The organism is Paenibacillus sp. JT22N1 (assembly GCF_059692155.1).
The window spans coordinates 1-57671 of record NZ_JCAUAW010000025.1; the positions used below are offsets into that span (position 1 = coordinate 1).

General features: G+C 42.0%; 58 protein-coding genes and 2 pseudogenes (1 of these 60 running past the window's edge). 48 read left to right on the forward strand and 12 right to left on the reverse strand.

The window, feature by feature from the left end:
* Nucleotides 1-425: 425 nt before the first annotated feature.
* Nucleotides 426-1196: an SGNH/GDSL hydrolase family protein gene (locus tag AC58UU_RS33275; RefSeq protein ID WP_497321814.1), complete on the forward strand. Its 771-nt coding sequence runs from the start codon at nt 426-428 to the stop codon at nt 1194-1196.
* Nucleotides 1197-1204: 8 nt separating this feature from the next.
* Here the strand turns inward: AC58UU_RS33275 and AC58UU_RS33280 are convergent, their stop codons facing one another.
* Both AC58UU_RS33280 and AC58UU_RS33285 read right to left on the reverse strand, forming a co-directional pair.
* Complete coding sequence (locus AC58UU_RS33280) at nt 1205-1363, reverse strand: hypothetical protein (RefSeq protein WP_497321815.1); 159 nt, start codon at nt 1361-1363, stop codon at nt 1205-1207.
* 115 nt (nt 1364-1478) lie between these two features.
* Complete coding sequence (locus tag AC58UU_RS33285; protein WP_171689061.1) at nt 1479-2357, reverse strand: sigma-70 family RNA polymerase sigma factor; 879 nt, start codon at nt 2355-2357, stop codon at nt 1479-1481.
* Between the two features lie 240 nt (nt 2358-2597).
* On the opposite strand from AC58UU_RS33285, the gene AC58UU_RS33290 reads away from it, so the two are divergent.
* The 7 genes from AC58UU_RS33290 (at nt 2598) to AC58UU_RS33320 (ending at nt 6476) form a co-directional block, all read left to right on the forward strand.
* Complete coding sequence (locus tag AC58UU_RS33290; protein ID WP_497321816.1) at nt 2598-3032, forward strand: VOC family protein; 435 nt, start codon at nt 2598-2600, stop codon at nt 3030-3032.
* Nucleotides 3033-3070: 38 nt separating this feature from the next.
* Nucleotides 3071-3421 (forward strand): DoxX family protein, encoded by a 351-nt coding sequence (locus AC58UU_RS33295; RefSeq protein WP_497321817.1) that lies wholly within the window; start codon nt 3071-3073, stop codon nt 3419-3421.
* 376 nt (nt 3422-3797) lie between these two features.
* The gene (locus AC58UU_RS33300) at nt 3798-4211 is read left to right on the forward strand and encodes a DoxX family protein (protein ID WP_497321818.1); all 414 of its coding nucleotides are present in this window, start codon (nt 3798-3800) and stop codon (nt 4209-4211) included.
* 184 nt (nt 4212-4395) lie between these two features.
* Nucleotides 4396-4725, forward strand: a complete 330-nt coding sequence (locus tag AC58UU_RS33305) for an ArsR/SmtB family transcription factor (RefSeq protein ID WP_497321819.1) — start codon at nt 4396-4398, stop codon at nt 4723-4725.
* The gene (locus AC58UU_RS33310) at nt 4722-5144 is read left to right on the forward strand and encodes an SRPBCC family protein (RefSeq protein ID WP_497321820.1); all 423 of its coding nucleotides are present in this window, start codon (nt 4722-4724) and stop codon (nt 5142-5144) included. The genes AC58UU_RS33305 and AC58UU_RS33310 overlap by 4 nt, the downstream gene beginning before the upstream one ends.
* Before the next feature lie 228 nt (nt 5145-5372).
* The gene (locus tag AC58UU_RS33315) at nt 5373-5966 is read left to right on the forward strand and encodes a YdeI/OmpD-associated family protein (RefSeq protein ID WP_497321897.1); all 594 of its coding nucleotides are present in this window, start codon (nt 5373-5375) and stop codon (nt 5964-5966) included.
* 210 nt (nt 5967-6176) lie between these two features.
* Nucleotides 6177-6476: a hypothetical protein gene (locus AC58UU_RS33320; RefSeq protein WP_497321821.1), complete on the forward strand. Its 300-nt coding sequence runs from the start codon at nt 6177-6179 to the stop codon at nt 6474-6476.
* Nucleotides 6477-6536: 60 nt separating this feature from the next.
* On the opposite strand, the gene AC58UU_RS33325 is transcribed toward AC58UU_RS33320, so the two are convergent.
* Entirely contained in the window at nt 6537-7130 is a 594-nt protein-coding gene (locus AC58UU_RS33325) for a hypothetical protein (RefSeq protein ID WP_497321822.1), read from the reverse strand.
* 383 nt (nt 7131-7513) lie between these two features.
* On the opposite strand from AC58UU_RS33325, the gene AC58UU_RS33330 reads away from it, so the two are divergent.
* The 13 genes and pseudogenes from AC58UU_RS33330 (at nt 7514) to AC58UU_RS33390 (ending at nt 16507) form a co-directional block, all read left to right on the forward strand.
* Entirely contained in the window at nt 7514-8272 is a 759-nt protein-coding gene (locus AC58UU_RS33330; protein ID WP_497321823.1) for an alpha/beta fold hydrolase, read from the forward strand.
* 84 nt (nt 8273-8356) lie between these two features.
* A pseudogene (locus AC58UU_RS33335) lies at nt 8357-8461 on the forward strand (alpha/beta fold hydrolase); the annotation flags it as partial.
* A gap of 298 nt (nt 8462-8759) precedes the next feature.
* Complete coding sequence (locus AC58UU_RS33340) at nt 8760-9260, forward strand: shikimate kinase (RefSeq protein WP_497321824.1); 501 nt, start codon at nt 8760-8762, stop codon at nt 9258-9260.
* A 43-nt stretch (nt 9261-9303) separates the two neighbouring features.
* Nucleotides 9304-9735, forward strand: a complete 432-nt coding sequence (locus AC58UU_RS33345) for a GNAT family N-acetyltransferase (RefSeq protein ID WP_497321825.1) — start codon at nt 9304-9306, stop codon at nt 9733-9735.
* Between the two features lie 61 nt (nt 9736-9796).
* Nucleotides 9797-10606, forward strand: a complete 810-nt coding sequence (locus AC58UU_RS33350) for an inositol monophosphatase family protein (protein ID WP_497321826.1) — start codon at nt 9797-9799, stop codon at nt 10604-10606.
* A 384-nt stretch (nt 10607-10990) separates the two neighbouring features.
* A complete protein-coding gene (locus tag AC58UU_RS33355; RefSeq protein WP_497321827.1) occupies nt 10991-11530 on the forward strand; it encodes a GNAT family N-acetyltransferase in 540 nt (179 codons plus the stop codon).
* A 196-nt stretch (nt 11531-11726) separates the two neighbouring features.
* A complete protein-coding gene (locus AC58UU_RS33360; RefSeq protein WP_497321828.1) occupies nt 11727-12680 on the forward strand; it encodes a prenyltransferase/squalene oxidase repeat-containing protein in 954 nt (317 codons plus the stop codon).
* A gap of 107 nt (nt 12681-12787) precedes the next feature.
* A complete protein-coding gene (locus tag AC58UU_RS33365; RefSeq protein WP_497321829.1) occupies nt 12788-13396 on the forward strand; it encodes a YdcF family protein in 609 nt (202 codons plus the stop codon).
* Between the two features lie 155 nt (nt 13397-13551).
* Complete coding sequence (locus AC58UU_RS33370) at nt 13552-14049, forward strand: GNAT family N-acetyltransferase (protein ID WP_497321830.1); 498 nt, start codon at nt 13552-13554, stop codon at nt 14047-14049.
* 19 nt (nt 14050-14068) lie between these two features.
* Nucleotides 14069-15037, forward strand: a complete 969-nt coding sequence (locus tag AC58UU_RS33375; protein WP_497321831.1) for a phosphotransferase enzyme family protein — start codon at nt 14069-14071, stop codon at nt 15035-15037.
* A gap of 351 nt (nt 15038-15388) precedes the next feature.
* A complete protein-coding gene (locus AC58UU_RS33380) occupies nt 15389-15718 on the forward strand; it encodes an ArsR/SmtB family transcription factor (protein WP_497321832.1) in 330 nt (109 codons plus the stop codon).
* Entirely contained in the window at nt 15715-16134 is a 420-nt protein-coding gene (locus AC58UU_RS33385; protein WP_497321833.1) for an SRPBCC family protein, read from the forward strand. Before AC58UU_RS33380 ends, AC58UU_RS33385 begins: the two co-directional genes overlap by 4 nt.
* Before the next feature lie 22 nt (nt 16135-16156).
* A complete protein-coding gene (locus tag AC58UU_RS33390; RefSeq protein WP_497321834.1) occupies nt 16157-16507 on the forward strand; it encodes a DoxX family protein in 351 nt (116 codons plus the stop codon).
* A 210-nt stretch (nt 16508-16717) separates the two neighbouring features.
* On the opposite strand, the gene AC58UU_RS33395 is transcribed toward AC58UU_RS33390, so the two are convergent.
* Together AC58UU_RS33395 and AC58UU_RS33400 are read right to left on the reverse strand one after the other, a co-directional pair.
* A complete protein-coding gene (locus tag AC58UU_RS33395; RefSeq protein WP_497321835.1) occupies nt 16718-16927 on the reverse strand; it encodes an alpha/beta-type small acid-soluble spore protein in 210 nt (69 codons plus the stop codon).
* A gap of 53 nt (nt 16928-16980) precedes the next feature.
* Nucleotides 16981-17508, reverse strand: a complete 528-nt coding sequence (locus AC58UU_RS33400) for an RsfA family transcriptional regulator (RefSeq protein WP_497321836.1) — start codon at nt 17506-17508, stop codon at nt 16981-16983.
* A gap of 343 nt (nt 17509-17851) precedes the next feature.
* Here AC58UU_RS33400 and AC58UU_RS33405 point away from each other — a divergent pair, with 343 nt between their 5' ends.
* Nucleotides 17852-18133 carry a hypothetical protein gene (locus AC58UU_RS33405; RefSeq protein WP_497321837.1) on the forward strand — a complete coding sequence of 94 codons (282 nt, stop codon included), beginning with the start codon at nt 17852-17854 and terminating at the stop codon, nt 18131-18133.
* A 512-nt stretch (nt 18134-18645) separates the two neighbouring features.
* Nucleotides 18646-20115, forward strand: coding sequence for a putative glycoside hydrolase (locus AC58UU_RS33410; RefSeq protein WP_497321838.1), 1470 nt, complete (start codon nt 18646-18648; stop codon nt 20113-20115).
* 121 nt (nt 20116-20236) lie between these two features.
* On the opposite strand, the gene AC58UU_RS33415 is transcribed toward AC58UU_RS33410, so the two are convergent.
* On the reverse strand, nt 20237-21331 hold the full coding sequence (locus AC58UU_RS33415) for a hypothetical protein (protein WP_497321839.1): 1095 nt from the start codon (nt 21329-21331) through the stop codon (nt 20237-20239).
* Nucleotides 21332-21837: 506 nt separating this feature from the next.
* Between AC58UU_RS33415 and AC58UU_RS33420 the strand changes: the two genes are divergently transcribed.
* The 3 genes from AC58UU_RS33420 (at nt 21838) to AC58UU_RS33430 (ending at nt 25077) form a co-directional block, all read left to right on the forward strand.
* The gene (locus tag AC58UU_RS33420; RefSeq protein ID WP_497321840.1) at nt 21838-23196 is read left to right on the forward strand and encodes an ABC transporter substrate-binding protein; all 1359 of its coding nucleotides are present in this window, start codon (nt 21838-21840) and stop codon (nt 23194-23196) included.
* A gap of 99 nt (nt 23197-23295) precedes the next feature.
* A complete protein-coding gene (locus tag AC58UU_RS33425) occupies nt 23296-24174 on the forward strand; it encodes a carbohydrate ABC transporter permease (protein ID WP_497321841.1) in 879 nt (292 codons plus the stop codon).
* Between the two features lie 69 nt (nt 24175-24243).
* The gene (locus tag AC58UU_RS33430; RefSeq protein ID WP_497321898.1) at nt 24244-25077 is read left to right on the forward strand and encodes a carbohydrate ABC transporter permease; all 834 of its coding nucleotides are present in this window, start codon (nt 24244-24246) and stop codon (nt 25075-25077) included.
* Here AC58UU_RS33430 and AC58UU_RS33435 read toward each other — a convergent pair.
* Nucleotides 25067-25978, reverse strand: a complete 912-nt coding sequence (locus AC58UU_RS33435; RefSeq protein ID WP_497321842.1) for a helix-turn-helix domain-containing protein — start codon at nt 25976-25978, stop codon at nt 25067-25069. The two genes, AC58UU_RS33430 and AC58UU_RS33435, sit on opposite strands and share 11 nt — an antisense overlap.
* A gap of 118 nt (nt 25979-26096) precedes the next feature.
* On the opposite strand from AC58UU_RS33435, the gene AC58UU_RS33440 reads away from it, so the two are divergent.
* From AC58UU_RS33440 to AC58UU_RS33495, 12 genes and pseudogenes are all read left to right on the forward strand, one after another.
* On the forward strand, nt 26097-27365 hold the full coding sequence (locus tag AC58UU_RS33440) for a hypothetical protein (protein ID WP_497321843.1): 1269 nt from the start codon (nt 26097-26099) through the stop codon (nt 27363-27365).
* Between the two features lie 60 nt (nt 27366-27425).
* Nucleotides 27426-28394, forward strand: coding sequence for a hypothetical protein (locus AC58UU_RS33445; protein WP_497321844.1), 969 nt, complete (start codon nt 27426-27428; stop codon nt 28392-28394).
* Nucleotides 28395-28710: 316 nt separating this feature from the next.
* Nucleotides 28711-28959 (forward strand): annotated as a pseudogene (locus AC58UU_RS33450) (transposase); the annotation flags it as partial.
* A gap of 404 nt (nt 28960-29363) precedes the next feature.
* A complete protein-coding gene (gene msrA / locus AC58UU_RS33455) occupies nt 29364-30503 on the forward strand; it encodes a peptide-methionine (S)-S-oxide reductase MsrA (RefSeq protein ID WP_497321845.1) in 1140 nt (379 codons plus the stop codon).
* Between the two features lie 68 nt (nt 30504-30571).
* On the forward strand, nt 30572-30853 hold the full coding sequence (locus AC58UU_RS33460; protein ID WP_497321846.1) for a hypothetical protein: 282 nt from the start codon (nt 30572-30574) through the stop codon (nt 30851-30853).
* A 1-nt stretch (nt 30854) separates the two neighbouring features.
* Nucleotides 30855-31043: a hypothetical protein gene (locus tag AC58UU_RS33465; RefSeq protein ID WP_497321847.1), complete on the forward strand. Its 189-nt coding sequence runs from the start codon at nt 30855-30857 to the stop codon at nt 31041-31043.
* Nucleotides 31044-31135: 92 nt separating this feature from the next.
* The gene (locus AC58UU_RS33470; RefSeq protein ID WP_497321848.1) at nt 31136-31399 is read left to right on the forward strand and encodes a hypothetical protein; all 264 of its coding nucleotides are present in this window, start codon (nt 31136-31138) and stop codon (nt 31397-31399) included.
* A gap of 88 nt (nt 31400-31487) precedes the next feature.
* Nucleotides 31488-32708, forward strand: coding sequence for a metallophosphoesterase (locus AC58UU_RS33475; protein WP_497321849.1), 1221 nt, complete (start codon nt 31488-31490; stop codon nt 32706-32708).
* A 325-nt stretch (nt 32709-33033) separates the two neighbouring features.
* Complete coding sequence (locus tag AC58UU_RS33480) at nt 33034-33783, forward strand: class I SAM-dependent methyltransferase (protein ID WP_497321850.1); 750 nt, start codon at nt 33034-33036, stop codon at nt 33781-33783.
* A 364-nt stretch (nt 33784-34147) separates the two neighbouring features.
* Entirely contained in the window at nt 34148-36187 is a 2040-nt protein-coding gene (locus tag AC58UU_RS33485; protein WP_497321851.1) for a Na+/H+ antiporter, read from the forward strand.
* A gap of 455 nt (nt 36188-36642) precedes the next feature.
* A complete protein-coding gene (locus AC58UU_RS33490; RefSeq protein ID WP_497321852.1) occupies nt 36643-37152 on the forward strand; it encodes a GNAT family N-acetyltransferase in 510 nt (169 codons plus the stop codon).
* A gap of 85 nt (nt 37153-37237) precedes the next feature.
* The gene (locus AC58UU_RS33495) at nt 37238-37360 is read left to right on the forward strand and encodes a hypothetical protein (protein ID WP_497321853.1); all 123 of its coding nucleotides are present in this window, start codon (nt 37238-37240) and stop codon (nt 37358-37360) included.
* 148 nt (nt 37361-37508) lie between these two features.
* Here AC58UU_RS33495 and AC58UU_RS33500 read toward each other — a convergent pair whose 3' ends face one another.
* Complete coding sequence (locus AC58UU_RS33500) at nt 37509-38174, reverse strand: hypothetical protein (protein WP_497321854.1); 666 nt, start codon at nt 38172-38174, stop codon at nt 37509-37511.
* A gap of 736 nt (nt 38175-38910) precedes the next feature.
* On the opposite strand from AC58UU_RS33500, the gene AC58UU_RS33505 reads away from it, so the two are divergent.
* Complete coding sequence (locus AC58UU_RS33505) at nt 38911-42870, forward strand: S-layer homology domain-containing protein (protein ID WP_497321855.1); 3960 nt, start codon at nt 38911-38913, stop codon at nt 42868-42870.
* A 451-nt stretch (nt 42871-43321) separates the two neighbouring features.
* Here AC58UU_RS33505 and AC58UU_RS33510 read toward each other — a convergent pair whose 3' ends face one another.
* Nucleotides 43322-44182, reverse strand: a complete 861-nt coding sequence (locus AC58UU_RS33510; RefSeq protein WP_497321856.1) for an alpha/beta hydrolase — start codon at nt 44180-44182, stop codon at nt 43322-43324.
* A gap of 236 nt (nt 44183-44418) precedes the next feature.
* On the opposite strand from AC58UU_RS33510, the gene AC58UU_RS33515 reads away from it, so the two are divergent.
* Nucleotides 44419-45195 (forward strand): Cof-type HAD-IIB family hydrolase, encoded by a 777-nt coding sequence (locus AC58UU_RS33515; RefSeq protein WP_497321857.1) that lies wholly within the window; start codon nt 44419-44421, stop codon nt 45193-45195.
* Nucleotides 45196-45367: 172 nt separating this feature from the next.
* On the opposite strand, the gene AC58UU_RS33520 is transcribed toward AC58UU_RS33515, so the two are convergent.
* On the reverse strand, nt 45368-45886 hold the full coding sequence (locus tag AC58UU_RS33520; protein WP_497321858.1) for an MFS transporter: 519 nt from the start codon (nt 45884-45886) through the stop codon (nt 45368-45370).
* Between the two features lie 156 nt (nt 45887-46042).
* Between AC58UU_RS33520 and AC58UU_RS33525 the strand changes: the two genes are divergently transcribed.
* A complete protein-coding gene (locus AC58UU_RS33525) occupies nt 46043-46660 on the forward strand; it encodes a uridine kinase family protein (RefSeq protein WP_497321859.1) in 618 nt (205 codons plus the stop codon).
* 301 nt (nt 46661-46961) lie between these two features.
* On the opposite strand, the gene AC58UU_RS33530 is transcribed toward AC58UU_RS33525, so the two are convergent.
* A complete protein-coding gene (locus tag AC58UU_RS33530; protein WP_497321860.1) occupies nt 46962-47402 on the reverse strand; it encodes an SRPBCC family protein in 441 nt (146 codons plus the stop codon).
* A 111-nt stretch (nt 47403-47513) separates the two neighbouring features.
* Between AC58UU_RS33530 and AC58UU_RS33535 the strand changes: the two genes are divergently transcribed.
* The 6 genes from AC58UU_RS33535 (at nt 47514) to AC58UU_RS33560 (ending at nt 55413) form a co-directional block, all read left to right on the forward strand.
* Nucleotides 47514-47702, forward strand: coding sequence for a hypothetical protein (locus AC58UU_RS33535; protein WP_497321861.1), 189 nt, complete (start codon nt 47514-47516; stop codon nt 47700-47702).
* Between the two features lie 646 nt (nt 47703-48348).
* On the forward strand, nt 48349-50967 hold the full coding sequence (ppsA, locus tag AC58UU_RS33540; protein ID WP_497321862.1) for a phosphoenolpyruvate synthase: 2619 nt from the start codon (nt 48349-48351) through the stop codon (nt 50965-50967).
* A gap of 360 nt (nt 50968-51327) precedes the next feature.
* Nucleotides 51328-52887 (forward strand): spore germination protein, encoded by a 1560-nt coding sequence (locus tag AC58UU_RS33545; protein ID WP_497321863.1) that lies wholly within the window; start codon nt 51328-51330, stop codon nt 52885-52887.
* Complete coding sequence (locus AC58UU_RS33550; RefSeq protein ID WP_497321864.1) at nt 52887-54086, forward strand: Ger(x)C family spore germination protein; 1200 nt, start codon at nt 52887-52889, stop codon at nt 54084-54086. The genes AC58UU_RS33545 and AC58UU_RS33550 overlap by 1 nt, the downstream gene beginning before the upstream one ends.
* Nucleotides 54083-54295, forward strand: coding sequence for a hypothetical protein (locus tag AC58UU_RS33555; RefSeq protein ID WP_497321865.1), 213 nt, complete (start codon nt 54083-54085; stop codon nt 54293-54295). The genes AC58UU_RS33550 and AC58UU_RS33555 overlap by 4 nt, the downstream gene beginning before the upstream one ends.
* Nucleotides 54296-54318: 23 nt before the next feature.
* Nucleotides 54319-55413 carry a GerAB/ArcD/ProY family transporter gene (locus AC58UU_RS33560; protein ID WP_497321866.1) on the forward strand — a complete coding sequence of 365 codons (1095 nt, stop codon included), beginning with the start codon at nt 54319-54321 and terminating at the stop codon, nt 55411-55413.
* A gap of 282 nt (nt 55414-55695) precedes the next feature.
* Here the strand turns inward: AC58UU_RS33560 and AC58UU_RS33565 are convergent, their stop codons facing one another.
* Nucleotides 55696-56277 carry a CGNR zinc finger domain-containing protein gene (locus AC58UU_RS33565; RefSeq protein WP_497321867.1) on the reverse strand — a complete coding sequence of 194 codons (582 nt, stop codon included), beginning with the start codon at nt 56275-56277 and terminating at the stop codon, nt 55696-55698.
* 666 nt (nt 56278-56943) lie between these two features.
* On the opposite strand from AC58UU_RS33565, the gene AC58UU_RS33570 reads away from it, so the two are divergent.
* On the forward strand, nt 56944-57671 hold the 5' portion of the coding sequence (locus AC58UU_RS33570) for an epoxide hydrolase family protein (protein WP_497321868.1). The gene runs 469 nt beyond the window's last position; 728 of the gene's 1197 nt are visible here — the first part of the coding sequence; its start codon is at nt 56944-56946; its stop codon lies beyond the right edge, outside the window.

Below are 57671 nucleotides of genomic sequence, written 5' to 3' on the forward strand. Positions count from 1 at the left end.
ATCTTTACTGTAAAAGTAAAAAGCAAAAAGGAATGAAGGGTTAAGATTTTATCAGGAGAACCAAACAGGCTAACATAGAGCAATAGGTAAATGCAATCTGACTTAACTACGCTAACACAGAACGATAGTTGAGGGGCTTGCTTCGCGGCAGCTCCTCTTTTGTTTATTAAAGTAACGGGGAGTTAAACTTCGTACAGAGGGCGGTTCCCATTGGAGCTGTCTTTTTCTTTTTTTGTGAGCGCACAATAGTTTTTGCAGTGAGAGCTGTTCGGTCTACTGGCGGTGAAGTCTTATGAAAGCCCGATACGAGGACACCGGAGTGTATGAAGGGACTTGCGACGGGAACATTAGTGAGTGAGAAAACAGATTTGAGTAAGTAAAATAATGACATTTCAACTTTTTCCTAGAAAGGAGTGATGATCAGGATGATGCATAGCAAAATGAACTGGTGGAAGCTCGGTTTGGCGTTCTCCTTGATCTTCTCGCTACCGCTTCCTGTTTCGTCCTTCGGCAAGACGGACGATTCGATTCAAACGTTCTATCAGAACTCCAAATCAGGTAAGCTCATCAACTTCGTCGGCGATAGTACGACAGAAGCGGCGCAGGGACTATATGAGCAGCTGGCAGTGATCTATGGGGCTCCCGGAGGCATTTTGGAAGGGGCACGAATCCGCAACCGCGGCTCCAGCGGCAATACGTTGCATCATTTTGTTAACCAAATCGCTACCCACGGCAATACTCTCGACAATGTGATTCAAGACCAGGCAGACTTGTATGTCGTTTCTTATGGGATCAACGACATTCGGGAAAGCAGCCCTACGCAGATTAAAGCCGATCTGAAGCTCGTCGTGGACAGGCTCTTGAAGGAAACTCACGGTGTGGTGCTGCTGCGCATACCGAATCCATTCTTGTCAGTGAATCGCTGGAGCTATATTCATCTAGATATCGAGAACGCGCAGCTTTACTCCGATCAACTTTGGGACGTGTATCATAGCTTCCGGGACTATGATCCACGTATCGATATTCTCGATATTCCCAGCCTCGTATTTGGACGTCAGGTTCGGCCGGAGCATCCTTTCATGCAGGATACAATCCATCCGAATGAAGCAGGCTACCGGGCGATCGCCGATGCAATCGCTCAGAAAATATCCGGCCAGCTAGTCAAGCCGAATTCAGAGGCTTTAAAACTAAATTGACCGTTTCGCTAACGAGGAACTATAGCTAAATAAACATCAGGAGAAGGCTGCCACAGCACAGAACGGGCAGCCTTCTCAGCGGGCAGTTTTGCATGGTGCCATTTACGGCAATGATCCACCCCGTATGGTTCATTCGGTATTGTCATTGGTATAAGTAGTAAAAACATTGTCTACTGAACAAAGCAAAAAAAACGCATTGTCTGCGGTCTGCGACAGAGCGTTTTTTTTGCTTTTGTATTTCTGTTTTATTGTTAGTATAGCTGCTCTTTGAAGCTAGCCCTATCAATCGTTCATTTCTGCTATGTCGAGCTGGCGGAGACGAGTTTGTTCGGCTATCATGTCGATTTCGGTGATCTTCCCATCCACTATCTTGAGTTCGAGTACGAAAAGTAGTCGACCGCGAGGAGCCACGACTGCGCCCACAGATCCGTTTACGAGCACCGGCCGTGCACCTTGGGCACGACCAACGAATCCCATGGCCACATCATGCGCACCGTGAACAACTGGCCATGCGGCGACCGGTGGAAATGCAGGATCGTTTCGGAGCACGACATCGGGGTCTAATACCGCAAGAAGTTTCTCAAAATCTCCTGAGCGCGACGCAGCTAGGAAAGCATCTACAAGCTCCCGTTTTCGCTTGAAATCCTCTGAATCAGCAGTCGTTTTCGCCCCCTGAACCCGACGACGCGCACGACTCGCAAGCTGTCTTGCTGCAACCTCGTTACGCCCAATGATCGGGGCGATGTCCGAGAAAGACAAGGCGAAAATATCGTGCAATACGAACGCAATGCGTTCGGCGGGATTCAAATTTCCGAGGACCATAAGCATCGCAAGACCAACAGAGTCAGCCAGCAGTGCTTCGTGCTCGGGATCGCTTCCGTCTTGGCGGCTAGCAACCGGCTCAGGTACACTCACCAGCGTAAGCTCCTCACGCCGCGATTTGCGAGATCGCAACATATCCAGACACACCCTGGAGACTATTGTTGTCAGCCATCCTCCCATATTCTCGACTCCACTAGTATCGGAGCGACTAAGGCGTATCCATGACTCCTGTACAGCGTCATCCGCTTCGCTCAGAGATCCGAGCATCCGGTAAGACACCACTTGCAGATGATTCCGATGCGCCTCGAATTGTTCCACAAGCCAATGATGATCGTTCATTCGTTACATCCCTTCCTTCGTTTTCATTATTACTATTATGTCGTATGAAACTCAGCAGATGTGACAGAGATGTACGGTATCTGCAGTTTTTTCTGAGTTACGCATCCTAAAAAATTTTTTCACCGAATCGGTCACGTTTCCACACTGACTTCCGACATAGTTAATGACAAGGGAAATCAGCCACTACGAAAGAAGAGGCCATACCGGGTGTCCTGGTAAAAAAACATTTAATCTAAGGAGATGATTGTTGTGAGTACGAGTTTGATCCCTTTTCTTGAAATGAACGGCAGCGCTAATGAGGCTATTGATTTTTACGTGAAAGCGCTGAATGCCAAGGTTGTCTATACGTTGAGATTCGGCGATTTGCCGGGAAATCCGGAATATCCGCTGCCTCAAGAAAAGAAAGATTTGATAGGCTACGCCATCTTGAAAATCGGCGAATCGGAGCTTCAGCTCACCGACAATGTTACCGGCAGCAGCTACCAGAAGGGAACGCAAGTGACCATAGTTGTTCAAACCAATGACAAAGACAAGGCTACCCAATATTTTGAAGCACTGAAGCAGGGCGGTCAAGTAAATGAGCCGCTGCAGGCAAGTTTTTTCAGCCCCGCTTACGGTAATGTAACGGATAAATTCGGCGTCACATTCCGAATTCTCACAAGAGGACACCAGTGATCAATCACTGTTATTTAAAATAAAGGGAGGAAATCCTAATGACTGTTCTTTTCATCGTTCTTCAAAGCTTGCTGGCCTTATACTATGTATTTTCAGGCACTGCAAAGACCATAGGGGCCAAATATTGGGTCGACATTTTCAACAATCTTGGAATACCACAGTGGTTTCGTGTCGTCACAGGCGTCGTCCAGTTAGTCGGTGCCGCTATACTCATCATTGGCTACTGGTATTCAGAGGCGGTCACGTGGGCTTGCATTTGGCTTGGAATTACAATGTTACTGGCGTGCCTCGCGCATTTCAGGGTCAAAGATCCGATCGGCAAAACGGCACCGGCCCTCATGTTTACTGCGTTAATCATCATTCTAACCATCGTTAATGCGGCGGTCTGATACTTCCCTTTTTATAAGAAAGCATCATCTAATTTTATTAACTCTTAAACCATGAGCTTGCCCTAAGTCGGGTAAGCCTTTTTGTTTTCTGAGTCGAGGGGGTTGAAACACGTCGTCGGCCAAATAGTTTTGTTGAAGTAACGGAAACGATCGTTCAATGACTACAGGCTCCCGATAATTCGGCAGCTTGTTGAACGGGCAGAATAGCGACATAAGCTCCCTGTAACTTTCCAAGTCAGATCTGCTTGACATGACACCAAATTGTGTCCTATAATCAAATAGACACTAAATGGTGTCCTATTAGTAATTAGTCATTTGGAAAGTTTGGAACCTGAATAAGTTTCACTTGAATCAACAATTATGAGGAGGAAACAAAATGAGTACGATCATTGGTTCGGAAACAACCGCGAAAGTAGAAACTCATCCTAGAGGAAAAATGATTGCTTATTGGTCAGTCACATTACTACTCGCAGCAGCTGTTATGTTAAGTGGTATCGGGCAACTGATGCAATATGGGGGAAACATCGAGTTAGTGAAGAATCTTGGTTACCCATTATACGTCTTGACCATTCTCGGGATTTGGAAAGTGCTTGGAGCCATCGCTCTCGTCGTGCCAGGTTTTCCTCGGCTTAAAGAATGGGTTCACGCTGGTATCTTCTTTTTAATGACCGGTGCGGCTTTATCTCATGCGTTTGCTAACGATTACGGGTTTCCTATTATCCTTCCGCTTTCATATGCTGCACTAAATATCGCCTCGTGGGTGCTACGTCCGAATAGCCGCAAACTTTAGGGAGGTGGTGAAATTAACGCCTGCCCCTTCGTACCACCAATAGATTTCTACTACAGATAATAATATTTGGGAGAGCGTGTTGTGAGCGATGTTGTTGACAAGACACCATCTGGTGTCCTATAATTGAATAGTCACCAAATGGTGTCCGATTGGAAAATAAACAAAATGCTTAGGAGAGGGTGTTGTGAGCGAGAACAACCAGTTGCGGGATGTGTTTGACGCGATTGCAGATCCAACTAGGCGCCGACTGGTTCGTCTGTTAGCAGAGGCAGAGGAGATACCGCTTCATGAATTAACGGCACAGTTTCAAATGGGCCGTACAGCGGTATCCAAGCATTTGACAATCCTTAAAGAAGCCGGATTGGTACTTGACCGAAAAGTCGGCAGAGAAACGCGATATAGGCTAAACGCCTCTCCACTCAGAGAAATTCAAGATTGGGTGGCTTTCTACAGCAAGTTCTGGAGTACGAATATGTTGCGCTTGAAGCAACTATTAGAGGAGGAAGAAGAATGAGTTTAACATTAACCTTGGATTTTCAGTACACGACATCGATTGAGAAGCTTTGGTCCGCCTTAACCGATTCAAACAAGCTTGCCAAGTGGGTGGTCAACATCCACAGCGGTCAGGCGATGGAAAATGATTTTAAGCCCGTCGTAGGACATCGTTTTCAGTTTCGTACTCAGCCGACCGAGTGGTGGGATGGAATTGTTGACGGCGAAGTGCTTATCGTGGACGCACCAAACCGGTTGTCCTATACTTGGGCCAGTGGAGGAGAGAAGCACACGGTCACCTGGACGCTGCAGGATTTAGGGGACGCAAAGGTTAACCTTCATCTCGAACAAACCGGAATCTCAAATGCTCAAGCACTGGGTGGAGCTAAGTATGGCTGGGGTAAATGGTGCGGCGAGCTTGAAAAGGTGTTGGAACAATAACCGCATTCGGTGCTAAAATATCTCCTTCCCCAATGCTAAATTAATGGGTACGATAGTGAGATGTCCCAACAACATAAAGCAGATCACTTAATGGTATCTGTTGCCCATCAAGTGATCTGTTTTTACACGTATGTCGGATGTATCTGATTTCGGGATCGGAAATACTACTATATTCCTCTGCTTTGCGGGTGATAACAGCTTCGAAAAATTGAAGAGGGGTGTTCCATGATGACAAAGAGTAGAATGAATCCTAAGGTTGATGGATTTTTAAGGAAAGCCAAAAAGTGGAAGGAAGAATTTGAGAAGTTGAGAAGTATCGTTCTTGACTGTGAGCTGACCGAAGAAATTAAGTGGATGCATCCATGTTACACGTTTCAGGAAAAGAACATAGTTTTAATACATGGATTTAAAGATTATTGTGCGCTTCTGTTTCACAAAGGTGCCTTGTTACAGGATGCCCATGGGATTCTAATCCAACAAACGGAGAATGTACAGGGGGCGCGCCAGATTCGGTTCACCAATCTTCAAGAAATAGTTGAAATGGAAACCATTTTGAAAGCCTATATTTATGAAGCCATTGAAGTTGAACAAGCCGGTTTGGAAATGGATTTTAAGAAGAATACAGAATTCTTAATCCCTGAAGAACTTCAAAATAAATTCGATGAAATCCCTGCCTTGAAAACTGCTTTTGAAGTATTGACCCCAGGACGGCAAAGAGCATACATTCTTTATTTTTCTGAACCCAAACAATCCAAAACTCGAGAGTCAAGGGTTGAAAAATGTATGCAGCCAATTCTCAATGGAAAGGGATTAAATGATTAGTATATTCGATGGGAAAATAAATCAAACTTTCAAATAATTTAAAATGGAAAAAACAAAAAAGTGATCCGTAGAGTATAAGCAAACTACCGTGTAACAGGAGGGCTGCCAAATGGCAGTCCTTTTCTACGCTAATGAGCAGTAGTGTCTTTATTTCCGAATTATGGCAAAAATATTTGAAAGGAATATTACAACTAACTCGGAGGTGGAGGTTTGACCTTACGACTGATTGGTGCAATTATTTGCTGGTTTATCGCTTTCGTTTTTCTTACATTAGGCATAATAGTTGTTAAAAGTGAAAAACGTAAACAAGATACAATTGCCGAAGAATTAAAATTACGTGATATTGAAGGTGTTGCCGATTCATTTTTTGTATGGATAATCTTTTTTGTCGTTAATTCAATTGCTGCGTTATTAAGAGCATTACCTTGGTGGTTAGTTAAAGTTATTTATATCCTACTCGGTATCGGGTTTGTGTTTTTAGGTATTAAGTGTATGGGCTGGTCGGATTAACTACAGGAAAAAAGCGGAAAGTAACACAGGGCAGCCGAACGATTTGGTAGCCTTGTTACGCTAACGGAGAACTATAGACTGCTCAAAGGTAAGGTTATAGCGCTTTCCGTTAGACAAGCGGACAACAAATAAAGGACCGTATATGCTGATAGTGCCGGAAACAATAAGCTTCGAATTGACGGCGTTATTGACCAACCGCAGCAACTCAGCCTGTTTTCTCGTTCTCACGAGCCTGATGAACCGTGCTGCAAATATGCGATCGTTGGCAAGTTTTCGCAGCAGTTGCAGCATGATTAGGCTCACTCTACGGATATCCTCGGATTGTATACTTAGTAGCTGTCCCGGCCTAAAGATACCGGTGTCAAAATAAACATTCGTCTTTTTTGTGATCATGTGACTGTAGCTTGCGCTGAAGCCGGCTCCAACAGAGACCCCTGCACCTGGCAGCACCTGATGGATCACTCTTGTGGTTCGATCTAAATCCAATGTCCTCATGGCGCTTATCAGTCGCATCGCATACAAACGGTCGTTTGCTATGCGTTCATAAAGAGGCAGTATCCGACGGGATATGATGCACAGTCCCTTCACGGTAATGGTTTGAGTCTGAACGGTGTCCGCCTGCTTTTTTGTGACAGCTTTTTTGTTAAGCTTCATTCGATTTACCCTCCTTGTTTCTCATCATTTGATAGAGATGATTAGGATGAATACAACAAAATATGAGATCCTTAACCGAAAGGTTTGGACAAATGTTATGCTGTTACCAAATTAATGAACTGCTCGTTCAACTAACTGAAAACAAGAATTTAGTAATTTTTACATGATTGAAATCTTATTTTCATGTGGCATTAATCATTCAGGATTATAATAAACTGAGACCCTCAGCCCGTTGCTGTGGGTCTCTTTTTTGTTATTAAACTAAAGGGCAGCTTAGTGAAATAACTTTTTTAGATTGTTTTCATAAAGACTTACCAGTATTTGGGCTTATCATTAGAAATAAGTTACTATTATGAAGTGCTAAAAACATTTAGGAGGTAATTATGCCATACATTCAGATTAAAGATTTAGAGATGTTTTATGAAAAAATGGGTGTTGGTGAACCAATAATATTTTTACACAGTGGATATTCAAGAGGGATATTAGCCTTTGCAAGTCAAATGCATGATTTTCATAATTACACTTGTTATTATCCAGATTTCAGAGGTCATGGTAGAACAAGATGTGATAGCCTAGAATGGAGCACGCCTCAAATTGCAGAGGATATAATTGATTTTATGGATGGGCTTAACATCTCACGAGCACATTTTATTGGCTACAGTTTGGGAGCGACTGTTGCTTTGTATTGCGCAGTTCGTAATCCTGAAAGAAAAAGAATTGCCACCCTTACTACAATAGGCACTAGCGGATTTGCTGACCCAACAGGTGCGGATGAATATGAACCGGAATGGCTTATTGAACATGAAAAGCAAGCTTTTATCAATCAAATGATTGAAAGGCACGAAGAAGCTCACAAAGGTAATTGGCAAGAGCATATGCGACAGGCTGCAAAGGACTGGCGTCTTTATCCTCAACTTACAAAAGAACAGTTAAGCACTATAAGTTGTCCCTCATTATTTATTACCGGTGAAAATGACCCATTTGTTGGCGAAGAGAAAATAAAATATTTGAGCTCCCATGTTGAAGGTTCACGATACCTTGTAGTTCAAGGAGGCAGTCACAGACCCCATATGATGAGAGAGCAACCTATCTATGTGAATGATACTATTCTACAATTTTTGAAAGCTAATCCAATCATGTAATCTACAATGAGCGATATATGACCTTACACTTGTTATTTTCCAGATTTCAGAGGTCATGGTAGAACAAGATGTGATAGTCTTGAATGGAGCACACCTCAAATTGCAGATGATACTCTAGATTTCATGGAAGCGCTTAATATTGAAAGGGCACATTTTATAGGCTATAGTTGTGGGGCAAATGTTGCTTAGAACTTGAGCCAGAATCACTTCTTAAGAATGGGAAACACGAATTCATAAATCAAATGATAGAAAGACACATTGAAGCACATAAAGGAAATTGGTAAGAATTCATGCAGCAGAGTGCAAAGGATTGGAGGCTTTATCCTCAACTTACAAAAGCGCAGGTTGGTAGTATTCATTGTCGGGCTGCCGCGTGGCAGCCCTTCACTCGGAACGGGCAGTATAACGTAATCACGTGAAGGATATTTATGGAAAATACCGAATAGTTTAACGATGCCAATACCAATTAACAAAAGTGAGGAAGAATATGAATATAGTTCTTATAGGTATGTCTGGAGCTGGTAAAAGCACTATAGGTCTATTGCTTGCAAAAGCATTAGGAAAAGATTACGTGGATACAGATATTGTTATACAACAACATGAAGGTAGGTTGTTACAAGATATAATTGATAATGATGGTATCGAAAAATTTATGGAAGTCGAAGAAAAAATTATATCTGAATTGCAGCTAAAAAATAGCATTATTTCTACAGGTGGAAGTGTTATATATTCAGAAAAAGCTATGAATATCCTTAAACAGGGTGGACAGATTATTTATTTACATGTCCCATATGAAGAGATTAAAAGACGACTAATAAACATAACAACCAGAGGCATTGTAATAAAGAAAGGAAATAGTCTTAAGGACGTTTACGAGGAAAGAGTTCCTCTATACATTAAGTATAGTGACAAAACTCTTGATTGCTCAAATAAGGATATAGAACATTGTGTTAGTGAAATTATAGAGAAAATACAATATGATTTTTGATGAGTTTCACACCAGTAATCTATGATTTAGTAAGGTGGGGTGAATGATATTGGATGCAAGGATAAGACTGGCGAGCCCAAGTGATGCAAATGAACTTTCAAGGCTTAATCAGGAGTTTAACGGAGGTGACCAAAGGCCTTCCGCGGACATAATTGAGAGCCTAAATGACAGCGTTGAATTGATTGCTGTAGCAGAAATAGGTGGCAAAGTCGTTGGATTTGGTTGCGCTCAGAGTTTTCGATCATTCTGTTATAACGGACTTCAAGGAGAGATTACCGAATTGTATGTTGCGGAAGCTGCTCGAAGAAAGGGCATTGCCACTTCATTAGTATTTTATTTGGAAGAAAACCTAAAAAAACGTGGAGTGAAAAGTGTTAAAGTACTAACAGGAAGAAGAAACAATGCTGCAATTAAAACCTATGAACAATGCAACTATCATCAGAATGATGAGTTCTTGTTGAAGAAAAAGTTGTAGGACTCCACTAACGGAGAACGATAGCTTCATAAAGGAATAGATAATAAGGGATGGTAAAGAAATGAAAGAAAAGGCACTTGAATGGGCGACCTTTGCGGACAAGGTTGTTCGCATTGCTGGGAAAAAGATTATTGAATTACGGAGAGAGTCCCGCATTGAGGTAACTTATAAGAACGCCGGAGAACTTGTAACCTCAGCTGACATTGCCTCTGATCAGATTATTTGTGAAGCAATTGCTACTATGTACCCTAACCATGGTATTCTCTCGGAAGAATCCACCGATGGAGTATGGACTAAAGATATCTTTGAAGGTCCTCTTTGGATTATTGATCCGTTGGACGGTACAGTAAACTATGCACGTTATCTTCCTCATTTTGCTATCTCGATGGCTATTGCAGTAGATGGCGTTGTTTGGGCAGGTGCTGTACATGCTCCAGATTTAGGTGTTACATATGTAGGTGTTCGAGGTGGAGGAGCTCATTGTAATAATGAACAGATTCATGTTAATCGGTTTGAAGTATTATCAGAAGCGGTAATCGGCACAGGATTCCCCCACGATAAAGAAAAAGTGCACCCAGCAATTGCAAGAGTGAATCTCTTAACCATCCACTGCAGGGACATCCGTCGTTTGGCTGCTCCGACTATAGATATGTGTTATGTAGCATCAGGTTGTCTGGATGCCCATACAGAGAGTTTAGCTCCATGGGACGTAGCAGCAGCAGGTCTCATCGCTCGTGAAGCTGGAGCAGTTACTGGGCACGTTGGATCAGTCCCTACGAATATTCCAGTAGAATTATGCGGAGAAGAAATAGTTTGTGCTAATCCTGGTATATTTGATGAACTTCTCTCTTTACTACGTTCAAGAAATTGATTGTTGCTGACAGTTAGTAGTTTTTTATCTAACGGGTTATTAGTTAAGTGTTTTCATTTTGTATCTTAGGGGAATCAATCTAGGAAGTTAGTTAAAGGAAAATTTAAATTTTATAGCAATGAAATAAACATAAGTAATTATAAACTCTTTCTCTTCAATGAAGATAAAAAGGCTCGACTAGAAACATTTTCTTATACATTTTAATAAACAATGTAAGTAAAACAGGGTTGAGCTAACGAGGAACGAGAGTAATAACATCAGAATGAGGCTGTCGCTGATTGATCTGGCAGTCCTTGCTGCGTTAATGGGGATAGTTCAAGAAGCTATGTAGCATCTGGATGTAGAAAAGGCTTAAAACAAAAATATTAGTATTGGAGAAATAATTTGAAGATAGATAAAGTATTTGAATATGATATAAGTAATGAATTAGCAGCAAATATACAAGAATTATTAAACGCCAGTTTTCCAGAAGTTTATCCTAAAAATAGAATTTATTTTAAGCAACTTCCGCATTTTAGATTTCTAGCTTTTAACCAAGAAAATCAACTCATAGGACACGTTGGATTAGATTATAGGGTGATGAATCTAAATGGGGAACCTGTGAGAATACTGGGTGTAATTGATTTATGTGTTTCACAAAACACTCGCTCCCAGGGAGTTGCTTCAGCGCTGCTTATAGAAATCGATAAGTTTTCTGTGGGACGAAATATTGACTTTATACTTTTATTTGCAGATAACATGACCTTGTATTTGAGAAATGGTTATAAATTAGTAAAGAACCAATGTAAATGGTTGAAAATTGATAATGAAACTCAGATTACAAATGGCATAGGATTTGAGGCAATTGATGAATTAATGATTAAGGAAGTAGGAAAGATCGATTGGAACGAGGGAGATCTAGATTTTTTAGGCTATCTTTATTGATCTAACGGAAAACGAGAGTTCAATAAAGCATGAAGGCAGCCGGCCAGATGTCAGATGATCGGTTGCCCTTTCTCTACAAACGGGCAGGATAGTTTAGTCACTTCGTGAATATAAAAATATAAATCTTTAGCGATGGTCAAAAACAGTCAAGGAGGATACGTAGTATGAACTTGACCAAATTAAGGAGGACCATTAGATGACTACAAAAAATCCCGAATGGCAAATCTCGAAGCCAAAGAAATCAGTAATAGACTGGCTGCTCGGCGGGGACCCTGCGATCCGTTGGCAGGTGATGCGTGACCTTACCGAAGAGCCCGATGACTGTGTTGCCGCAGAGCGGTCGCGGATTGTCTCGGAAGGTTGGGGTGCCCAGGTCCTCGGCCTGCAATCTTCCGAGGGCAACTGGGGCGGTGACGCCGACGCACGGAACTGGTTATGCACGAGCTACACCTTGCTGCTTTTGAAGGACCTAGGCTTGGATCCGTCAGGTGAGGAAGCCCGCAGATCGATCGGCCTAGTGCGTGACCACATCACCTGGCCGCGGAAAATGGGCGGCCGGCCCTACTTCGACGGCGAGACCGAGCCCTGTGTCAATGGTTGGATCCTTGGAGTGGGTGCCTACTTCGGAGAGGCAAGCGGTCGGCTAGTCGATCGACTCCTCGGTGAGCAGCTTGAGGACGGAGGCTGGAATTGCAACGCCCCTCAAAGTCGACGATCCTCGTTCCACAGCACCATATGTGTCTTGGAAGGACTATTAGAGTACGAGAAGGCTAAGGGTGAAACTGCTGCGGTGACCGAAGCCCGCGTCCGGGCACAAGAGTACCTACTGGAGCGTCGCATGTTGAGGTCCCTGTCATCCGGTGAGGTGATCGATCCAAATTGGACGCGTTTCTCGTTCCCGACCACGTGGCATTACGACGTGCTGCGGGGTCTGGATTACTTACGCATCGCCGGTGTCGAACCCGATGAACGGGTCACCGAGGCAGTCGGTCTGGTGGCGAAGAAACAAGACCAAAACGGGAAATGGCCGCTTGAGAACTCTCACCCCGATCGAGTTCACTTCGACATGGAAGGTGTGGAAGGCGAGCCTAGCCGCTGGAACACTCTCCGCGCCTTACGAGTGCTGGACTGGTATTCAACACGACACTAATGTATCCGATGGAAGAGGACTGGCAACTAACCGTTGGTGTGTACGCAGTGCGATTCATGTGCTAGTTTGTGTTACAATAAAAGGAAAATATTAAGGGAGGGATTAAATTGCTGATCTCGCAGTTCGATCCTGAGAACCTTCTCCAAAATCATATTGACTCGATATTATTTAATAATCTGGTGGATGATGGTTCTAAAGGCGATGTTATTTTTGTGTTTGGAAGCCAAAAATCTTTAATATATCGATTCCCTGAAGCAATTAAGCTATACAAACAAAAACGTGCTCCAAGAATCTTGTTTTCAGGTGGGATGCAATGGGATGGTCAAAATGATGTTGAGGCAAAAATGATGAGGAAAGAAGCAATAAAACAAGGCATTCTTAAAGAGGATATCTTGATCGAACCATTTTCTAAGTATACAAAAGAAAATGTTTTACTTTCTTCAGAAGTATTGGAGAGCAGTATAGGATTAACTAATGTTCAAAGAATTTTGATTGTTACAACTGCTTATCATATGCGGCGTTGCCATTTAACCATGAAGACATTTCTGCCCGATTCAATTTCTTATACATTTTGTCCAGTCAATGACGAAGATACAAGAAGAGACACTTGGTTTATGAATGAAATAGGAACAGCAAGAGTAAGGGATGAGTGCAAAAAAATAATTACATACATAAGGAACAACCAATTGATGGATTTTGATGTTGAGTTGAGCTAACGGAGAACGTTAGTTGCATAGAGACAGACAAACAAAGCAGGCGCCGTGGCGACCTGCTTTGTTTATTAAGATAAAGGGCAGGAGAGTTTAGAAATATGTGGAATTATACTAAGAAATACCGAACATTTGACCTTAGGTGAAAAGAGGAAATATCAATGATAACTATTCAAAAGGTCGAATATGATTATAAATCGACTTTAAGAAATCTCCTAGAGCTCTATAAATATGATTTTAGTGAATATGACCCTGAAGATGTAAATGAAAACGGCTTATATGATTATATGTACCTGGATTATTATTGGACAGAAGAAGGCAGACATCCATTTTTTATTCGTGTTGATGGAAAACTGGCTGGTTTTGCTCTAGTAAGGATGATCGGGACAAATGAACATAGCCAGCCAATTTATTCGGTGGCTGAGTTCTTCGTAATGAAAAAGTATAGAAAACTTGGAATAGGTATAATCGCTTCTAATGAAATGTTCAATCGATTCAGAGGCATTTGGAAAGTTGCTCAATTAGAGAATAATAAACCAGCTCAAATATTTTGGAGAAAGGCAATTGAAAGATATACAAAAAACAACTTCCAAGAGGTTAGAGAAGACGAGTGGGATGGTCCTATTCAAACATTTTCAAACGAAACTCTATTGAATTAACTCTGAAGGAGGGAATGGATTGTTGAAGGAAAGTGTGTTGCAAACAGCAGCAAATGCATTTGGACTTAATTCGAATATTCTTACGCATGTTGGTGGCAACGTTAATGTAGTATATCAATACCCAGCACAAAACGAGTACCCAGCACGGATATTACGTTTGTCAACTCAGAAGTGGCGTAGTGAACAAGAGGCATTAGCAGAAGTATACTTCATGAAATATCTGTTTGATAACAGCGTTTCTGTTCCTAAGATATTCCCATCAAAAACAAGAAAATTGGTGGAATGTGTAACAGATGGTTATCACGCCTCTGTATTCTCCAAAGCTCCTGGTAGAATCCCCACTGAAGAAGACTGGAAACCAAAAATGTTTGTTAATTGGGGACGTATTGTTGGACAGATGCACCTACTAACCCAATCCTATGTACCTCTACAGGATGTCAAACGCCGCGATTGGAAACAGGAACCTTGGATGGATATGATGCGACACCTCCCAGATGAGGAGTCTATTGCTCGGCAAAAAGCTAATGAGTTGTTAAACTGGTTAGAGACTCTTCCAAAAGATTCGAAAAACTATGGTCTTGTCCACTGTGACCTTCATGCAAACAACATTTTCGTAACTAAAGACAGTTCCATTACGGCATTTGACTTTGATGACTCCTGCAATCATTGGTTCGCTTATGACATCGCCCTAATCCTTTACTCGGTCATCACAAGATATAACCGACAAGATATAAAAAGTAGAACCCTCGATGACCACGTAGCCTGGTTCCTCGACTGGTTTATAAAAGGCTATCAAGAGGTACATATCGTCGAATATTGGTGGCTTAAAGCTATGCCGAAATTTATAAGTTATCGAAGGTTGCTCGATTTTAACTTTTTACACCAACGTTATGACTGGAAAACGGTAGATGGCAAACTGAAGATGACATGGCTACGTATGAAAGCAGAGATTGAGACAGATGAACCTTTAACTAATTTTCCATTTTAAAGATTTTTGTTATGTCGCTAACGAGGAACGATAGTGAAGGAGCTTGCCTCGGGCAACTCCTTTTTTGTTCGTTCAAGTAACTGGCAGTTCTCTAGAACCGAATGAGATTAATCAAGCAGTCCTGACACCCATTTTGGAGTTTAAAAATGTTGTTGACACGACACCAAATGGTGACCTATAATTAAAGTGTCACTAAATGGTGTCCAATTAGGGGTTAGCCATTTGGAAAGTTTGGAACCTGAATAAGTTTCAATTTGAAACAATTATGAGGAGGTGATGAAATAAACGGCGGTCCCTTCGTACATCAATAGATTTATAATACAGAAAATAAGATTTTTAGGAGGGGGCGTTATGAGCGAGAACAACCAATTGCGGGATGTTTTTGACGCGATTGCAGATCCGACTAGGCGCCGACTAATTCGTCTGTTAGCAGAGGCAGAGGAGATACCGCTTCATGAATTAACGGCACAGTTTCAAATGGGCCGTACAGCGGTATCCAAGCATTTGACAATCCTTAAAGAAGCCGGACTGGTACTTGACCGAAAAGTCGGCAGAGAAACGCTATTTAGGCTTAACGCCTCTCCACTCAGAGAAATTCAAAATTGGGTGGCTTTCTACGACAAGTTCTGGAGTACGAATATGTTGCGCTTGAACCAACTATTAGAGGAGGAAGAAGAATGAGTTTAGCATTAACCTTGGATTTTCAGTACACGACATCGATCGAGAAGCTTTGGTCCGCCTTAACCGATTCAAGCAAGCTAGCCAAGTGGGTGGTCAACATCCACAATGGTCAGGCGATGGATAATGATTTTGAGCCCGTCGTAGGACACCGTTTTCAGTTTCGCACTCAGCCGTCCGAATATTGGGATGGCATTATTGACGGCGAAGTGCTTATCGTGGACGCACCAAACCGGGTGTCCTATACTTGGGCCAGCGGAGGGGAGAAGCACACAGTCACCTGGACGCTGCAGGATTTAGGGGACGGAAAGGTTAACCTTCATCTCGAACAAACCGGATTCGCTAATGCTCAAGGTCTCGAAGGCGCTAGGTATGGCTGGGGTAAATGGTGCGGCGAGCTTGAAAAGGTATTGGCCTAGTTGTAAAAGGAAGGAGAGCCTTATGAATATCATATTCGTTATTTTACAAAGTTTTCTGCTCGTCTCCATGGCCTTTGGCGGCGGAAGCAAGCTGGCTGGTTCGAAAAATTTTGTTGAAATGTTCGAGTCGATTAAACTGCCGCAATGGTTTCGCGTTGTTACTGGGCTCGTTCAACTAGCTGGGGCAGCCGGACTTATTATCGGATACTGGAATCCGGTAGCAGCCGTATGGGCAGGCATTTGGATTGGCATTACGATGCTGGTGGCATGCCTTTCACATTTCAGAGTCAAGCATCCTGTTGGAAGTGCGATACCGGCCTTTGTGATTACTTTGATTGCAGTGACTCTGGTAGTCGTGCACCAGGTAGCATGAAGTAGAGCGGGTCAATGAAACTCGAGACGCCATCAGAGCTGATAGATCAGGGAAGTACAATTCAGTAGAGCAGTTAAAGTCTGAATATCCAGCACTGTAAATATAAATAGTATGATATACATTACTTCACAACATAAAAAGACTACATTCACCTGAAGAGAAAAGGGGTTTGTAGTCTTTTTCGGGCTTGCTTGCTCCTACATCAGATGATTAGCGTTGGAAGCTGGAAAGTTGTTGCTCAGCTATTTGCACTAATCTTTTTGTAATATTGCCACCTATGGCACCAGCATCGCGTGTGGCGAGGTTTCCGTTATATGCATTTGGTTGGAATGGAATTCCAAGCTCTTGAGCTATTTCAACCTTCAATTGATTTAAAGCTGCCTTTGCTTGTGGAACTATTAATGTGTTGTTATTAGCCATTTATGCAACTCCTTCTCTAGGTGTAATACTAGGATGTGGAGTGTAAAGAAATCTTATACATTTAAATTTACTGAAGTTAAATTTCTAGCTCTGTTCATGATATTGAGAAAGGTTTGAATATCATCTGCTCCAAATTGTTCATTAGTTTTTGCTGTATCAGAAGTTTTCTTTTTAGATTTCAATTCAATTATTTCACTCTTAAGTTTTGCATTCTCATGCAATAATTGTTCAAATATATGTGCTTGATCTTGTGCTATTTTGATAATTTGTCTGAATGGATCATCATATTGCTGCGAGGGGTTATCAGATGTTGTACTAGATACAGTAACAAATACTTCTCTTTTCTGTGCTTTTTGTTTACTCCTATATGCTTTTGCTCCTAAAATTTCGTTCTCATATTTTTTTCGTATTTCTTTATTCCAACGAAAACCACAAGCTGCCGGGGTTCGATTTATTTTTCTTCCAGTTTCTTCAAATGCTAATAACTGAGTACTTCCAGTTTTAATATGGTTTATCACGGTCTCAGCTAGAGTTGCGTCATGGTTATCATTCCAAGCATCTTCGCGCTTTTTATCTTTCAATTAAACTCCACCTACTTCAATATATTCTTATTATGCATTCTTGCCTATGATATTAAATTTATTCAAAGTTAATGCATAAAAGACCCACATAGAGTATATATGCATGCTTAGATTTGGAGCACTTTTGCAATTATTCTCTCTGCAGGTAATTCCTATGAGTAAAGGGACCATATATTCTGATATTAAGAGGATTAAACTAACGGAAAACGATAGTGTAACACTGTTTACAATGATTGGGAATCAAGAGTTGAATAAGTGTCATCGGACAGACGCCACCGCAGTAAACAATTGATTTTAAAAGGTTCCCCTTTTGGTAATCATACAATAAAAGGGGTGTTTTATATTGTGGATTATAAAAACAGAACACAAAAGAGATGAAGATGGTGGAACTGTAGCTCTAGAACTGGAAACCGATGATAAGCGTCTTGATGTTAATGTTAGATGGGATGGTTGTACAGAAATTCACGTATATTCAGTTACAGAAGAAAATCGTGAACTTAAAGATACCTTTCATACGTGTGATTTAAAAGGATTTATTGATACGTTGCAGACCCTTGATAAAGTTTGTCAGGATTACTTTGGTGAGGGAAGTTATTGGGAACGGAAAAAAGATTCAGAGGAATAGTGCACGTGTAGCATAACAATAGGATATTCCGTTAATGACCCGCATAATGCGGGTTTTTGTTTTTTGTTCGGATAAGTAGGGTGTTGAGCTATTCCAGCTAATAGCTTGTCAATATTTAATTATTAATGGCGGATTCATGAGGTAGTATACTTAAAAAAGTGCATGGGAAATAGCCGTCCCGCAAAGCACGGAAATATATTCTATATAATTCCATTTTGTGCTGCTTACTCTAAACGGAATGCTTCGTGCTTAGTTATTTTATTTATGGTTGCTGCAAACCGAAAGATGGAGTGCGAATATTATCCTCAACTCATTATCCAATAACGTTTTAGCTAACGAGGAACTTTAGTGCAGGAGCTGCTTAGACGGCTCTTTTTTTATTTATTGTACAACGAGCAGCATAGTTTAATCGCTTCGCGAATATTTCAATTATTGAGTATAAAATTTCCCGTTATTACCAATTAAAAATAACTATTAGAATTGAGTGATTTTGGGAGAAGGGGGAGAACATCGTGAAGAAACAAGGTCTTATTTTTATTTTATTATTTTTAGTGCTCTCGTTGTCAGCTTGTTTGTCGTCAAAAGTCGCTTTAAACACGCCGAATCCATCGGAACCGCCATCAACGTCTGCACCAGAAATCACGCCCACAACCACACCCATACCTGCGCCATCGCCCTCAGATTCACCGCTCGCGGTGTCGCCAACACCTGCAGCAAGTCAAGCACCTGCATTTGATCCCCCAGTACACTTCGATTATCCAGATGCAGTTCGTGCAATTTATGTAACAGGTTGGTCAGCTGGGGGGAGCCATATGTCTAAACTTCTATCACTTGTTGATAACACAGACCTAAATGCAATGGTGATAGATATAAAGGATGATGACGGGTATATCACATTTAAACCTGAGGGCAAATTTGCAGAATTTGGCCAACCTTACATAAAAGATCCCCAAGCACTCATGAAAACTCTTGAACAGCATAAAATTTATCCTATCGCACGTATTGTAGCCTTTAAAGATACGGTTTTGGCGAAAAAACGTCCAGACCTCTCTTATTTAGACGGCAATAGTGTTTGGCGTAATGGAAAAGGTGACGGGTTTATCAATCCATTCCTTCAACAAACATGGCATTATAATGTTGATGTTGCAAAATTAGCTGCAGAACTTGGGTTTAAAGAGATCCAATTTGACTATGTTCGATTTCCGGAAGGCTTTGAAAGTAGGGACAAAGTTCTTAAATATTCATTGGGTGATTACAAGGATAGAAAACCAACTAAGATTATGCAAGAAGAAAAAGATTATACTGAAGCCTCTAAGAAATATCAAGACGATTTGACTTCTTTACAAATAAAGTTGACAGATGCTACAAATACCTACAATTCAGCAAAAACCGATGAAAATAAAAAAGCAGTGGACGATGCTCAAAAGAGCATGTCTGATCTAAAAAAACATGCACCCCAAGCACCGGATTTTAGCGATAAAGCACGTATGACACAGCTCCGTGTTGATGCTATCAGCGACTTTGTCGCATATGCCAGAGAACAACTAAAGCCGTATAAAGTAAAAGTGTCTGTTGATATCTTCGGATATACGGCTACATTGCCTGAAGCTCCAGGTATCGGTCAGAACTTTAACCGCATTTCTAGCTCAGTAGATGTAATTTCGTCTATGATTTATCCAAGTCATTGGTCTAATGGTTATTTCGGAATTCCAAAACCAGATAAAGAGCCCTATAGACTTGTTACCGAATATATGAAGGCTGAAAAAGAGAAGTTTGCACAGCTCCAGACTCCCCCCTTATCACGTCCTTGGATTCAAGATTTTACAGCAAGCTGGTTAGGTGCTGGCAATTATATTAAATATGGCAAGGCTGAAGTAGATGCACAAATTAAAGCATTAAAAGATGCTGGTGTTAATGAATACCTTATCTGGAATGCTAACAATTCCTACACAGAAGGTGTAACCTATATACCAGTTGAATAACACAAAAACAAGGCTGCCGACAGATGATCTGAGGGCAGTCTTGTTATATTCAACTCTAACAAAACAAGAATTTGTTGTATACGCATTATCCAATATATACAGGTCAGGCATTTGAAATGCACTACTCAGACACGATGCCTGAGTTGGCGAATAGGATTGCCTCGGTGGTCTCCCAGAGCTTGGGTAGGATCTGCATGACGTCCTCTGCACGACGGATGAAGGAGTCGGTGGAAGTGATACCGAGGTCGGCGATGATAGCCTCAAAGTCTGGAGCGAATATACGTTGCAGGTCCGGTGTGGCGTCTGCGGCCAAAATCTTGTGGCAGCGAGCAAAGGTTGCGACGATCCAGAAGACCGCTTCACGGTGGTGGCCGGTCCGGATGAGTTCACGGCTTCCGTCGATTGCAATGGGTCGTGTTGTGGCAGTGATGTCAGTGCTGAAGAAGAAAGGTGTTTTGGCCGCGGTCGCAGCGGCGTCATATACGAGTTCGAGCTTGGCGAGATGCTGTTCGATGCGCTCGGGGGTCAGATGAGCGCAGCCTAGCAGCTTCAGCAGATCTGGGTAGAGATCAGCGTGGCCGTATTCCGTAAGCACGTCGCGTGCGGCTAGGTAGCGGAGCCGAACAGTAGGGTTACGAAGTGCGGCCAAAAGGAGGACGTGCGTTGTTACGCCGGTCGGGAATAACCACGCCGTCACCAGGTCGTGCAACGGTGCAGAAGTATCTATGGCTTGCAGTGCGTTCTCTATCTTCTGCCGAGCGTTCTCACATCGGCGACGGACCCACACTCGCTCAGCAAAGTGACGAGATACCTGTGTTTGCAGTCTGCGCAGATCTCCGGTGGGGTCAGCTATGATCGAATCCACGCGGAAACTGCCTGCAAGGTGATAGGACGTCAGAACTTTATCGACCGAGGCGAGCTCGTTCCAAGACAAATACGTGGCCTCCACAAGGATGCCGTCGTAGATGAACTTCCCAAGTTTGAGCGGGGGCTCAGCCTGTGTGGTAACGATCACGACATCGATATCGGAGGCTGCCGACAACTCAGCGTCATCAGGCAGCCCTACCGTGGAGCCGCTGAAATACGCCCCATGGAAACAAGTTTCTAGGCTGGCGTGTTGCATGACCCATTCAGCCGCTGCTGTTCGTGCAGACCCGACTTTCACAGAAGCTTGTTGAAGCTTATGACTTAACTTTATTTCGTTATGTTTCGCCAAGTGAATACCTCCAATGACTAATTTTTGAACGCCTGCATACAAGTCTAACTTTAAAATGAGGATTGGGCTCCTATGAATATTAACGCTGCAGTAACTGTAGAAGAAAAACAATAGTTAAGAAGTCATTAGTTCATCTATTTAATAATAAGAGTATAGCATTAGAATATAGAATATGAGATGTAGCTCCTTGGTATGATGTTTAAGAGTCAAAATTCCATTGTAAATTGAATATGAACCAATTTCATTATTCTTAAGGTTAACTTTTTTGACATTTTTTTCACTGATTTTGTCGAATAGTAGCGAGTGAAAATTCCGCATTAATCAGCAAAATACGACGATTATATGATGGGGAAAATAATATATGATAGATCAAAAAAATCCATCTACTATTCGGGAAAGTTCATTGAAAACGCTATCATCATATTCTAAAATATGTTTAACTCATAGCAGTCCAATTTATTCCAGTGGTTTTATATCTAATTATGTGAGAGGAGTCGATTGGAAGAATGGTAAAGAAAAAAACGTGGGGGATAACAACCAGCTCCGTCCTGACGCTAACAATGATTCTTACAGCTTGCAGCTCTTCTGCACCGGCAGGCGGCAAGACAGCAGATGCAACGAAGGGACCAGCGCCTAAGGCTGGAAATGGAGAGGTTATCAAATTAAAGTGGAGTACTTGGGGTAATCCGGGAGAGTTAAAGCGCTTTTACGAACTGACAGATCAGTATAACAAAGATCATCCGAATGTGAAATGGGAGCTGGTAGCCGTGCCGAACGACGGCTACGAAGAGAAGATCATTACTCAACTGCAGGGTGGTACTGCGCCAGACGCATTTTATGCTGGAGATCAAACTGTCGTTAAACTCATTAGTAACGGTTCAATCGAAGAATTGACGCCATTGATGAAAGTAGGCAATGGACCAATCAAAGCCGAGGATTTTGCCGAAGGATTATGGGGCGGTTCGAAGAAAGGCGATAAAATATATGGAATCACAGTTGACTGTAATCCGTTAGTCATGTACTACAACAAGACAGTATTAACCGAAGCTGGTATCACCGACGATCCACAGAAATTGTACGAAGCAGGGGAGTGGAATTGGAAGAAGCTACAAGAGTTAACGGAAAAGCTAAAGTCTAAAAATAAATATGGTCTTGTACTTGAAGATTGGTCATCCCCGGTTTATTCATGGGTAACGTTAAACGGAGGTAAAGTTTACGATAAGCCACAGGATGGCAAATTCATTGGAGATCAGGACCCGAAAACGGTAGAAGCATTCCAATATCTTGCGGAAAACACAAAGAACAAAAACTTCGTATTCTCAGGTTCACTTCCAAAAGGACAAGGCCCAGATGCTATGTTCATGTCGAACCAAGTCGGATTTGGAATTGCTGGTCGTTGGTGGGTTCCGCAGTTTAATGCAAACACTTCTTTAAAATACGACATTGTCCCACTGCCAACTAACACAGGCAAAAAAATGGAACCAGCTGGCATTCCAACAGCGTACATGGTTATGAATAAAAAGACAGCTCATGCTAAAGAGACTTATGAGTTTCTATCTTACTTTGTTTCCAAGGATGGTCAAAACTTCCGTCTTAAAGGGGGAAATGCAGTTCCTTCGATTAGCGGTGTAGATGATCTCGTATTGGATAAGAATGCACAGCCGGCACATGCTCAATATTTCCTCGACGCTCGTGAGATTGGTTATGCCCTATGGCCTTCCGAATCAGGTGTTCCTGGAGCTTCTGATATTGTGAAAGATAACTACGACCTCTTGTTGTTAGGCAAACAGGATGCTCAAACGACATTAAAGAAAATGAGCGAAGGTGTTAATAAGAAGATCGACGAAGTAAAAGCGAAAAAATAGGATGCATGTACGGTAATGTATGACATGAAGGAGGGAAGGATGCTTGTATTCCGTCCCTCCTTTTTATTTTTTTGAAACCATTTATATGGGAGGACTTGCATGAACCGTAAACGTTCTAATACATTCTGGGGGTATTTCTTTATTGCCCCACAATTAATCGGACTGCTTTCCTTTTCGCTTATCCCTCTGATCACAACCTTTGTTTTAAGTACATTAGATTGGGATGGATTTCAGCCTGCGACTTTTATTGGATTTAATAATTTCAGTTACGCCTTTCATAATCCTGATTTCCAAAAGGCACTAGTGAATACCCTTTATTATTCCTTACTAACGGTCCCAATGGGTATTTTTCTTGCGATATTGGTCGCTGTTGCTTTGAACAAAGTGAGATATCGTGTTATGTATCGGTTGTTTTTCTTCATGCCAGTAGTTACAAGCTCTGTCGCTGTCGCGATTGTATGGATGTGGCTGCTCAATGGTGACTTCGGTATCATCAATTTTCTGCTGCATAGCTTGTTCGGCATTAAGGGTCCACAATGGTTGACCAACTTGAACCTCGTCCTGCCATCCTTGGCGATTGTGAGCATTTGGCAAAAATTAGGTTTTAATATGATCATTTTTCTGGCTGGTTTACAAGGAATATCCAGAGATTACTATGAGGCTTCCATGATCGATGGTGCATCAAGGTCACAGCAATTCTGGAAAATTACTGTGCCCCTTTTGTCGCCAACTACCTTATTTGTTACCATTATTGGCATTATTGACTCGTTTAAAATCTTTGATACGGCTTTCGTTATGACGAGCGGTGGTCCAGCAAAAGCTAGTTATACGATTGTGTATCATTTGTACGAGCTAGCCTTCAAAAACTTTCAATTCGGACGCAGTGCGGCAGCGGCTACTATGCTTTTTGTTATCATTTTGATTTTCACCATTGCACAGACCTATATTTCACGCAAATGGGTCCATTACGCGGATTAAGGAGGATTTCGCATGAAAACGGTAAATCAGAAATTAGTTCCAGCAGGAACAGTACCCAGTAAACAAAAGATTAACCATATAGGTAGTAAAATATCAACCATCCTTCTGCATGTTCTGTTGATTCTAGCCTCTGTAGTCATGTTTGGCCCGTTTTTATGGATGGCATTCAGCGGTTTAAAAGACTTAGCCCAAATCTTTCAAGTACCGCCGACCTTATTTCCGAATCCATGGAGATGGGAGAATATTAGCCGATCTCTAACAGCTATGCCATTTGATAAGGCATACATAAACAGTGCTTATATTTCTGTGATTGTGGTACTGAGTCAATTGTTAACATGCTCTATGGCCGCTTTTTCATTTGCTAAAATTGATTTTCCCTTTCGTAATGCTCTCTTTATCCTGTTTCTTTCCATGTTGATGGTTCCCGAACAGGTTACGATCGTTCCACTATATATCATTTTAAAAAATCTCGGCTGGCTCGATACGCATTTATCCCTAATTGTTCCGGATGCATTGTTCAGTGCTTTTGGTGTATTTTTATTGAGGCAATTTTTTATGAGTATCCCACGTGACTTATCAGAAGCAGCCTATGTTGATGGTGCGAACATGTGGAAAATTTACTGGCGTATCATGGTTCCCCTCATTCGTCCAGCTCTAGCTTCGTTAGCGATAGTTTCATTCTTGGGAAATTGGAACAGTTTTTTTAAGCCCGTCATTTTCCTGAGCTCAACCGACAACTTCACCGTACCTTTGATGCTTAGTACGTTCAAGGGACTCTATGTGACTGACTGGACTTTAATGATGTCTGGTTCTGCAATTGCCGTCATGCCCGTACTGCTCGTTTATCTTGTTCTACAGCGAAATATTATCGAGGGCATTTCTATGACGGGCATTAAGGGTTAATGTGAAAATAAACATTAATCGGATACTTTTCTTCCAATCGTTCGTCAGGTACGATGTGTTGGACTCGTGGGTCAGCGTATTCTTGGCGGTATTCTGTCGCTGTCATACCGTAATAGGCGGTAAAAGCTCGTGAAAAATAATGATTCTCAGCATATCCACACTGCGAGGCGATTTCTTTAATGCTTAGTGTACTATGACGGAGCATATGAGAAGCGCGTTCTAGCCGCAGTTGAATGATCATTTGACGCAAAGGAATTCCGATGACACGTACGAAGACTCTAGTCAGGTGTTCATGAGATAACTGGCAATGGACTGCAATTTCGGCTACGGTGATAGGCTCAAGGAGCCTATTACGGATATAGGTTAATGCTTTGCTCACCACGAGCGGATAGGAGGGGTCGGTTACGGCCTCTTTTTTATTTTTTAAATATTTCATAGAGGGGATTGAAGTGTTTTTGCTTTTATTGCCCAAGTATTCAAGTTCGCTAAGCAGAGCTGATAATAAGATATTGCACCGATTCGTACCTTTCTCATCATGAGCGATGTGGAGGATCTGGCTGATTATTGCCGATAGTAGTCCACCTTCCCTAACCGGTATTACATCACAAAACATCGTACTAAAAAGCGTAGGCGCAAACCATTCACCACCACTGAAATGCAGAAAAAGATGACGAGTAGCTGCAGTTTCTCCGAAATGATAGCTGTGAGTTTCCCCTGCCTTTGTAAGGACCCAACTGGGCTGATTCAATGTATAAACTTGATCTCCATTTCGGTAGATGGTTCCATTTCCCTGAGGGAAAAACACCAACTCGTTCTCGTCTAAAATACGTGGTCCCAGCTTCCAGTTACGTCGAACAATAAAGTCACCGCAGTAGTGTAAAGTAGGCAATTTTTCATTCAATTGGAGGCACCCTTTCTGATCAAAAAAATCCATTGAAATTCTTTCTTTATCTATTGTAAACGAATTCACATTAAGAGAAAATGAAATTATTCAGCGCTCGTTATAGGAGGGAATAAAGTTGGAAATTACATTTACAGGAATTGCCAATCCACATTCAATTGGTGCTTTTGGTGTTGATGCAAACGCTAAGATACTGCAGAGATATAGGTTCATTCATGAGCGTCTTATGTTTATAAGTGCAGCTCAGCTGCCAGCACGACATAACTGGGATATCAAAACTGCGATGGGACGACACATCTATGAGGATGCAGAAGCAGCGGATCAGCTTCGTACACGTGTGAGTCATCTCCGTACGCCTCTTGCTAACGTTGGGCAGGAACCAGATCCAATTTTAACGCTGCTTATGGACGAAATTCTTCATGCTCGTACAGATTCCGAATGGTTAGCTGGTGTGTATACAGTGATTAAACCAGCGCTTATTGAAGCCTATAGGAGCCATATACAACGTACACAACAAATTGTAGATCAACCGACTATTCGTATATTACGCTCAATCCTTCTCGATCTGGAGGAACAAGTAAATTGGGGGGAAGCGGTAATTGCTCACCTGAAGAACGAGGGGGAGTGGGAAGAGGCTGGTTCTGAAGAACTGTGTACGTTATTAAAGCGATGTATCCTTGCAGCAGGTGGAATGAGCAACGAAATGAAAAGGTCTTCTGAAATACCAGAACGAATAAGATCATTCCAGGTTTATCAATTGCCCAAAAAATCGCAACGAGAAGCACGTATGGGTGAAACAACCCTTTACCGTACAAGCATGGGAATGAAATTCGAGGAGACGAATGTTGACAGACTTGTCGGTATGATGAGAGTACGTCAGGAAGAGATGACGGCGGCGGAACTGATTGCGGCTGTGTTATGGTCACAAAAAGGAATGCCGTGGGCATTCTATCGGAACTTAGCAAGGCACTTGTGGGATGAGGTTCGCCATGCGTTGTTTGGTCAAGCAGCACTGGAGGCTGAAGGGTTGAATTGGCGTTCGCGCCCGCAATATACGTCTGATTATGATATCAATATAGAAAAAATCCCGAGTGCGCAATACGCGTGGCTAAGTATTGGAATCGAAGAAGGGGCGATGAAGCGACCAGGAAAAGTAGGGGAATTTGAATTCTGCAGAGATCAAGTGAAGCATCCATTAATGACTCAGTTCCAGGATTACGATTGGGCTGATGAGGTGGTCCATGCTTCCTTCGGGCGTACATGGACTCCTGAGCTATTTGGTGAAGAACTAGGATTTATACGTGAAGTTGCGAAGCATGAGTTAGATCATTTTTTCAGTGAAGTTCGAAAGGCAGAAGAGATAGCTGCTGCAGAAGGTGAAATTTAGAGATTTTCAAACTATAACACGAAAACGGGCAGGATAGTACGTATTGAGGGAGAAATAACAATGAAAATTGTTCCAGACAGGTTTGAGTTTGGAATCGAAAAAGAATATGCAATTGTTTATAAAGAACGTGACTTCATTAGTTACTTATTAGCATCACAACAGATTATAAATAAAATAAAGTCTATGACGGATATTCATGAAAATCTAGTAAAAAAAGTGGGTTATTTGTTTAGAAAAGGCTGGGAGATACATCCTGAATATTCCAATGCTTTAATAGAAGTCGTATCTCCTCCTTACACTTTGGATAGTTTTGATGAAATAATTGATGGTTTTCAAGTTTTTGAGGAAGTTGTATGTAATTTGTTAATAGACTTCAAAGAAAAAAACACAAATCTAAAAGGAGAGATTTTATTAACTGATAAATTTAGTTCTTCGACAGATACATTCATTAACTTTAAAAAAGAAAAAATCACTGATATTAAACAAATTATACTTACGGATGAGGTTGTTACTTTTCTAGGAAGTGAAAATCTAATTCCCAATTCCTTTAAGAAAATTAATGATTTAAATTTACTTTATGCGGGGTTTATTTCTACTCATGTTACACTACATCCTAAATATTGTTCAAGATGGGACATTAAACATGAGGCAGAATACTTTTGGAGCTTATTAGATCTTCTGTTTTTGTCTGAATATGATATAAATGACAGTACCTTTTATTATAAAGGTACTGATGAAATCCGGTGTTCAACAACACCCCGAAGCGAACTAATATCATGGGCGGATAGTACAAGTATCTTCTATGAAAAAAATATTAAACAAATAATGGAAGGCGATGCTCAAGAGAAAGTTGATACGTATAATCTTTTTTTAAATGAACAACACAAAGGAAATCGAACTTATTTAGCAAAAATAAAACACATTGAAGAATGGACATTATTTGAAATTAGAAGGTTTCATAGTGGAATATCAATTAACTATATGAAAGAATTTTTATTAAATGCAAGTAAGATTATAATAAACCCATAAAACCAAACACCAAGAACACCACGTATTTGTGGGCTTTCTTATTAAGCTAACGAAAACGATAGTTGAATGAGACTGTATGCAATGTTTTGAAAGAAGTACTTCAAAATTAATTTGTAATTCAGCATTTTTAATCAACCCCACCACTTCAAAACTGTATTTGTATTTTATTTTTAAGAAAAAAGCCAGCAAACCCTTGAGGAGGCCGCTGAAAAAGTCCCCTTTTTGAAAGCAAAGGTACAGATATCCTCAATTTTTTTGAGGAGGCTGTACCTTTTTTTCTGTATAATTAAGGTATTAAACTTAGCGGGTGATTAGGATGATTAAAAACCAACAGACGATGATTTTAAGCCCATATATGGAGATTTACAACTTGGTTGTTCCCAAGGATAATTTACTGCGACAAATTGAAGAGCTCGTTGACTTCTCGTTTGTTTATGAAGAACTGAAGAATAATTATTGCCTAGATAACGGTCGAAACGCCATCGACCCTATTCGTATGTTTAAATATTTATTGTTAAAATCTATCTTCGATTTATCCGATATCGACGTCGTAGAACGCTCGAAATAAGCAAGCTGGATTCATTACGCAGAGAACAAACCTATTTGGAATGTGAGGATATAATTAGAACTTCTTTACAAGAGGTCCGACTTTCGGTAAGGGTAGGCTTATTTGTTATTACGGAAGGTACAGTCGTTCAATATAATTCATGGGCATGACTTTTGGCATAGAGCGTGAGATTTATCATGCTTTGGCGACCAAATGTTCTGCCTTTTTCTTTGTAAATACATGACTTTCCATAGATTTGCTTCCGTTCTTTTCTTGTTACAATCCAAGTGTAAGAAAAATAAAGGAGGATAAGTGAAAAACTAACGCGTTCATTGGATCTTTTTTTGAAATTAATTGTTTATTGAATAACTAAGAGTGGGGATGCACCGTCCCCAATAGATACCACGGAGGTGGAGGGGAAATTGAAAATAAAAAAGAGTAAATTAGTTGTGTTAACCAGTGCCCTAATAGTCTTTACTGTTTATTCCTTTTACAGTTCGTTTCACAAAAAAGAAATAGTGAATGCTCAAGAGGTTTTAACTACAGTTAATGAAAATTCGAGCACGCCTTACGAAACCGCTATTTTTGCTGGTGGTTGTTTCTGGCATATGGAAGAGTCTTTCGAAAAGCTTGACGGTGTCTTGCGTGTTGAAAGTGGTTATACGGGAGGACATAAGGAAAATCCCACCTATGCAGAAGTGGGTTCTGGAACTACAGGACATCTCGAATCGGTGGAGGTTCGTTATAACCCGAATCAGATTACGTATGATAACCTCCTTCAAGTTTTCTGGCAAAACGTTGATCCTACGGATGCAGACGGTCAATTCGTTGATCGTGGCGATGAATATCTATCCGCTGTATTTTACAATAGCAATGAACAGAAAGAGTTGGCTGAAGCATCCAGAGATGCATTAGTAGCATCAAAAAGGTTTAATAAACCGATTGTAACTAAGATCTCATCTGCATCAACGTTTTACAAAGCCGAAGTGGAACATCAGGATTATTATAAAAAAAGCCCAATCAGCTACAAGATAAGTGAGCTTGGATCTGGTCGCGATAAATTTTCGGATAAAACTTGGGGCAACGATCGGAAAGTGATAAATCCTGCAAAAACAGTTTTTAATAAAGATTTTAATAAGGAGGAGAAGCTGAAAATGCTGACTAAGCGCCAATACAACGTAACTCAGAATGGTATTGATGAGCCGCCATTTAATAATGAATATTGGGATAATAAAGAAGAAGGTATTTACGTAGATGTTGTCTCAGGCGAGCCATTGTTTAGCTCAAAGGACAAATATGATGCTGGTACGGGCTGGCCTAGTTTTACAAAACCTTTGGAGCCGAACAATATTGTTTTAAAACAAGCATCTGGGTTCTTTACATCGTCTACCCAAGTCAGAAGCCGTTATGCTGATTCCTTTCTAGGCGATGTGTTCAATGACGGACCCAAACCAACGGGACTGCGATACTGTATGAACTCTGCAGCCATGGAATTTATTCCGAAAGCTGATCTTGAACAAAAAGGATATGGCGTTTATACCAAGTTGTTTAATCAACAGTAACTGCGTTATCAATTGCAGTTTCATGGTTAAAATATAAAAATAATTCTAAATATAAGGAGATTGTAAAAATGAGAAAAGATTTCGTTTTCCACCTATATAATGTTGAACATGATAATTTTATGAAGCTGCTTGCTAAATGTCCAGAGGACCAACGCATGGTTATCCCTCAAGGTTTTAATACCAGCCTTTATTGGCATTTAGGGCATGTACTTCGAGTTACTGAGTTCCATGTGTTTGATCTTGGCGCACAACCAACGAGCCTTCCGCAAAAGTACCAAGATATTTTCTTTTATGGAACGAAAGCTACGGAATGGAAAGAAGAGCAACACGCAGTTGCCTGCATGGGATGAGATGATCGCTCTTTTGAAAGAACAACGCGAACATCTTTACAATACGTTCAAAGACAGACTGGAAGAGCCTGTACCAGAGAACTTCAAAAAAGCCGAAAATTTTGGAGAGCTGATGCTCACGACTGCCGCGCATTTATCCAATCATAATGGCGTTGTAGCTGCAATGCTGCAAGTGCTGCAACAAAAATAATAAGCAAAACAAAAACAGCAGTTCAAATTCTATATTTGACTGCTGTTTTTGATAAATAAACAAAAGTAGAAAAACATCATGAGGAGATTGGAATGAAAACACGATCATGGCTAATCAAATCATTATTGTTCATTGTAGTCGTCATCGGTTTATTATGGTTCAATCATAAAGTTTTGCATCTCAGTCCTGAAGGAATAAGGACTTGGATATTAACATTCGGAGGAGCTGCGCCAGTACTGTACATCTTCATTTACGCGGTACGTCCTTTGATTTTGTTTCCCGCGTCCGTTCTGATGACACCAGAGAAAATAGTCTTGGATGATAATCGAATTGCAGCTGCCCTTCGATTTACATAACCTTTAGATCTAGGGAATATTCACTTTACATTTCTTCGATAGATTGAGAGGGGGGCTTATCCCAATAAATGATAGGAGGTATTGTTTGATGAGCCATGATGAAGCAAGTAAAAGCATAAGCAGGAGGGATTTTATTAAAGTTGGTGGGGCGGGTGCGCTGGCGATCACGCTCGGATCAGTGGGTGTTCCCGTCGAATTGTTTGGCGGTGGAGAAGTACAGGCGGCAACCAACGACAATGTGAAACTGCAATTTAACTCTGACGGAAAGTTCAAAATCGTCCAGTTCAACGACACGCAGGATGACGAGAATATCGATCGGCGGACCGTGGAGCTGATGGAAAAGGTGCTCGATACCGAAAAGCCGGATTTTGTCGTCCTTAACGGCGACAACATTACCTCAGGCTGCGATACGGCGATGGCGATGAAGCAGGCGATGAATAACATTGCCCAACCCATGGAGCAGCGAGGAATCAAGTGGGCAGTAACCTTCGGGAATCACGACGAGGACTCAACTCCGAACGCCGGTCTATACGAAGAGGAAATGCTGCAATTTTATATGGCGTACAAGCATAATGTAAACCAGCCCGGAGAACAAGGGATTAGCGGGACGGGGAATACCAACCTGTTGATCCGGTCCTCACAAGGGTCGAAGGCGGCCTTCAACATCTGGCTGCTGGACAGCGGAAGGTATGCGCCGGATACGATTGCCGGTCAAAACTTTGAAGGATATCCGACCTGGGACTGGCTGCGGTTCGATCAAGTGGCGTGGTACTACGAAACCTCCAAAAAGCTGGAGGAGAAAATGGGTTATAAAGTGCCGGCACTCATGTTCATTCATATCCCGCTCTGGGAGTACCGATTCATGTGGTACGCCAGCGTGGATGGAAGGTCCGAGGCAGACCATGCTAGGGCCGTAGGAAAGCACAAGATTGTGGGGGAAAGGAACGAAGACGAATGCCCTGGTCCGATCAATAGCGGTATGTTCTCGGCAATTCTGGCCCGAGGAGATGTCAAGGGTGTCTTCTGCGGCCATGATCACGTCAATACGTACCACGGTAACTACTACGGCGTGCTGCTTGGCTATACCGGAAGCACGGGCTTCGGTGCTTACGGTTTGCCCGGCGCGAATCGGAACCGACTGCGTGGAGCCCGGGTATTCCATCTCGACGAACACGCCGAGAATGTTCTTATCGATACCCATATGGTTTTTGCCAAGGATTACGGGATCGATCTTACTGCGAACGACCAAAGTACTGAGCCCGCGCCGATCCCGGAAAACAAGAAGCAGGAGAAGATTGTGAAGCCTTAAGTAACGCTATGCGACAAGGCACCATGCGGCGCGGGATCGCCTCCCTTCTTAATGAGGTGAAATGGATGTCATTCCGTATCGTTTGAAGTAATTAGTTTTCGTGCTGGAGAAAACGCGTACCAGCTGCCAAGGGGATTTTCTGCCCTCTTGGTCACATGAAACTAGAACTTTGAATAGTGTCGGCTGATATCTAAAATATAAAGCCAAGGACACAAGGGTAGCCCGGATAACGGAACAAATGATTATTTTGCATTTGCTCCTATTCATGCATAGCCCATATCCCCTTGGCTTTTTATTGTCTCATTTTAAAGGTGGAGGACAAAATATGAACAGGTCTGAGTACAAGGATTTTTACGACAAGGTTGGAAAATTAAATGGCTGGGACTTTAGTAAATTAAGAACTACTTCTGAAGGAGAACAATGGAATTTTCTTTATGAAGTTACTCAAAGATGCAATAAGTCCTATTTATTGCTTGATATTGGTACGGGCGGTGGGGAAGCTTTAATATCTATTGCCGATGCTACATTACTTTTTGTTGGCATTGATCATTCAGAAGGAATGATACAGTCCGCTACTGAAAACTTAAAAAAATCAAATAAAACAAATATTCGATTCTTACAAATGGAAGCTGAAAATATTACGTTTCCTGAGTTCTTTTTTAATTTGGTGTCCTGTCGGCACAGTGAGTTTTATGCAAATGAAGTTTCAAAAGTGTTAGCGAATGATGGTATATTCTTAACGCAACAGGTAAGCGAAAATGATAAATTAAACATTAAACAAGCTTTCGGAAGAGGACAGGGTTTTGGAACTGATGAAGGGATCTTAAAAGATAAATACCTTACAGAGTTAGCTGAAGCTGGTTTTACCCATATTCAGTCTTTTGAATATGATGCAAGGCAGTTTTTCCACACTTACGAGGATTTGGTCTTCTTTTTGAAATACACCCCTATTATTCCTAACTTCGGGCAAACTGATCATGATTTCGAAATACTTCAAAAGTTTATTGAATCAAATCAAACAGAGAAGGGAATCAAGATCAACACGGAACGCTTCATGATAGTGGCAAGGAAATAATGGGTTGTTAACGAGCACAATAGTTAAATACCAGAAGGGCTGCCGCGGCGCAGTATAACGCAATAATATTATGAGGGAGAGCATGCTTTCGAAGGAGCGACCCTAGGTTGGGTTAGAATGTGCGGTGAGCTTTGAAAATTACTGACCCAATAGAAATTCAGTCATGCTGACCACAAACCAATAAGTGCATATACGAAAAAACGGCAGTCGGTCAAATGATCGCTTGTCGTTTTTGCATGGATGGGGAAGGATTCTTTTGGGAAATATTGAATTATTACAAAAGTACGTCGTATTCTGATGGATAATATGTCCATAGTGATTTCTTAGGAGATCTATTGAACTGTTCGGGGAAGGAGATAACCGCTTGAACGTTTTTATTATTATTCTCATTCTATTGGTTCTGATTGGCGTATCGAATGTCGTGAACCGCTTCGTTCCGTTCATTCCCGTCCCACTTATCCAGATTGCATTAGGTGCCGTACTGGTGATCGTGCCTCTTGGCATTCACTTGCACCTAGAACCGGAATTGTTCTTCCTTTTGTTTATTGCCCCGTTGTTGTATAACGATGGTAAGCATACGCCGCGAGATGAGCTTTGGAAATTGCGCGCTCCGATTCTTCTTCTGTCGGTGGGTCTAGTTTTCATAACGGTGTGCGTCGTCGGATATGTCGTTCACTGGTTGATTCCTTCGATCCCTCTTGCAGCCGCTTTCGGGTTAGCCGCCATCCTGTCTCCAACAGATGCCGTAGCAGTCAGCTCTTTAGCCGGGCGGATTCATTTGCCTAAAAGCTTGAAGCGGCTGTTAGAAGGGGAAGCCTTGATGAACGATGCATCGGGTCTCGTTGCCTTCAAGTTCGCCATAGCCGCGGCGGTTACCGGTGTTTTTTCTCTACCGAAGGCAAGTCTAAGCTTTCTCGTCATCTCTATTGGGGGTTTAGTGATCGGGGCTCTGGTCGCTTTTCTTATTATCGGCATTCGTCATCTGCTGCGCCGCGCAGGACTTGAAGATGAGACGATGCACATGCTGCTGCAAATCTTGACGCCTTTTCTGCTCTATTTGATTGCCGAGGAACTTGGAGTATCGGGTATTTTGGCGGCTGTAGCGGGAGGTCTGGTGCATGCGATCGAGAACGAACGTATGGCGTTTACAATGCCGACTCTCCAAAATGTATCTAATGCAACATGGTCTGTCATTTTGTTTGTTTTAAATGGATTGGTCTTTATCCTTCTGGGTCTACAAATCCCGGGCGTATCCCGGACGATTCTAAGCGACCCGAATTTCGATAATTTCAAAGTCATCGGTTATGCCATTCTCATTTTTGTTCTGTTGTTACTGCTGCGTTTTGTGTGGACGCTTCTGTTCGCTAGAGGAGGGCGCTGGTTTGGGAATCAGAATCAAGAGGTGCCCAGCTTGCGTATGCTGACGTTAACAGCTATTTCCGGTGTGCGTGGAGCGGTGACGTTGGCCGGTGCGTTCTCCATTCCGCTTGTCCTTCAAAATGGCGCTCCCTTTCCTCAGAGAGATCTTATTATTTTTCTTGCGGCGACCGTCATTCTATTCTCGCTGTTGACGGCGAGTATCGTTCTGCCGTTGCTTGCAAAGAAGAAAAGCACAGCGGGTGATGCCGAGAGGGAACGGATGGAGCGCGATTGGCAAATCGAGGTCATGGCTGCCGCTGTGCGGGCACTCCAGAAGACCAGCACGGAGAAGAACGAGGTCGCTGTAGACACTGTGATTGGGGACTATAAACTTATGATGCAGCAGCTTGGACAAAAGGATGTCAAATGGAAACGATTCCCGCGTTTTCAGCAGGAAGAAGCAGGGATGCGCCTGCTGGCGCTGGATATAGAGCGCAAATATGTGAACGAACGTTTGGAGAACGGGCAAGTTAGCCGTGAACAGGCAAATTATTATTTGAACATGCTGGAGCAAGTAGAGCGCATTCTAGCCAATAAGCTGGATCTAGGCAAAGTCATCGTCAAGAACATTTGGCGACGCTTGAAAATGTTGATGACGTCCATCTCCCAGCCTCATCTGGTGACTAGTTACATCGAACCTGATATCACTGCGATTCGCACGCTGAAAATGCAATGCAGCCAAGCCGTCGTCGATGAATTCTCTAAACGCTGCGCCCTCCAAAGCGATGATGCAACCGAAGGCGTGCTGGATTATTACCAGCAAATGCTGGATAGGCTGCGCAGATTCACTTTCGGCTCGCGGCACAAGGATGCGTCGTTCAACGATTGCCGACGCGAGCTCCACTGGATCGCCATACAGGCGGAACGCGATGCCGTGCAAGTGTTTTTCGAGAGGGGAGACATCACGCGTGACATGGCATCCTTGCTACGGCGAATCATTCGTAACAGGGAAGCATCGCTGTATGAGCTTGAGGAGATTGGTTGATGATGAATGGTAAGAGAATGCCTGAGCAATTAGGCATTTTTTGTTTTTACCCATGCCGACAACTCTTGTAGAGGCTTCAAAAAACTTTTTATCAGATTATTTTTATTACTATAGAGACAATGAAATAGAAATAGTACCAATCTTATTTAAGATGAAAATGATTTAAAATACTCAAATGATGTATTGGATAAGTCAGTAGCCTTATCTCAAAAAATATTTGAAAAATTGCGACCATCAGTTGTTTTCTGAATTAATCCACCTTTCTAAGATTGAGACAAGTCAATGACCTCGATTTTAATGATTGTTCAACGGGAAACGATAGTAAAGGAGCTTACCTCGCGGCGGCTTCTTTTTTTGTTCATTCAAGTAACGGGTAGGATAATATGGTAATATTAGGTAGGTTGGCGGTGTTATAATTATACATATCCTATTTTAAACGTTTGGGGGCATGTACCTTGAAAGTACTAGAAACAGAACGGCTGACTCTTCGTCAACAAACAATTGAGGATGCGGCTTTTATACTTGAGCTATTGAACGATCCTTCATGGATCCAGTACATAGGCGATAGAGGCGTGAGAACCATCGATGACGCGCGGGACTATATTTTAAAAGGAGCTCTAGACATGTATGCCCGTTTGGGTTTCGGGTTTTATTTGACGGAGTTGAAGGATGGAGGCATTCCGATCGGCATCTGCGGATTGGTAAAAAGAGACTTCTTAGAAGATGTAGATGTTGGATTTGCTTTTCTTCCTAAGTTCTGGGGGAAAGGATACGCATTTGAGGCTGCTTCCGCAGTGATGTGTTATGCACAATCAGTTTTAGGGCTAAAACGCATTGTGGCAATTACCTCTGAAGATAATCATGCGTCGGCCAAACTATTAGAAAAACTGGGGTTGAATTTTGAAAGCATGATCCGATATGCGTTTACAGATGAAGAAGTCCGCTTATTTGCGATTAACGTCTAAAATGGACATTACAGAACAGTTTATTACGCTAACGCAGAACAAGAATTCAATAAAAAGGCTACCGACAGATGGGAGCGGTGATTAATTGAAAAGAATAATTATTAATGCACTTGGAGGAGCAGTTGCCTTTGGATTGATTTGGAGTTTGTTATTTGATGATAAGCAAACTATTACTCAGGCATTTATGGGGGCATATTTTATTTTGTAATTAGCATGTTGATTTCTCTTATTCCTCGAAGAAATTGAACTAATGGAAACTATAGTTGAATGAACACTCAGGATGAGGCTGCCGGTATGATCGGTGGCCTTTATTACGTTAAAGGGCAGTTTAATTAAATAAGTATTCCTTCTCAAGCCTATTTATTTTTGCTTTTCGTAAAGGTTGTGCCATCGGCGCGAAGGTAAAAATCTTGATAGCCATGCTGACCATCTTTTCCGAAAATAACGGCTGCATTAAGCGGCAATTTCTCTTCTTTTAAATAGCTCGACAGCACGCCGATTTTTTGCTGGGTATCTGCTTTCATGCTCTCTTTCCAGTTTTCCTTATGTCTGATTTCAACGACGAATGCGATGTATTCATTTTTGACATCTTTAAAATTTGGAATCGGGACGCGTGTGCTCGTGTCTCCCATCTCATTGAGCTGTACGTCTGCATGTATTTCGATGTCACTTCCAAAAATGGTTTTTATTTTCGGCGTTACTTCACTTTCGATTTGATCGCTCCAATAAGCAAAAACATATTTGTCCTTATACTGGTCTTTGTGGTCGTAGTCTTGCGAAATTTCGAACCTGACATTTCTTTTCTCTTTGGGATATGCCTGCCCGACGTACGTTTCGCTAAGTGGATTGTAATAAACGCCCTCGACAACAAACTCGATCCCATAGGTGTTTTTCAAGTGCTCAAGCATTGCTTTTTGGTGTTTATTTGACTGCCATGGGGAGCCAAATAGTGATATTTTAATGATCGCGGCAATGAGAACAACCGAAATTATTGAAACGCTAATCCAAATTCTTTTTTTCATTTTATCACTCCTTGTATTGCTATTACTAAAACATATGTAGTTTCAGTCTTTTTATTTGAGATACATCGTACCCAGTCATTGAACTAACGCAGAACGATAGTTAACATCTGAAGGGCTGTGGCGTGGCACGGGCAGAAATGCTCAATAAGATATGTTAATTGACATGCCTTCCAGAGTAAGTCGAAAGGGAAACAAGCATTAGGGATTAGCGTTGGGAAATAAAAAACAAAAGTGTTAAAAATGGAAGAATGCAATTTGGATTCTACAGAAGACTAAATTTAAAATAGTAGAGAAAAGGAAATAATTTCCTTTTCTTTTTTTACATTCATCAAACTAAGTTTTTTGAACAGCCTATTCCAAACAAAACTTATAGCCGAATCCACACACTGTCACCAGGTGGAGTCGGGACGTCTCCAATTGTGAAAAATGGTTAAAAAATGAAAATAATTTTATTTTTTAAACCAGTTTTAAACTTTCAATGATACTCTACATACTTGAGTTCAAGAATTCATTTGGAAAGAGGGATTCCTTTTTGAAACGCGCTTTCGTTGTTGGAAATTATTTACTTGTCTCATCTTCTTACGCTTTATCAGATCCTCAACAGGGGGAAGACGGGGAAATGTCATTTAACGAATTAAAGGGAGTGTATCGCATGTACAGTTTACAGTAGAACCTTTTTAACATACAAGGTCTGTTGAAAGTGAAATTTTTTAATAAAAATTATGGGAGTGTATTTATGAAATTCAAGCTGCTTCGGATCTTAACATTGATGATTATGATCGTGTCTTTATTTCCTTTCCCTGCCTCATTCGCTTCAACGGATGCTTCCCAGACGGGTATTGCCGGTGTCTACCCGGTTAAAGTTGTTTCCTCAGGAAGCTTTACAGTCGCTTTGGATGCCGGCGGATCGGTGTGGACATGGGGGGAAAATGATTATGGCCAGCTGGGAACAGGCGATATCGCCGACCACCAATACCCAGTCCAGGTTCCGATTGTCGGTTCTCCGAAAATTACGGATATTGCCGCAGGTCCGACTTACACATTGGCCCTAGACAGCCAAGGCAATGTGTGGGAATGGGGGATGCTGCCTCCCAATCCTAACAATAGCGGAAATAGCACCCCTTCGAAAGTAAATGATCTGAGCAACATCCAACAGATTGCAGCAGGTCAAACGATGGCGATGGCATTAACATCTGATGGGAAAGTGCTGACATGGGGCAGTAATTATTTTGAGGGAGAGCTGGGACAAGGTAATCAACTCTCCATGAATCTTACCCCCTCGCCAGTTGTTATTGACGAGAACAACACGGTATTGACCGGTATTAAGCAAATAGCTAAAGGCAATCTCGCCTCATATGCTTTAAAGGGCGATGGAACCGTATATCAATGGGGTTTGACAGATCTTCGAAATTTTACGACATCTTCCATAGCGACTGCTGTCAACGGCATTTCTGGAGCAACCGCAATCGTATCTAACCCGAATGCCGCATTCGCGTATGCCGTAACAAACAGCGGTGTCTTCGCCTGGGGGCAAAACAGCCGTGGGCAAATGGGTACAGGGAACACCAATGATTCCTATACCCCCGTACAGGTGACATCTTTGAAAGACAAAAGTTTGAAATCGTTAAGTGTCGGTAATAACCATGTGCTCGCATTAATGAACGATGGCTCTGTTTGGGGAATAGGCGCTAACTATCGTGGTCAACTAGGCGATCCTCAAATATATTGGCAAGCAACCGAGTTTACGAAAATCACAACCGTATCCAACGTAAAAGTTGCTTTTGCAGGTTGTGACAATTCCTTTTTCATCAATGAGGATGGTACTGTCGTTGCAAGCGGATCAAACTATGATAATAACTCGCACATTTATGGACTCTTGGATGTCGGTTACAATTTCGATACTACAAATAAACCAATACCCACGATTCCTTTTGCGTCATCGTACGATGTAGCGCCAAAACCATTGAAAAATGTTTCCATTCAAGTGGTTAATAATGATCAATTAAAGTTTACGTATGATATTCCAGCTTTGTCGAATTTGGACAAGATCTATTTTGATGTATTTCAGATAGGTGGAAGCACTGCAAGCCTGAGCGAATCAACCGGTAGATACGACTCGCCGTACGGTGTTACAGGAGTAACTCATACACTGGATGGTCACTTGCCACCAGGAACCTATAGTGTAAAAATCCATACCGAATATACGGGGAATCGTTCCGTGTCGGAAACCGTAACCTACGATAATAATGGCAAAGGGTATACGGTAAACCCGGGTTCCGTGACGTTAAGAGTACCGGTTAAAGAATGGAATGTGTCAACAGTGGCAAATCAATCGGTTTCGAACTCCGTTTACGGTTCTGTTTACAGTGCGCCTGTTTCTGGGGTTACAGTTACGATTGTACCTGCTGATGATTTTCGCAATACAAAGACAGCTGTCACCTCAACGGATGGAGTTGCCGTATTCAATTATCTGTATCCTGGTCTATATCATGTAGGTATTACAAAAGGCATGAACGGTGAGGTAGATGAAACTATGGTTCAGGATCCGGTTTTTGTATTCGGCAGCCAAGTTTCACATACGCTTCAGATGATTTCAAATACGCAGCCGACTAATTTTGTGTACCGGCAAGATACTAATACGCCGATAGGGAAAATTTCCGGTTATCTGTCCTGGTATCCCTCATCTACACCTCAACAAGTGACGAATTATCACTTCTATTTCGAAGGTGGAAACGGGAATAAGCTGGGCGACATGATTCTAGATACACCATTTGTTCCTGGTTGGACGAATTATGCTCCGGATGTACCAGAAACCAATATCCCAACCGGTGCAATAGGAATTCGTTTATACACCTTTGATGGTACTTCCGAGCATATCACCCCAGATTTTGTTAGTCTGTGGAATGATTCCATGCTGCCGCTGCATGCATCTATGCAAAGCACAGATTCAACCGGAAACAATTTGAACGGGACTATCAAGTGGAATGCAGCATCAAATGAGACAGGCGTATCAAACTATGTTATCATGCCTGACTTTCAGAAGGTTAGTGGCAATAATGAACGTAATGAATTTATAATTGCGGAGATACCGGCAACTGGAGCTTCTGCATACTCATTTAACTTGTCTGATTTCCCTCTCTTGGATACCTATAACTCCCCGTCAAATGCCAACCAATATATGATTGGTGTTGAAAATGTGATGGGGCAATTGTTAGGATATTTGAATTCCAACCAACAATTTGTCCCTTATACTTCAGTTGTTGCGATTACTCCTTATTCGCCTGACACGGGAGGTAACACCGGAGGCAATACAGGTGGTAACACTGGTGGCAACACGGGAGGCAATACAGGTGGTAACACCGGAGGCAACACGGGAGGTAACACCGGAGGCAACACGAGTGGTAACACGGGAGGCAACACACAATCATCGCAGCTGCAACAGAATAGTGACGGCAGCCTTTCCGTAACCCCGATAACGGTTACCGATTCTATGGGGCATAAGGTTTCGCAAGTTAGCGTGGATACGAAAACGATTCTTGATGCGTTGGATCATTTGTCATCATCTAGTGATAAAGATCAGGTGGTCATGCAAATACCATCTGACGGATGGGATGATTTCGAACTCGATTTTGAAGCGGAACTATTTAAAAAATTACTGGATAAAAACCCGAAAACGGTATTAACCATCCAGTCAAAGTTTGCAGCTTTTCATTTTCCCGCCAGCACTGTGCAAAAATCGCTTGAACAATTCAGGGTACCTTTGACTGGTGCAAATGTAAAGTTGCGTATGTCAAAGAAGAGTCTGGTAAACGATGAACTCTTGCATCAATTAGGGGTATCGTCTGTTACTACACCAATCGATAATAAGATGAACTTAATCGAAAAAAGTGGATCGAATCATACAATGGATCAGTTTGATTCTTATACGAAACACCTTTTAAACGTGCCAAGTTCATTTAGCGAAACATCGTTTAGTCATTTGGTTGGCGTGATGATCGATCCGGTAACAGGTAAATATAATCCTGTACCAGCCATATTTACGAAAGATTGGAAAGGAAATCTGCAGGCGCAGATCTATGGGAGAAATAATGCCGTCTATGCTGTTGTTCAAAATAGTAAAACATTCCGCGATGTTGAGAACAGTTATGCGAAAGATGCGATTGATACACTGGCTTCCAAATTTGTGCTAAACGGATATGAAGATGGCAGCTTTAAGCCAACTAAAACGGTGACTCGTGCTGAGTTTATCACGATGCTTACGAGAGCGCTCGGCGTCACCCCTGATACAAGTGATAGTCAACCCATTTTTAAAGACGTGAAGTCCGGCGATTGGTTCGCGCAATCCGTTGGGGCTGCGGTGAAAGCACATCTGATAAGTGGTTACTCCGATGGAACCTTTAAACCTAATGTAGAGATAAGTAGAATGGAAATGCTTCAAATGATCTACAATGCAATGTATTCGAGTGGAATGTGGAAGGAGACTGTATCCCTGGTGGATATCGACAAAATTCTCTCCCGGTATGCTGATCATGACAGCATTCAAGGCTGGGCGAAAGAAGCGATGGCTGTAGCGATAAAAACAAGTATTACAAGCGGTGTGGCGGATGACAAGCTGGCTCCTGCCATGAATGCAGATCGCGCTCAGAGTGCATCATTTTTGTATCGCATGTTAAAGAATTTAAACCTAATTAACTAATTCCAATTTCATTGCCAAAATATGAAGTAGAGGGCGATTCGATATGATAGGCATAAAATGTCAGCTCATTTCCGGCGCACTTGTATTACTGATGATGTTTGTTGCAGTGGTAAATGATTTTGACCATACTCGAGGAAGAGTGTGTTGAAGTAACGGATAAATTTAGCTGAATAAAGGACTCTATACAAGCGAAAAGGAGCTGCTGCGGCAGCTCCTTTTGACATATTCACTTAATAGGTATTGACCTAGTAATGAAGCTAAACGGGAGCTTAGTTTATTATTTATTGCTCCACGTTTTAAAAATTTGGACTACCTATTTCCTATACATGGTAAAATTAAGTTAATTAGAGTACATTGATGCCATCCAGTTGCTGCTGGTGATATCGAGTTCGTAAAAGCATCTTTATCAAAAGGTAGTAACGCTAATTTAATGGTGTTATCTTTCACTAGTTCATTTTGCTTGTCCCCCTCCCCGCATCACTCTGAGCCAGTTCCCCATGATTGAGAGTGCATTCTCTGTTTTTACAATCGAGTCGTGATTTTGATCAGCGATGATGCGGACCTCAGCCTTGCAAAATCTTTCATAAAGTGGTTTATATGCACCAGCGTCGAATACCTCATCTTCAGCCCCAACCATGACGAAAGTCGGTTGGGTCAACTGCGACAAATATTTTTCGTAATTATTCCCCACCATGCGCGACAAGGCGAGCCGATAGCTAAGATTGCAGGATTCAGTCCCATGAAGCTTTTCAATCGATGTGAGTCTGCGGTATACAATAGCGTGGTTATATCGGTGAATGCCAAGAGCATTGAGCAGCATTAACAACAGATATCGTGGGATGCTCACCTTGGATTCGTTACCGGATCCACCTTTTCGATCAAGTGGCGCATTGGGGCTAAGTGCTGGTGAAATGAGTAAATAGGCAAAAATATCCTTATGAATCGGTCGTATTGTTTGTCTGAGTGCGGTTGCACCTCCCGCAGAATGACCACCTACAATGATCTTCGCACCGGGATGACGCTTCTGAACAAAACAGAACAGGTCTTCCATATCATCATCAAGTTGCCCGATGTAGTCAATGTCACCACGTCGGATGGGATGATTTCCATACCCACGTAGATCCGGAAGGTACACGGTGGCGAGTTCAAGTTGAGATACATATTGGCCGAACTCCCTCAAATACAGGCTAGGTTCCGTAATGCCGTGTAGAAAAATAAGCACAACATCGGATGGACCCTCAAAAAAACGGTATGGAAGTTGAGCACCATCACGAGCGGTGTACGTTTCAAAGTCTTCAGGGTAAGTATTCATAAATGATGATCCCTCCGCATTTCTTTTGACCTTTCTCTATATAAATCTTACAAGAGGCAATCGTTAATGGGAAGAGTTATTATCGGAAGGCAATAACTTGGCCCATGGGAGAAAGGGTGGCGACTACGACGGGCAGAAATCTATAGTTTTTAGTCACCTTTCTTCTATGCTAATTAAATTTGATTGGGTAAAATAACCAGTAAGGTTATGTAAACGAGGGAGGCTATTTTCATAATATGTACAAGGTAGTATTTTTTGATGTTGACGGCACCCTATTAAGTGAAATTGATAGAAGCATACCACTATGCACGAAAGAAGCAATTGAAAAGTTGATTGACAGAGGAATAAAAGTCGTAATCGCAACAGGAAGACCGTACAATTTGTGTGAAGAGTTTAAAACTATGGGCATTGATACGTTTATTTCTGCTAACGGTGCGTTTATAAAATGTAATGATAACATTATCCATAAATCAGTGCTTTCACCAGAAACCGTTCAAGATGTCTCGGCTTTTGCTAAGTTGAACGGACATGGCATTTCTTATTTCACCGAGTTTTTTGCAATGAACGGAATGGGTTCTGATGATGAGCGGGTTATGAGGGCATTAAAAGAGACTTTGAGTCTTACACAATATCCCGAAAAAATGAGTTCTCTGTCAGAAGAGGTTTACTGCATATGTCTGTATGCGGATGACAGTGAAACTCAAAAATTCCTAGAAAGATTTCCAAGACTTAGGTTCCAACGTTTTCACGGCTACGTTATGAATGTGCTTGAAGAAACGGAAGTTTCCAAATCAGCTGCGATTAAAAAAGTGCTAGAGTATTTAAACATTAGTAAGTCTGAAGCAATCGCTTTCGGTGACGGTGGAAACGATATTGACATGTTGGAGTATGTTGGATTGGGAATTGCCATGGAAAACGGTGAGGAACGGTTAAAACAAAAAGCAGACTTCGTTACAAAAAAAGCAAGCGAAGGTGGAATATCCCACGCATTAAAGAAATTTGGTGTCATTTAAACTAGAGAATAGTCGTCAATTTACCTCAAGAAACGGAAAACTATAGCTTAACAATCAACAGGACGAGGCTGCAGGCATGAAACGGCTGCCTCGTTGAGGGACGGGCAGTAGAGCGTGGTGGCAAATCCAGCTATTTTGAAGGTAACATTGTAATATTAAACGTGCGTTCAACTTAAAGGCTGCCTATTCGTTTTAACGGAATCCCATAAAAAAACATAGACCGGCTAATTCGTAAACCACGGTAAGGGAGAGAGCACAGTATTCCGATTCCATTGGCGGCTAACCCGATCATTAATAATCGTTGCGGGGCAATCTTTGCAACCAACATGAAGGTTACGATTCCGCCAATAATTTCTCCCACTCCATAAGGAACGGATACCCACTGTAAATGTTGTGCAGAAAGTCCTAGACGTTCCGTAACGAGGAAGTTAGCAAGAGGTGAGATCAGACCTACTCCGAGTCCGACGAAAATGAAGCATAGGCTTAGCCATAAAAGCTCCTTTTTGAGCAGGACATACCGAATACCTTCTGCCATCTCGCGCAATAAAGAGGTCTGAACTGAAGTTTTGTTCATGGACGGATTGAGATCCACTGGAATAAACAACATAGTCATTGCGGATAACAAAAAACATACACTTGTTAGCAATATCGCAAGTTCAATGCCCAATTGCTGATAAATAAATGTTCCCAATACGGGGCAACGGAGAACGATAGTGGAGAAGATTGAGCGTTCGGAAGCTCCTCTTTTTTATTGAAGTAACGTTTAGTTTACTAATGTAGATTCTGTTTACCCATGCGACAGAGTGGATGGAAAATAGATATATGATTAAGCAAGGAAGTGGTAAACGTGGAAGAGAACCATTTATCACATAAATCACAGGAAGCTGTTCAGTCCATTGTTTCTGCTATAAACCAGTGTCTGGTTGGACGAACCAGTCCTTTGGTTGTGTCTTTGGATGGAGGGAGTGGTGCAGGTAAATCTACGTTGGCTATTGAGGTGGCTTCGCACTTGGGTGCAGAAGTCATCCAGTATGATGACTTCTTCGATGCGACTATTACAAACGATGAATGGGACTCCTATACATCGGAGCAAAAGTGTCGTAATTGTATCAACTGGCAGCGTATGCGAAATGAGGCATTGTTACCAATGATTAGAGGTGAAAAAGCACAATATCACCCTTTTTCTTTTTCATCTGGGAATGGTTTGGCATTGTACTTAGTTACGAAAGAGCCCACAGAGGTAATTATTCTCGAGGGAATTTATAGCTCGCTCCCTGAACTATCGGATGTTATTGATCTTACAGTTCTCGTGGATGTATTACCCGAACTTCGCCGTAATAGGCATAATATTAGAGAGGGTACTGACGATGTGGAATGGCATCTTCGATGGGACTCTGCTGAGGATTACTATTTCTCAGTCCTTCGTCCACCAACATCATTCGATTTAATAGTGGTTAACTATTAGTACATATTGCGTTTACGGGAAATTTTAGTTTAGTACAGACAACAAAACATGGTTATTTAAATCTTTACCAGCTTTAGAAAAGGTAATAAATGAGTTTGGATTACCTCAAGAATGGAATCCTCAGGGTAATAATGGACCGGAAAGGTACATAGAAGTACAAGTTTGGGATGATAAACCATTATCCACCTGGTTGCTAAACTAACGATAACGAAAGCTTATCAAAACAACAACGAGGCTGCCGCGAGAATGATCGGTAGCCTCGTTAAGCTATCGGGCATAATAGTTCAAGATCAAGTGTGGGTCAGTTGATTAAAGATTCTCTTTCAGCAATTTTCTTTATACTGTCCAATGTTTCTTCCCAGTTAATATCTGAATGTTCGTACATAGTCCAAGTACAAAAGTTACTGTGTTTTAATTTTAAAATTGTCTTGTTATCTTGGTTTAATAACGTAAACTTGATGATTGAATAGTTTTCAGGGGTGTCATCTGTGCCGGAGAGACCGCTCCAGTAGTCATACGAGAAAACTTTGGGAGCTTCCAACTCCAATAGATGTCCTTTATCTTCGAAAACTTTGCCATCCCAACTGAAGGAAAAGGAAATCGGATGGCTAATCTCCCAATCAGTCTTGATTGTGACACCCAGCCATTGTTTAATAAAATCAGGGTCAGTTAAGACATTCCAAACAGTCTCTGCTACTGCAACAATTTCTCTTTGTTTGTCAATGGATAACATGTTGCTCATAATCTCAAACCTTTCTTTATTAAATTTAATGGTCAATATAATCGTTCCAATATGAAATATTACAACATGAGGAAAGGGAAGTATCGTAAAAATGCGACAGGAGGTAAAATAATGGCGGCTGAAATAAAACCAATCGGCATGTTAAACAATAAATCCGCAGAGACTAAGTTTAAGTTATCCTTATTTCGACCTTCGGAGCATCTTGCTTTTTTTGTGGATATTACTGGATCGTTCAGTGGGATTTACGTGGAGTTTAGGCTGGGGGCTTTTTATCCTTTCATGAACATTAAGGTGTCGTAAATTACGAATGGAACGATGAAACTTACCGCTTTATTTGATATAAATGTACAAGAGCTTGAGGATGCAATTTTATCGCAGGCGGACCGAGAGAAAATGGTCGAGATGGTGGGATTTTTTTAACTTCAAGGCTTCCGGAACGTGATGACAATGTGGAAATAAGTAACCGAATCCACCAAGACATGATGTCAGATCGGAAGCTTTCAAATCCGTTATTGGATTGACTTCGGAAGAATTTTGCAACAGAAGATCATCCAGTGAATAGTTGTCGCTGTTAGAGAGAAAAGTGCCATTCGCTTCACGCGATGGCAGCCTCACTCCACGAACGGGCAGGTTAGCTCAATAAAGAACCCGACGCAACTTCAGGATTTGCTTAGGCATCATAGGACCGCTAGGGAATTATGCAGTGACGGAGTTCGGTTCGAACCATGGTTTTTGATGTGACTAACGATAGCGGGGAATTAAAAAAGAACCTGATAGTGTTATCAGGTTCATTCATATTGCATATATACAGACACGATGATATAATCAGATTGCGACTTTTACAAATAAATTGGACATAATTAATTCATCTTACACTTTAAGTGTACCATGCCGGTAAACTCTTGTCAAATGTTTTTCTCAATTTAATGGTTAGGAGTGATATTGAATGAGTTCATTGGTTCTCGGTTTTCAGGAAATGGAAAAAACGCAGCTTTTGCTCGTTGGCGGAAAAGGGTTGAATTTAGGGGAATTATCAAAAATTGAAGGCATACAAGTACCAGAAGGATTTTGTGTTACAACAGTGGGTTATCAAAATGTCATCGAACAAAACGAAATGTATGATGCGTTGTTGGATCGACTAACCATGTTAAAAGTAGAAGATCGTGATCAAATTGGTGCAATCAGCAGGCAGATTCGACAAATCATTATGGACGTAGAAATTCCTTCCGATGTTGTGCAAGCTGTTACTCACTATCTCTACCAGTTTGGTGATGAACATGCTTATGCGGTGCGTTCCAGTGCGACTGCTGAAGATTTACCACATGCCTCTTTTGCAGGTCAACAAGATACTTATTTAAATATCATCGGCCTCGATGCCATCTTACAGCATATCAGCAAATGTTGGGCCTCCTTATTTACGGATCGCGCGGTCATCTACCGTATGCAAAATGGATTCGACCACAGCCAAATTTATATATCCGTTATTGTTCAAAAGATGGTATTTCCACAGGCTTCAGGGATTTTATTTACCGCTGATCCTATGACTTCCAACCGAAAGTTGCTATCCATCGATGCCAGTTTTGGACTTGGAGAAGCACTGGTTTCTGGCTTGGTATCTGCTGATTCTTATCAAGTACTGGAAGGGGAAATCGTCGATAAACGGATAGCAACCAAAAAATTGGCTATCTATGGACGAAATGAAGGCGGAACAGAGACCAAGCAGATCGATCCTGATCAGCAAAAAACGCAAACACTTACTGAACAACAAATTTTGCAATTGGCGCGAATTGGAAGACAGATCGAAGCTTACTTTGGTTACCCACAAGATATCGAATGGTGTTTGGCCCACGATACTTTTTATATTGTCCAGAGTCGTCCAATCACGACATTATTTCCTATCCCTGAAGCAAACGATCAAGAAAATCACGTTTATATATCTGTGGGTCATCAACAAATGATGACAGACCCCATAAAACCATTGGGATTGTCATTTTACTTGTTAACGACTCCTGCACCTATGCGTAGAGCTGGTGGAAGGTTGTTTGTTGATGTTACACAAATGATGGCTTCGCCTGGCAACAGAGAAATGATCATAAATGCCATGGGAAAATCCGATCCGCTCATGAAAGACGCACTTAAAACCATCGTAGCGCGAGAAGGTTTTATTAAATCGTCACCAGATGATGGCAAACAAATACCTAGTTCCATTAAAAGTAACGAAGAGTTATCGTCTGGGGATTTTAAAGCACGAATCGAAAACGATCCGACAATCGTTTCTGATTTGATTAAGAGGAGTCAAACATCGATAGAAGAGTTAAAACAAAACATTCGAACGAAATCTGGATCAGATGTATTTGATTTTATACTAGAAGATATCCAGCAATTAAAAAAGATTTTATTTGACCCGCAAAGTTCGGCTGTGTTTATGACTGCTATGGATGCTTCATCTTGGATCAATGAAAAAATGAACGAATGGTTAGGTGAAAAAAATGTAGCAGATACGCTTTCTCAATCTGTAGCCAACAATATTACGTCGGAGATGGGTTTAGCGCTATTGGATGTCGCAGATGTGATTCGTCCTTATCCAGAAGTAATTGATTTTTTACAGCATGTAAAAGATGATAACTTTTTGGATGAACTCATTAAGTTGGATGGAGGACAGGAAACGCAAGACGCTATCTATGCTTATCTTGATAAGTACGGAATGCGATGTGCCGGAGAAATCGATATGACGAAAACGCGTTGGATTGAAAAACCACTGACACTTGTCCCAATGATTCTTGGTAATATCAAAAACTTCGAGCCTAATGCCGGCAAACGGAAATTTGAGCAAGGGCGACAGGAAGCTTTAGAAAAAGAACGAGAGTTAGTCGAACGATTGCAACAACTGCCAGATGGTAAACAAAAAGCCAATGAGACAAAACGAGTGATAAGCCTAATTCGGAATTTCATCGGTTATCGGGAATACCCCAAATACGGCATGATTAATCGCTACTTCGTATATAAGCAAGCATTACTGAAAGAAGCGGAACAACTCGTACAAGTGGGCATTATTCATGAAAAAGAAGATGCATACTATCTCAATTTTGAAGAACTTCGCGATGTAGTAAGTACAAATAAGTTGGATTACCAGATCATCAACAAACGAAAAGACGACTACAAATTATATGAAAAACTAACTCCCCCGCGCGTTATTACATCTGATGGTGAAATCATTGCCGGTAAGTACGAAAGAGAAAATCTGCCAGTTGATGCTCTTATAGGCTTACCTGTTTCATCCGGAGTGATTGAGGGGCGTGCACGTGTCATTTTAAACATGGAAGATGCTAATCTAGAAGATGGTGATATATTGGTCACCGCCTTTACTGATCCTGGCTGGACACCATTGTTCGTATCCATTAAAGGATTAGTCACCGAAGTTGGTGGGCTAATGACCCATGGAGCCGTTATCGCGCGTGAATATGGCTTACCAGCAGTTGTTGGTGTGGAAAATGCGACCAAACTGATAAAAGATGGGCAACGAATTCGCGTGCATGGAACAGAAGGGTATATCGAAATATTGTAATGGCTGAATACGTCAAGTAAGAGCCTCTGTCATAATGGACGGCATTAAATGAAACCTGTCACGGATAAAGGGGCGGTTACCCTGTTCGTCCTTTTATCTACCCATCTTAGTCTTTAAGAACTTATTTATTTGATGATCGAAAAAACACATTAATATTTCTATCAATGGCTTGAAATAGCAAAGGAGGGGTAAAATCAGATAGAGAACAGTTTACCCAAATTTATCTTTAAGCAGCAGCATAATGCGAATCAAAAAACTACAACTATAGACATGTGTATAAAATACTATGTAATATTTCGATCGAAAGATATCACGAGGTTTTTACATAAATTAGAAGCGGATTGAACATAACTACATGTAATGTATTCATTGCTTATCGTGGAGGTAGTTACACCTATGTTAAAAGAGTACCAAGATAAAGTGCTAATGAACGAAACGTTAAGCAGTATTCTGACATCCACCTTAGAAGAAAACGAAGCCGTATTTAAAAACATGTTTAATGCATGCTCTGACGTGATATTCCGCTCTTTTCAAATTTGTGGTCAAAAGAACGCTCTTCTCTTATATATAGATGGATTAATCGAAGAAAAACAATTGGACGAATCACTGCTGAAATCGCTTATGTCAGGCAGCTCATCCGGACCGTTGGACGATAAGCAAGATTTTCTTTCTTATCTGCAAAATCAATTGATTGCCATCAGTCAAGTGAAAAGAGCTTCAAATATTCCAAGTATTGTTCAAAATGTGTTGAAAGGCTCTATTGTCATTTTGATCGAGGGTCAAACGGAAGCGCTCGTTCTCAACCTACCAGGCGGGAAAACAAGAGCGGTAGAGCAGTCTTCTTCGGAAGCCACGGTTCGAGGTCCTCGCGATTCGTTCACCGAAAGCATTCGGACCAATACAAGTTTAATCCGTAGAAGAATACGTTCCACTCGACTGAAAATTGAGATGATTACGGTAGGGGAACTAACCCAAACGGATGTGGCTGTCGCCTATATTGAGGATATTGCTAATTCTACTGTCATCCAAGAAATTAAGTCCAGAATTCAGAACATTCTTATCGATGGCGTGCTGGAATCGGGTTATATTGAACAATTTATCGAGGAACGAACATATTCTCCTTTTCCACAATATCTCGTTACGGAACGACCGGATTATGTCGTATCTGCTTTATTAGAAGGAAGAGTGGCGGTCTTGACTGACGGTTCCCCATTCATCATAAGTGGTCCAATGAGTTTCTGGGGATTTCTCCAAGCGGGAGAGGATTATTACGACCGTGTTCTGTTTGCGAACTTGATTCGGTTCATACGGCTCTTCTTAACAATGGTTGCTCTGCTCTTACCCTCCGTATATGTTGCGTTAACCACGTTCCATCAACAAATGATTCCGACAAAACTGATATTAAGCGTTTCTGCCGCCAGGGAAGGTGTCCCCTTTCCTGCATTAGTGGAAGCGCTGATTATGGAAAGCACATTCGAGGGTTTACGTGAAGCAGGAGTTCGTTTGCCTAAGCAAATTGGTCAAGCCGTCAGTATCGTGGGCGGTCTTGTCGTCGGTCAAGCAGCCGTGCAAGCTGGCATTGTTTCGGCCCCGATGGTGATTGTGGTGTCATTAACTGGCATTGCGTCGTTTGTCATACCCCGGTATAACTTTTCGTTCGCTTTTCGGATTCTAAGGTTCCCTATGATCCTGCTTGCTGGCATGTTTGGTCTTTATGGCATTACGGTAGGACTGCTTTGCATATTAATCCACCTGGCCGGCCTCAAGTCGCTCGGAGTTCCCTATTTATTCCCAATGGCACCGGTTAGCTTTCAAGGACTCAAGGATACTATTTTTCGAGCTCCTTTATGGACAATGTATTTTCGGCCGCAACAGGAAGGGAAGCGCCAGACCCGCATACCGAAAGGACAAGAACCGTAATGTGCAAAGGAGAAATCGGGCCCTACAAGAAAGCGCGGACGCTCCTTTTACTTATGTTGGTTCCGCTTTTGAGCGGTTGTTGGGACAGGGTGGAAATGAATGACGTAGCCCTTTTTATGGCATCTGGGCTGGATATAACCGAAGATGGCCGTTTATTTGTTTCGATTCAGGTACCTATCCCCTCTAAAGAGGGGACGTCAGGAACACTTGACAAAACGTATTACGTAATTTCCGCCTCGGGAACAAATATTTACGATGTAGAGAGAAAGTGTCAACTACTGCTTTCGCGAAAGTTTTTTAAAGGACATCGCCGGGTTGTCTTCATCGGAGAAACATTCGCCAAAAAAGGAATAAAAGAAATTTTGGATTACTATTCCAGGGATCCAGCAACCCGACTTCGCACTTACCTTGTTGTGACTAAAGGCAAACAGGCCATAGAACTGTTGAGAACGGATCATCCTTATGAACGTATACCGTCAGAGGAGGTTCGAGAATTGGAGCGTAACGGAGTCGGTACGGCGGTTACGTTCCGGGACTTTTTGATAAACCAGGAGCGAGACGGAATCGTACCCGTATTGGGAGCAGTAGAGATTCAGAAACCCCAAACTTTGGTTGAAAAAAAAGATGAAAAGTCGAAGCTAAACGTATTTCAACTCTCGTCGACAGCGGTGATGAAAAATTACAAATTGGTGGGATACCTGAATGACATTGAAACGAGAAGCCTCATGTGGATTAAAGGTGAATTAAAGCATGAATATCTGGCCGAAAAGATTCCGGAGGCCGGAGGGAGCGTCGGCGTTGTTTTGAAGAAAACGGAGAAGAAAATAAAAACGGTTATAAAAGACGGCAAAGCAAATATTCATATCGAGCTGAGTGGTGATGGCTTGCTTCATGAAAGTAATGTAGAGCTGGATATCAGTCGGCCGGAAAGCGTAGCCATTATTGAACAAGGACTTAGTAAACTGATTACGAAGCAAACTCTTCACAGCATAAGGAAAGCGCAAACGGAATTGAAATCCGACATATTCGGATTCGGACTGTTGGTGCATCAATATCAATATGGGACATGGAAAACTGTGAGGGATGATTGGGATACGATTTTTTCTGAAGCAGACGTTTTCGTAGATACCAAAATCCACCTGCGAAGAGCCGGTATGATTAGTTCTTCTCTAGAAAACAAAGGAGTTCACACCGAATGACGAATATTGTGATGTACTCGTTCTTCGTTGCCTTACTCTTCTGGGTACAACTGAAGCTGATGAAAAAGACGGCGCAAATGAAGGAATATGTTACTGTAGGGCTCATTTTAACACTTTCGACCGTTGTCGGTTTGTGTATGACTATGGGTTTTCAAATCATGAGCCCCTCTATGATTTTGCAAAAATGGCTCTCGATTTTAGTGAAATGACTGATCGGAGAAGGGACTCGTAGATGAAAAGTTCCGGACTAAACGTCCTTATCTCAAATACGGAGCTTTGGGCTCTCATGTTCGTATTTATAGTAGCAAGCTCGATGTCATTACCCATCGGTTACACCACCGGGCATGATTCTTGGATATCCGCCGTCATCGGTAGCATTGCTGGGCTCTGTATTGCTTGGGTGTATGCGACACTTTGCAGAAAATTCCCGCAAAAGTCGGTAATAGGAATTGCCCAGACACTACTTGGCACCTGGATGGGCAAAACGATCGGGATTTTGTATACAGGGTACGGCTTCCAGCTAGGGGCTTACGTTTTGCGCAATTTTGAAGATCTTACAGGAACCGTGTTACTGCCACGAACCCCGAGCGTTCTGATCAGTTTGATCATGATCTCAATTGCCGCTTGGGCCGCGTATCAAGGGATTGAAGTTATTTGTAGATGCGCGCTTATACTAATAATCGTTGTGATATTGCAATCCGTAATATTCATCGCATTGTTGATACCAGATATGAATCCTGGCAATTTATTTCCTGTATTAGAAACAGGTTGGCGTCCAGTGTTCGACGGAGCCGCGCAAATCGCAACTTTCCCTTTGGGAGAGTCGGTGCTATTTATCATGATCATCCCCTTCGTTAACTGCGCCGACAAGGTAAAAAAGACGGTCCTCTCCGTAATCGGATTGTCCGGCTTATGGTTGATCACATCCCATTTCGTCAATATCCTGGTAATGGGCGAACTCGCGAGTAAACAAATTTTTCCCTCATACATGTCCGCGATGTACATCTCTGTAGGGGACATTTTCGAACGCATCGAGCCGATCGTGTTTACCGTTTGGGTTTTTGGTGAATTCATGAAACTGACCGTTTGTCTATTTACTGCCTCTTTAGCCCTAGCGCAGACGATAGGGAGCCGAAATTATCAGATTTACATCGTGCCTCTCGGGTTGGCGCTGTTTGAGCTATCTCTGTTTCTTCATCCTAATCAACTGGACGTGATCGAGTTTCAGAAGCATATTTGGCCATGGCTTTCAGTGCCTTTCCAGCTTGTTATTCCTCTGGTCTTGCTGCTTTGCGCTCAAATAAAAAGGAGAAGTATCCAACTATAACGATGCCTCTGAGATGATGGAAGTCTTTCCATTTATTATGTATTAGTATTTCTACGCGACGTATGAAATCAATGGCTCTTCAATTGCACATACTATTTTAACAACAGAAGAACAATTGAAATACGCGTCCTAACAAAAGAAGCCTTGCAGGGATGATTTCCCAACAAGGCTTCTTTGAAGTATTTTTATAATCATAGGGATTACTTCAATATCATGTTTCTCGAGCAGGAAGACTTTCTGTTCGTTTCGACTTGCTTGTTCCTCGCATTTCTATTAGGGGAATCAGGTTTCGATCGAACCTTGTGTCATGGAGTTGTCGGTTTTGACAGCTTTTTGGCGTGCGCGGAACCGTCGGACCTTCATTAAGTTGCCGCAAACTTTATCGGCGCAGAACCTTTTGGTACGGTTCCGGGTTTCGTCGTAGTAAACTACCCGGCAATCCGGATTGCCGCAAATGCGCAAGCGGGAGGGGTCGCCTTCCGCGAGTAGGTGACCGAAGGAAGCGGCTATCTCCGCTCTGATACGGGACCAGCCAGCTTGTAAGTAAGTGGATTCCAAGCGAAAAACCGAATCCGATTCCGCGATGTGCAGAATCATCGGTCCGCCGGACAGCGCCCGGTTCAGCCCCTCTAGGTCGACAGGGTTCGAGGACTCACTCACCGTCAGTTTTTGGACGATACGAAGTATGTGCCCTCTCAACCGTTTCAGTTGATCCAATTCATCCGCGGACGTAGCGCCCGGAAAGGGGAGGTTGTGAGTGGCCAGTAATTGTTCCAACCATCCCGGCTTGTCCAATCGGTCTTCGGAATGACCGCTGCCTCTCCAGTCGTGATAGTCGCTTTTCAAAAATTCGTCCCATAACATAGCGTCACAACTCCTTTATTTTTATGTGAATATTTCCTATTGTAACACCCAATCCACAACTTAGCTAGTGTCCTGATGGGTATTGTGGATCATGATAAAGTGTCGTTTGTAACCATTTATATATAAATAGAATGTTACTTTAAAGGTAAAAGCCACTTACATCGATAATAACCCTATGGTTTGTATCATAGTCTGCGAGAATTATGGAACCCTAACGAGTCCGATATCAGGCAGCACAGATAAAGCAATTCATACCACAATTGGAGCAATCGCATCGGGAAAAAGATTGACAGAATGATCTATTAACGCATTGCACACAATCGGTTTTGGGAATGCAGGTTGAATCTTCAATAGTGACCACATGAAAATCTGGGAGTAAGGGAAGAATTTTAGTGGACGACTTTCTTAATAGCGATCATGATATGACGGGTGTAACCAATAAAGTAATTTTTAATAGTTACTTGATAAAATGAATCACTTCATGGTATAGTGCAACTTGTAACCAGTTAAACATGATTTGATTGTTACTAAACGATTTCTAAAATCGTATATATTAAGTAAAACTATGCATGATGAATGGACAGCAGCTACTTCCAAAGGAACTCGTACCCGCTTCGGAACACACAAATTAACAAATCCAAACTAATCAAAAGGAGATTCAAAAAAATGACACAAACAACTATCAACAAGAATGCCATTCGATCGTTTCAAGTGAATATTGCAGAAGAGGAACTAACTGAATTGCGCAAGCGCATAAACGCTACAAGATGGCCTGAGAAGGAGACAGTCTCGGATCAATCGCAAGGCGTGCCACTAGCAACGATCCAAAAACTCGCACGTTATTGGGCAAACGAGTACGACTGGCGCAAAATCGAGGCGAAAATGAACGCTGTGCCGCAATTCCTCACTGAGATCGATGGGCTGGACATTCACTTCATTCACGTTCGTTCGAAGCATGAAGATGCTATGCCGATCATTATTACGCACGGATGGCCGGGCTCGATTATCGAGCAAATGAAGCTTATCGAACCGCTTACTAATCCTACGGCGCATGGCGGAAGCGCAGCGGATGCTTTCCATGTCGTTATTCCATCGATGCCTGGCTATGGGTTTTCGGGTAAGCCGACCACAACTGGTTGGGATCCAAAACGCATTGCGCGCGCTTATGGAGAGCTCATGACTCGTCTCGGCTATGAGAAGTATGTAGCGCAGGGCGGCGACTGGGGTGCGGTCGTCGTTGACATGATGGGGGTTCAGGAAACTAAGGGATTGATCGCCATTCACACCAACATGGCTGGCGTGATTCCGGCCGACGCTGATGCGGCGATCTGGTCCGGTAACCCACTGCCATCCGGACTCTCTGACGAAGAGAAGAAAACGTGCGAGCAAGTTGC

What these genes read in the sequence shown, in the direction of transcription:
- AC58UU_RS33275 (WP_497321814.1), top strand. Translation starts at nt 426, where the DNA reads ATGATGCATAGCAAAATGAACTGGTGGAAGCTCGGTTTGGCGTTCTCC.
- AC58UU_RS33280 (WP_497321815.1), bottom strand. Translation starts at nt 1,363, where the DNA reads ATGTTTTTACTACTTATACCAATGACAATACCGAATGAACCATACGGG.
- AC58UU_RS33285 (WP_171689061.1), bottom strand. Translation starts at nt 2,357, where the DNA reads ATGAACGATCATCATTGGCTTGTGGAACAATTCGAGGCGCATCGGAAT.
- AC58UU_RS33290 (WP_497321816.1), top strand. Translation starts at nt 2,598, where the DNA reads ATGATTGTTGTGAGTACGAGTTTGATCCCTTTTCTTGAAATGAACGGC.
- AC58UU_RS33295 (WP_497321817.1), top strand. Translation starts at nt 3,071, where the DNA reads ATGACTGTTCTTTTCATCGTTCTTCAAAGCTTGCTGGCCTTATACTAT.
- AC58UU_RS33300 (WP_497321818.1), top strand. Translation starts at nt 3,798, where the DNA reads ATGAGTACGATCATTGGTTCGGAAACAACCGCGAAAGTAGAAACTCAT.
- AC58UU_RS33310 (WP_497321820.1), top strand. Translation starts at nt 4,722, where the DNA reads ATGAGTTTAACATTAACCTTGGATTTTCAGTACACGACATCGATTGAG.
- AC58UU_RS33315 (WP_497321897.1), top strand. Translation starts at nt 5,373, where the DNA reads ATGACAAAGAGTAGAATGAATCCTAAGGTTGATGGATTTTTAAGGAAA.
- AC58UU_RS33325 (WP_497321822.1), bottom strand. Translation starts at nt 7,130, where the DNA reads ATGAAGCTTAACAAAAAAGCTGTCACAAAAAAGCAGGCGGACACCGTT.
- AC58UU_RS33330 (WP_497321823.1), top strand. Translation starts at nt 7,514, where the DNA reads ATGCCATACATTCAGATTAAAGATTTAGAGATGTTTTATGAAAAAATG.
- AC58UU_RS33340 (WP_497321824.1), top strand. Translation starts at nt 8,760, where the DNA reads ATGAATATAGTTCTTATAGGTATGTCTGGAGCTGGTAAAAGCACTATA.
- AC58UU_RS33345 (WP_497321825.1), top strand. Translation starts at nt 9,304, where the DNA reads ATGATATTGGATGCAAGGATAAGACTGGCGAGCCCAAGTGATGCAAAT.
- AC58UU_RS33350 (WP_497321826.1), top strand. Translation starts at nt 9,797, where the DNA reads ATGAAAGAAAAGGCACTTGAATGGGCGACCTTTGCGGACAAGGTTGTT.
- AC58UU_RS33360 (WP_497321828.1), top strand. Translation starts at nt 11,727, where the DNA reads ATGACTACAAAAAATCCCGAATGGCAAATCTCGAAGCCAAAGAAATCA.
- AC58UU_RS33370 (WP_497321830.1), top strand. Translation starts at nt 13,552, where the DNA reads ATGATAACTATTCAAAAGGTCGAATATGATTATAAATCGACTTTAAGA.
- AC58UU_RS33380 (WP_497321832.1), top strand. Translation starts at nt 15,389, where the DNA reads ATGAGCGAGAACAACCAATTGCGGGATGTTTTTGACGCGATTGCAGAT.
- AC58UU_RS33385 (WP_497321833.1), top strand. Translation starts at nt 15,715, where the DNA reads ATGAGTTTAGCATTAACCTTGGATTTTCAGTACACGACATCGATCGAG.
- AC58UU_RS33390 (WP_497321834.1), top strand. Translation starts at nt 16,157, where the DNA reads ATGAATATCATATTCGTTATTTTACAAAGTTTTCTGCTCGTCTCCATG.
- AC58UU_RS33395 (WP_497321835.1), bottom strand. Translation starts at nt 16,927, where the DNA reads ATGGCTAATAACAACACATTAATAGTTCCACAAGCAAAGGCAGCTTTA.
- AC58UU_RS33420 (WP_497321840.1), top strand. Translation starts at nt 21,838, where the DNA reads ATGGTAAAGAAAAAAACGTGGGGGATAACAACCAGCTCCGTCCTGACG.
- AC58UU_RS33425 (WP_497321841.1), top strand. Translation starts at nt 23,296, where the DNA reads ATGAACCGTAAACGTTCTAATACATTCTGGGGGTATTTCTTTATTGCC.
- AC58UU_RS33445 (WP_497321844.1), top strand. Translation starts at nt 27,426, where the DNA reads ATGAAAATTGTTCCAGACAGGTTTGAGTTTGGAATCGAAAAAGAATAT.
- AC58UU_RS33460 (WP_497321846.1), top strand. Translation starts at nt 30,572, where the DNA reads ATGAGAAAAGATTTCGTTTTCCACCTATATAATGTTGAACATGATAAT.
- AC58UU_RS33465 (WP_497321847.1), top strand. Translation starts at nt 30,855, where the DNA reads ATGATCGCTCTTTTGAAAGAACAACGCGAACATCTTTACAATACGTTC.
- AC58UU_RS33470 (WP_497321848.1), top strand. Translation starts at nt 31,136, where the DNA reads ATGAAAACACGATCATGGCTAATCAAATCATTATTGTTCATTGTAGTC.
- AC58UU_RS33475 (WP_497321849.1), top strand. Translation starts at nt 31,488, where the DNA reads ATGAGCCATGATGAAGCAAGTAAAAGCATAAGCAGGAGGGATTTTATT.
- AC58UU_RS33480 (WP_497321850.1), top strand. Translation starts at nt 33,034, where the DNA reads ATGAACAGGTCTGAGTACAAGGATTTTTACGACAAGGTTGGAAAATTA.
- AC58UU_RS33500 (WP_497321854.1), bottom strand. Translation starts at nt 38,174, where the DNA reads ATGAAAAAAAGAATTTGGATTAGCGTTTCAATAATTTCGGTTGTTCTC.
- AC58UU_RS33505 (WP_497321855.1), top strand. Translation starts at nt 38,911, where the DNA reads ATGAAATTCAAGCTGCTTCGGATCTTAACATTGATGATTATGATCGTG.
- AC58UU_RS33510 (WP_497321856.1), bottom strand. Translation starts at nt 44,182, where the DNA reads ATGAATACTTACCCTGAAGACTTTGAAACGTACACCGCTCGTGATGGT.
- AC58UU_RS33515 (WP_497321857.1), top strand. Translation starts at nt 44,419, where the DNA reads ATGTACAAGGTAGTATTTTTTGATGTTGACGGCACCCTATTAAGTGAA.
- AC58UU_RS33530 (WP_497321860.1), bottom strand. Translation starts at nt 47,402, where the DNA reads ATGAGCAACATGTTATCCATTGACAAACAAAGAGAAATTGTTGCAGTA.
- AC58UU_RS33535 (WP_497321861.1), top strand. Translation starts at nt 47,514, where the DNA reads ATGGCGGCTGAAATAAAACCAATCGGCATGTTAAACAATAAATCCGCA.
- ppsA (WP_497321862.1), top strand. Translation starts at nt 48,349, where the DNA reads ATGAGTTCATTGGTTCTCGGTTTTCAGGAAATGGAAAAAACGCAGCTT.
- AC58UU_RS33545 (WP_497321863.1), top strand. Translation starts at nt 51,328, where the DNA reads ATGTATTCATTGCTTATCGTGGAGGTAGTTACACCTATGTTAAAAGAG.
- AC58UU_RS33550 (WP_497321864.1), top strand. Translation starts at nt 52,887, where the DNA reads ATGTGCAAAGGAGAAATCGGGCCCTACAAGAAAGCGCGGACGCTCCTT.
- AC58UU_RS33555 (WP_497321865.1), top strand. Translation starts at nt 54,083, where the DNA reads ATGACGAATATTGTGATGTACTCGTTCTTCGTTGCCTTACTCTTCTGG.
- AC58UU_RS33560 (WP_497321866.1), top strand. Translation starts at nt 54,319, where the DNA reads ATGAAAAGTTCCGGACTAAACGTCCTTATCTCAAATACGGAGCTTTGG.
- AC58UU_RS33565 (WP_497321867.1), bottom strand. Translation starts at nt 56,277, where the DNA reads ATGTTATGGGACGAATTTTTGAAAAGCGACTATCACGACTGGAGAGGC.